The organism is Tenacibaculum agarivorans, from assembly GCF_001936575.1.
Taxonomy (GTDB): Bacteria; Bacteroidota; Bacteroidia; order Flavobacteriales; family Flavobacteriaceae; genus Polaribacter; species Polaribacter agarivorans.
In genome coordinates this window covers 1-57,671 of sequence record NZ_MSMP01000026.1, presented here as the reverse complement: position 1 = coordinate 57,671, position 57,671 = coordinate 1, and the positions used below count along the sequence as shown (strand labels likewise).

Below are 57,671 nucleotides of genomic sequence, written 5' to 3'. Positions count from 1 at the left end.
GATGCCCTTCTCCTGCCAATTCTAGTCTTCTTTCTTGTAGTATATTATCTAAAGTTACTGTTATTCTATTGGTTGTATTACCAAAAGCCCTATCTCTTATCTGATCTAAATATCCTTGGGCTACTCCTGTATTTCCTGATTGAACATGAGCCTCAGCTGCCATTAGCAGTACATCTGCGTAACGAATAGCTCTATAATTATTACTATGTGTTAGGCGGGCATCCAAAGCATTTCCTTCAGCAAAAGGAATGTATTTAAAATTGAAGTAACCATTATGATCATTACCTTCTGTGAAGGTTACATCTGGTCTAGTTGCTACAAAATCATCTATATTAAAATAGGTTGCATCCTTTCTAGTATCTCCTGTTTGGTATGCATTAATAATATCTAGTGTGGGAATATTAAAACTAAAACCATCTGCATATGGAGCATAATTTCCTGTTCTAAATCTAGGTCCCATAAAACCTACAGCTATATTTCCTTCTACACATTGAAAACAATTAAAGCTTGCACCTTCTTGTCCAAAATACTGTACTTCAAAAACAGATTCTGAATTGTTCTCATTCTGATTTGAGAAAATTGTCGAAAAATCTGAGATTAGACTATATTGACCAGCACTTATTACTTGATCTAAGGTTTGTGCTGCTAAATCAAATTTTTGTTGGTATAGATATATTTTACCAAGTAATGCTAAAGCTGCTCCTCTTGTAGCTCTTCCTGATTGTGTTTGTTGCCATGGTAAAATACTAGCAGCACTTTGCAAGTCATTTTCTAACTGCGTATATATTGTTGCTGTTGGTGATTTATCTATAGTTTGTGCTTCTTCTAAACTTATTCTTTTATCTAAATACATAGGAACACTTCCAAAAAACTTCACCAATTCGAAATAATAATAAGCTCTTAAAAACTTTGTTTCTGCTAATACTTGCTCTTTTCTATTAAAAGGTGTTTTGTCTTTAAATTCGATGATGTAATTTGCTCTACTAATTCCTGCATACATCCATTGAAATATATTTCTTAACGCTCCATTATCTGGGTTATGTGTCATATCATCAATCTGTTGCCAATCCAACACATCAGTAGGGTTTTCACCTCCACACAAACTATTATCTGAAGCTATTTCTCCTAAAATTTGATTTAAATAGGTGGTAGATAATAAATCATATACTCCTATTAATGCATTTTCATAATCCTCAGCTGAGTTAAAAAAGTTTTCTGAATTTTCCTGACCTGCTGGTAATGTTTCTAAATAATCATCACAACCAACTATTACAAGAGCGACTATTATTGCTATTATTTTTATACTATTTTTCATTTTCCAACTGATTTAAAATGATACTTTAATTCCTGTAATAAACATTCTAGGCTGTGGATATTGACCTAAATCCACCCCAGCTCCAATAGCACTAGCATTGGAGATATCTGGATCGTATCCTCTGTATTTTGTAAAAGTGTAAAGGTTATTGACTGATAAGTAAAATCGTAAAAAGTCAATTCCTTTAACTTGCTCTGAATTTAATGTGTATCCTAATTGTACATTTTGAATTCTTAAAAACGAACCATCTTCAACATAAAAAGAAGAAAACAACTGGTTATTTGCTGCATTAGTTGAAGCTCTTGGTACTTCATTAGAAGTTCCTGGTCCTGTCCACCTCCCATTATACAATGAAAGTTTATTACTGTAGGTTAAGAAACGCTCATAACTTCGAACAATTTCGTTTCCTAAAGAAGCATAAAAAGAAGCACCAAAATCGAACTTATGAAATTTGAAGTCAAAACCTCCACCCATTGTAAAATCTGGAATGGGATTTCCAAGCACGGTTAAATCATTTTCACTACCGAACTCTATGTACCCATTACCATCAACATCTACATATTTTAAATCTCCAGGTGCTGCTCCAGGTTGATATTCATCCAAAACTCCATCTCCATCTCTATCCACTGCTAAGGCATCTATTTCAGCTTGTGTTTGAAAAACGCCATCTGTTTGTAATCCATAAAAAACTCCTATTGGTAATCCGTTTTGCATTCTTGAAGGTTGTTGATTCAATCCAAATAGACCTCCAGGAATAAAACCTGCAGCATTATTTACATCGATCACCTCATTATTTATTGTAGTTAGGTTATAGTTTAACGCTAGAGAAACATCATCTGAAAAGTAATGAGTATAATTTATACCAACTTCTATACCTTGATTCTCTACAATTCCAGCATTTACAAATGGTGCTCCACTACCTGGTGCTGAACCTCCTAAAAGTGCTGAAATTTCAGGAACTACCAATAAATCTTCTGTACGCTTTTTATAATAATCAAAGCTTATATTTAAATTGTTATCATAAAAACCTAAATCGAAACCTATATTAGTTTGAATTGTAGTTTCCCACTGTAAATCTGGGTTAGAAAGTATTCCTACAGCATTTCCAAAAGACAAAATATCATTGAAAGGATACGTTGCGTCTCCATTCAATCCTTGTAAAAATCCAAGCCATCTATATGATCCTATTTTATCATTTCCTACTACTCCCCAGCTACCACGAAGTTTAAGATTAGTTACACCTATTTCTCCCATAAAATCTTCATTATGTACTACCCAACCTGCAGAAAAAGAAGGGAAATATGCTACTCTATTATTGGGACCAAAACGTGTTGAAGCATCTCGACGTAAAATAGCCGAGAATAAGTACTTTTCATTAAAATCATACTGTAGCCTTCCAAAAATAGAAAAGTAACGATCTTCAATAGAGAAAGAATTGGTATTTATTGTTTCTTGAATATCATTTGTTCCTATATCATCATCATCTATAATAAATGATTGTGTATTGAACAAGTACGCATTTTTCCACGTATCATTTGCTGTTAAAAAACCTCCTCCAAATATTCCGTTACTCTGTTCTGTTGTAACAGAGAGACCTAATGTAGTTTGAAAATTATGAGCCTCTCCTAAAGTAAAGTTGTAGTTAATAAAATTCTCTGAAATAAAGGAACCGAAGGTTTGAGTATTTTCATTAACTCGGCTAAATACATCTCGATCACCATCGTTATTCCTGTCCAAATCAAATTGACCCGTAATTTGATCTAACCGAACTGTATTTACTACTTTATTTTCTCCATAATATTGTAAAGGGAAGTATGCCCTAGAATATACGTTTGAATAATTGAAACTATTTCTAGTAGTGAATTCAAAATTTTTCAAAAAATCATAAACTAACTCAATTTTTCCTGTAAATCGATTTACTCTTGTTTCGTTAAAAGTATTATCTATAACCGCAAAAGGGTTAACAATTTCATTTCCTTGCTCTATTCCTATATATGAAAAACCTCTTGAGGGTCCACTACCATCCGTTCCATCAAAAATTGGAGTTAAAGGTGAAGCATTGTTTGCGTAATACAATACAGAACCTCTGCTTCCTTCTGGAATTGTTCTTCTCACATTATTGGTATATAAAACAAGTGTGTTTAGCTTTAATTTTTCAGTAAGGTTTAAACCTAAATTACTTCTTAGTGTCCATCTTGCATAGTTTGATCTTCCTGGTGCAATAATTCCTTTTTGATCTAGTAAACTTCCACTTACATTGAAATTATACGTTTCTCCTCCTCCAGTAGCTCCGATATGATGTGTTATCATGGGAGCAATTTCAAACAGTGCATCTTGCCAATCAGTTTCTGTAGTAATATTTTGTAACTGAAATGGTGCAACTCCACCATCTGCAGCTACCGTTTCATTAACCAAAGCTGCATATTCAACTCCTTTTAATAAGTCGAGTTTTTTTGTCGTTTCTTGAAGTGATACAGATGTGTTATATGTAAACTTTGTTTCTGTATTACTTTGTCCTGATTTAGTAGTAATTAAAATTACTCCATTTGCTCCTCGCACCCCATAAATAGCTGTACTTGCATCTTTAATTACATCTATTTTTTCTATATCATTAGGATCAATAATACTTAAATCTGGTCCTATCTGTACTCCATCTACAAGTACCAAAGGTGAGTTATCTTCATTTGTAGTAATTCCCCTAATTCTAATATTATATTCTGAACCTGGAGATCCTGAGTTTGAAGTAATCTGGACTCCTGCTGTCCTTCCTTGTAGCGCTTGTTCTATACGCTGGGGATTATTCCGTTCAATTTCTTCTGGTTTTATGGTACTGTAAGCTCCAGAAACTAACTCTTTTCGTTTGGCCCCATAACCAATAATAATAACTTCATTTAAAAAACTTTCTTCTGTATCTAATTCTAGCTCAATATCAATTATCGAACTTGTGACTACAACTGTTTTTTTGGTATATCCTGGATAACTAAATTCCAAGACTTTACCGATTGCTGCTTGAATGGTGTAACTTCCATCAAATTCAGTTTCAGCAATTACTGAAGATTCTCTTAATAATATGAATGTACCAGGAATTGGCTCCCTTGTCACTCCATCTAACACCTTACCTTTGACTTCTATTTCTTGGGAAAGTGAGATAAATGAAAGACATAACAAATTAAATAATGTAAATAGTTTTTTCATATAGGACGGTATAATTGATTTAAAAATTTGACCTCAAATTTTAGGGGAAGGATGCATTCTCCTAAGTGACATCTTAATTTAGATGCCACCTAAGAATAGAATGTGTTATGTTTAATTTTTAATTTAGTGTAAAATTGATAGGAAAAGAGTATGAAGTATTTACACTTTTACCTTCTATTTTCCCTGCTCTAAGTTTGGGTAACTTTTCTATAAATCTTATTGCTGCAGTTTCAAGAATTGTAGTGTTGCTAGGTCCTTTAGCCGTAATATCTACTACTTCTCCTTTTTTATTAATTACGAAGTTTACAACAACATTCCCTTGAATATTTTTCATTTTTGCTTCTTCAGGATAGGCAAAATAATTTTGTATATGCTGTATTAAACTATTATTAAAACAGGTAAGTGAATTATCATTAGATTTTTTGCATGAATCAAATTGAGGTATTTCATCTAAAGAAGAAAAGCTATGAATTGATTCTTTAACTGTTAGTTTGTTAGATTTTCTAACGTTAGTGGGTTTTTTACCTGGTATTTTAAATGTAATTGGTAAACCATATTTTACAGTAACAGCACTACCGTTATGCTCGCCTGGTTTAAACTTTGGAAGCTTATTAATAATTCTTTTGGCTTCTTTACCTAATAAATCTCCTTTGTAGGGCGATACAATTTTTAAATCTTTTATTTCTCCATCTTTGGCTATAGAAAAATGAGCATAAACTCTACCTTGAATACCTCTATCATAAGCACTAGCAGGGTATTTTAAATTTTGTCTAATATGATTTCGTAATTTAACTTTAAAACAACGATCTTGTTCATATACAGGAACCGACTCGCAACTCTTAAAGAGAGGAATTTGATCTACATAATCAAAAGGTAAAATATCTGGTGTTTCTTCTTTTTTAACATCTACTATTGAGTTTACAATATCTACCTTTTTTTTGATAGATGCTAGTTTATGAGAATAACCGCTAGATGATATACCTGTGGCTTTATCTCTTTTTCTAATTACTCTTCTTCTTGAAGTAACTTGAACGGTAATTTTTTGTGCTTTACTATCGTTTGATTTTCTATCGATAGAACACTTTGTTATACTGTTTAGATCTAAAACTGGATCGTCTACAGAGTTTGAACATGTCTTTGAAGACTGGGGAATGACATTGGCTATATAGAATAGCAACAGAAGTGTCGAAAACCTTAGCTTTTTATTCATAATTACGGGGGGTTAATGTTTAAATGAAACTAATTTTTCTTTACTATTTGTGATAAATGTTAAGAACGTTAATTTTTTATTATTACTCTAAAAATAAGCAACAAACTTTACCAATATACTAAAAAACAATGTATTGTAAAAATAAAAATTGAAAAAAAATTAAAAAAACAGGTGTTTCCCTTTAGTTTCCAAGGGAAATTAGAGATAGAAGAAAATAGTGCGGATAAGAAGTTTACACCTGTTAATTAACTATACCAAAAATTCAAATAAGTTAGGTTTATTATTTAAGTATTCTCCATAGAAGTTTAACGTTTTCATACGCTCGATGAGAGGTTCTAAATCTTCACTCTTAACTAATTCTATTCCTACTACTGCAGGTCCATTTTCTCTAGTTGTTTTTTTAGAATACTCAAAAAAGGTAATATCGTCATGTTCTCCTAAAACATGCATTACAAATTCTTTTAAAGCTCCTGCCCTTTGAGGAAAACGAATGATAAAATAATGTTTAAGTCCATTATATAAAAGTGCTCTTTCTTTTATTTCAGCAGTACGAGTAATATCATTATTACTTCCACTAATTACACAAGCTACATTTTTACCTTTGATTTCTTCTTCATAAAAATCTAAAGCACTAACTGTTAAAGCACCTGCAGGTTCAACTACTATTGCTTCTTTATTGTACATTTCTAGAATAGTTTGACATACTTTACCTTCAGGTACAGTAATCATAGCATCCAAGTTTTCTATACAAATTTTATGAGTTATATCTCCTACTTTTTGTACAGCAGCGCCATCTACAAACTTATCTATTGAATGTAATTTAACTACTTTATTGTTTTCTATTGCAGATTTCATAGAAGGTGCTCCTTCTGGTTCTACTCCAATTATTTTAGTATTTGGAGAAAGATATTTAAATACAGAAGATAGACCAGATGCCAATCCTCCACCACCTACGGGGACAAAAACGTAATCGAGTTGCGAGTCAAATTGTTCTATTATTTCTAAGCCTACAGTACCTTGTCCTTCAATTACTTTTTCATCGTCAAAAGGATGTACAAATGTTTTTTCTTTTTCGTTTGCAATTTTTTTAGCAGCACTATAAGAGTCATCAAAAGTGTCTCCAATCAATTCTATATCGATGAATTCTTTACCAAACATTCTGACTTGCTCTACTTTTTGTTTTGGTGTAGGAGCAGGCATAAAAATTGTACCGTGAATTTTCTTTTTTTGGCATGCTAAAGCTACTCCTTGGGCATGGTTTCCTGCACTGGCACAAACAATTCCTCTAGCTATTTGTTCTTTCGTTAAAGAATTAATCTTATTGTATGCTCCTCTAATCTTATAGGAACGTACTTGTTGTAAATCTTCTCTTTTAAATAAAATATTTGCCTGAAATTTTTCAGAAAGATTAAAATTTTCTTGTAAAGGAGTAACTGCCGCTACACCTTTAAGTGTAGTGGCAGCTTCTCTAATTGCTGATAGTTCGGGTATATATATTTTTTTTATTGTAGATTCCATTATTATGACATCACTAGTTCTTCAACAACGCTTTCCTCTTTTATTGATTTCATTGCTGTCATTGCTTCTCTTAACTTCTCTCCTACTTCTTCTATAGGGTGATTTCGTATTGCTTTATTCACTTTAATTAAAGCTGCATTATCTACTGCATTTGAATTGGTGTAGAATTCTCCCACTAAATCTGTAGTTACTGTTTTCATAAAGTCTTGTAATAAAGGCTTTGCTGCATGATCAAATAAGTAACATCCATACTCTGCTGTATCAGAGATTACTCTATTCATTTCGTATAATTTCTTACGAGCAACAGTATTTGCTATTAATGGAAGCTCATGTAATGATTCATAATACGCTGATTCTTCAATAATTCCAGAAGACACCATTGTTTCAAACGCTAATTCTACTCCTGATTTTACAAAAGCTACTAGTAAAGTTCCTTTGTCAAAATATTCTTGTTCAGTGATTTCTTGAGATGTAGGACTTGTTTTTTCAAAACCAGTTTCTGCAGTAGCTCCTCTCCAAGTTAATAAGTTCACATCGTCTTTTGCCCAATCTGCCATCATTGTAGAAGAAAAATGACCCGACATAATATCATCCATATGCTTATCAAATAAAGGTCTTAAGATTTCCTTTAATTCTTCTGACAATTGATATGCTTTAATTTTGGCTGGATTTGACAAGCGATCCATCATATTGGTAATACCTCCATGTTTTAATGCTTCTGTAATTGTTTCCCATCCATATTGAATTAGTTTACTAGCATATTCTGGATTCACACCTTCTTCGATCATTTTATCAAAACATAAAATTGAAGCGGTTTGTAATACTCCACATAAAATAGTTTGCTCACCCATTAAATCAGACTTCACTTCTGCTACAAAAGATGATTCTAGCACTCCTGCTTTATGTCCTCCTGTTGCAAATGCATAGGCCTTTGCTTGTGCTAAACCTTTACTTTCTGGATCATTAGCTGGATGTACCGCTATTAATGTAGGTACTCCAAACCCTCTTTTGTATTCTTCTCTAACTTCACTTCCTGGGCACTTAGGCGCAACCATAATCACAGTTAAATCTTCTCTAACTTGAGTTCCTTCTTCTACGATATTGAATCCATGAGAATATGATAAAGTAGCTCCTTGCTTCATTAAAGGCATAACAGCTTGAACTACATTACTATGTTGCTTATCTGGAGTTAAATTACATACTAAATCTGCAGTAGGAATTAACTCTTCATAAGTTCCTACTACAAAGTTATTTTCAGTTGCATTTTTATATGACTGACGTTGTTCTTTTATAGAATTTTCTCTTAGCGCATAGGAAACATCCAAACCTGAATCTCTCATATTTAACCCTTGATTTAACCCTTGGGCACCACAACCTACAATCACTACTTTTTTACCTTCTAAAGCTTTAATTCCGTCAGTAAACTCATTAGATTCCATAAATCTACATTTTCCTAACTGCTCTAATTGTTCTCTAAGAGATAATTGATTAAAATAATTTTTCATGATTTGTATGTTTTTATTCTTTAATTGATTCTAATAATTCTGATACAGGCATTTCTTCTTTGGTTACTGCAATTCGGCCTGATCTGACAAACTGCATAATTCCATGTTTATCTAACAAATGATACAACTCTTCTACCTCTTCTTTTGTACCTGACTTTTCGAGTACGAAAAAGTCTTTGTTAATATTAATTACTCTTGATTTACTACTGTTAATGATTCTTTGAATTTCATCATTTTCCGTTAGTAAATCGGAACTCAATTTAAATAGACACGACTCTTGATAGATCGTATCCTCATCAACATGATAAAAAGCTTTGATTACTTCTATCTGTTTTTCTAATTGCCCTAAAATCTTCTTCATTTGATCTTCAGTGATTCTTACTAATAACGTAATTCTTGATACACTTTTTATCTCAGATTTAGAGACATTCACACTTTCTATGTTAATATGTCTTCTTTGAAATATTGCAGATATTCTGTTTAATACTCCAATATTATTTTCTGTATATATAGATATTGTATATGTTTGTTTTTTGCTCATAATTCTTAACTTAGTCTGATATCTGAAACTGATGATCCTGTTGGTATCATTGGAAATACATTGTCTTCTTTTTCAACACACACTTCTAAGAAGTAAGCATCTTTAGATTCCATCATTTCTTTAACTGCGTCAGCTAAATCCTCTCGTTTTGTTACTCTTTTAGCTTCAACACTATATCCTTTAGCAATAGTTACAAAATCTGGATTTACCATTGTAGTAGAAGCATAACGCTTATCAAAAAATAACTGTTGCCATTGACGTACCATTCCTAAATAATCATTATTTAATACGACTATTTTAACTGCTGTTTTAGTTTGTAGAATAGTTCCTAATTCTTGGATAGTCATTTGATATCCTCCATCTCCTATAACCGCCACAACTTCTCGCTCTGGCATTCCCATTTTAGCACCAATAGCTGCTGGTAAAGCAAATCCCATAGTACCTAAACCTCCAGAAGTAATATTACTTTTGGTTTGTTTAAAATCTGCATAACGACAAGCTATCATTTGATGTTGACCTACATCTGATACTATAATTGCATTTCCTTCTGAAGCTGCATTGATTTCTCGCATCACTTCTCCCATGGTTAATCCTTCTTTAGTTGGATATAAATCGTTTTTGATCACTTTATCAAATTCTATAGCATCATGGTCTCTAAATTCTTGTAACCATGCTGAATGCTCTTTTTCTTCAATAAAAGGCAACAATGCTGCTAAAGTTTCTTTAGCATTTCCTAAGACTGCAACATCTGTTTTTACATTTTTATCTACTTCTGCTGGATCAATTTCAAAGTGAATTACTTTCGCTTGTTTTGCATATCTATTTAAATCACCAGTTACACGATCATCAAAACGCATACCTATAGCGATCAACAAATCGCATTCATTTGTTAATCTGTTCGGACCATAGTTTCCATGCATACCTACCATTCCTACATTTAAAGTATGCGAAGTGGGTAGTGCAGATGCGCCAAGGATAGTCCACGCTGATGGTAAGCCTGCTTTTTCTACAACCGCTTTAAACTCTTCTTCAGCTTCACCAAGAATTACTCCTTGCCCCCATACAACTAATGGTTTTTTAGCACTATTAATTAATGCTGCTGCACTTTTAACAGCTTCAATATCCATAGTTGGAACAGGTTTATAACTCCTTACTGAAGTGCAAGGTTCATATGAAAACTCGAATTGTTCGAACTGTGCATTTTTAGTGATATCAATTAACACTGGTCCTGGTCTTCCTGAACGTGCTATGTAAAACGCTTTAGCAAATACTTCTGGAATTTCTGAAGCTTTGGTAATTTGATAATTCCATTTAGTTACTGGTGTTGATATACCAATGATATCTGTTTCTTGAAATGCATCTGTCCCTAATAAGTGTTCTGCTACCTGACCTGTTATACAAACCATTGGTGTAGAATCTATTTGAGCATCAGCAATACCTGTAATTAAATTTGTTGCTCCAGGTCCTGAGGTAGCCATAGCTACACCTACCTTACCTGTAGCTCTAGCATATCCTTGGGCTGAATGTGTAGCTCCTTGTTCATGACGTGTTAATACGTGATGTAATTTATCTTGATATTTAAATAATTCATCATACACCGGCATAATTGCTCCACCAGGATATCCATATAAAAGGTCGACCCCTTCTGCCAACAAACATTTTATGACTGCTTCTGCACCAGAAATAGTCACACTAGTTTTTACACTCTGTTCTTTAACTTTTTTCGCTCTAGTTTCCATGTTGCTGTGATTTAAAATTCGTCTGTTACACATCCATTAGATGCCGACGCTACTGTTTTTGCATATTTATATAATACACCTCTTGATACTTTTAACGGAGGTGCTTTCCACTCTTTTCTTCTTTGTTCTAGTTCTTCATCAGAAACTTCCAAGTTGATTGTATTAGTTTCTGCATTAATTGAGATTGTATCTCCATCTTTTACCAAGGCTATTACCCCTCCTTCTTGAGCTTCTGGAGTAATATGACCAACTACAAACCCATGTGTACCCCCTGAAAATCTTCCATCAGTGATTAAGGCTACATCTTTTCCTAAACCTGCTCCCATTATAGCTGCTGTTGGTTTAAGCATTTCTGGCATTCCTGGTCCTCCTTTTGGTCCTTCATAACGAATAACAACTACATCTCCATTTTCTACTTCTCCATTCTTTATCCCATCATTAGCTGCATATTCACCTTCAAACACTTTTGCTTTACCAGAAAAAAACAATCCTTCTTTTCCTGTAATTTTTGCTACAGAACCATCTTTTGCAAGGTTTCCATATAACATTCTTAAATGTCCAGTTTCTTTAATTGGATCGTCAATCGGCTTAACCACATCTTGTCCTTGTAATAAACTTGGTACATCTATTAAATTTTCTGCAATTGTTTTTCCTGTTACGGTCAAACAATCACCATGGATTAATCCTTTTTCTAATAAGTATTTTAAAACTGCAGGCGTTCCTCCAACTTTGTGTACATCTTCCATTAAGTATTTTCCACTTGGTTTTAAATCTGCTAAAAATGGAGTTTCATCAGAAATTCTTTGGAAATCCTTTAATGTAAATTCAACATCTGCTGCTTTAGCTATCGCTAAAAAGTGTAATACCGCATTAGTAGAACCTCCCATTACTGTAACCAATCTAATCGCATTTTCTAACGACTTTTTAGTTACTATATCAGATGGTTTTATATCCTTTTCTAATAATACACGTAAAGCTTCTCCTGCTTGAATTGATTCTTCCTCTTTGTTATTACTAATTGCTGGATTAGATGAATTATACGGTAAACTCATACCTAAAGCTTCAATTGCTGAAGCCATAGTATTTGCCGTATACATTCCTCCACAAGCACCAGCACCTGGGATTGCTTTTTCTATTACGTTTTGGTATTCGTCTTGTGTTATTGTTCCTGCTACTTTACTACCCCAGGCTTCAAATGCAGAAACGATATCTAATTTTTTCCCTTCGTGACAACCTGAGGCTATTGTTCCCCCATATACTAAAACCGAAGGTCTGTCTAATCGCAACATTGCCATTAAAGCTCCTGGCATGTTTTTATCACACCCAACTACCGTTACTAATCCATCGTAAGACATAGCCTGCACTACAGTTTCCATAGAATCTGCAATTACATCACGAGACGGCAATGAATAACGCATTCCTGGTGTTCCCATAGAAATACCATCAGAAACACCTATAGTATTGAATATTAAGCCTACTAAATCAACATTTTCAGTTCCTTTTTTCACCAATTTTGCCAAATCATTCAAATGCATGTTACAAGGGTTACCTTCATAACCTGTACTAGCAATTCCAACTAAAGGTTTTTGTAAATCTTCTCTGGTTAAACCTATAGCATGTAACATTGCTTGAGCGGCTGGCTGAGTATCATCTTGAGTGACTCTTTTACTAAACTTATTTAACTCCATTTCTCTATTTTTTATCTACAGTTACAAACTGAGTTAATAGTTTAGTTTTAAAATTTTTAGCCATAAATATTTGACTATATATACTAACCAAATAATCTTCTATTCTCAAAAAACTATTTTGGTTAAAAAATTCTCTTAATTTGTTGAAATACATCATTTTCTAATTTGTTATCCGAATTTATTTTATACTTTTTTTTATGCCTTATCTTTTTTAAAAAACCTATGATTTTTAACACTTAAAAAAACAACTTAAAAACCTAAAAAACAAACACTTAATATTAAATTAACATGATATTCATATCATAAAAAAAAGCCTGTATCTGGTATTGATACAGGCTTTTTAAACTACAATTAGACCGCATCAACTTATTAACGAGTTAATAATGACGATTTTAATGCTAATTATGTTTTGAATTTTTATCATATTCTATAATAAAAAAAGCTTCCTAATTTCTTAGGAAGCTCTTAACTTATTTTTTACATTTTAAATACACTTCCTTAAACGTTCGTAATAATTACGACGATAATAATAGAAATGATATTTAAAATTTGTTTTCTCATTGATTATTACAAATATTGTGATTTATTTTTAATATATCCTAACATTTCAATAAAAAAGTTATTTTTTTATAAGTGTCACAAATTTCATTTCCTAATGTCTTTCAAAAAACAATAAATCATAAAATTTTTACAACTATACTAATCAAAGCAATGCAAGTTAACTATATATTTCTCGTTTTAATTTGTCTATTTTATTTTTCTTGTAATGAAAAGAATCATAAAACATCAAATATTGGACAAGTATCTCTAAAATATAACGACTCCAAAAGAAGTAGACCTTTAGATGTTGAAATTTGGTTTCCAACTCATGATAGTATATCTGCAAAAAGAATAGAAAAATTAAAAGTAAGAGAAGAAAAATCTCTGTTTAAAATTTTACCAACAATTCCTAACGCAAAAATTATTGATGATAAACTACCTTTACTAATAGTTTCTCATGGAACTGGAGGTAATCGATTTTCTCTTACTTGGTTCATTGAAAAAATGGTACACAAAGGCTACATTGTTGTTTCTTTGGGACATTATGGCAATACTACATTCAATAAATTACCTAGAGAATTTGTAAAATGGTGGGAACGAGCTATTGATGTGCAATTTGTGCTTGATCGTATTTTGGAAAACCCTAAATTTAAAAATCATATTGATCATGAAAAAATTGGAGGAGCAGGATTTTCATTAGGCGGCTATACAAATATCGCTTTAGCAGGTGGATTAGTTGACAGAACTTATCATCCTGGAGATGATATCAATAAAAAAAGAGAGTTACCACCTGAGTTTCCAAAAACTGATGAGATTATCGATTTTGATAATGATAGTTTAATTGTACACTCTTATGAAACTTATAAAAACAAAGTAAAAGATGACAGAATGAAAGCTTTTTTTGTTATGGCACCAGCTATTGGGTTTGGTTTTCATTCAAAAGAACAAATGAGAGCTATTGATAAACCTATTTTTATTGTGGCTGGAAAAGGAGATACTAATACTCCCATACAGCATAATGCTCTTAATTACCATGAACTTATAATTTCTTCTGAATTACACTTATTTAACGAACATGTTAATCATTATGTTTTTCTAAATGAATCTACTGAATTTGGGAAAAAAGTAGCTCCTAAAATCACGATTGATCATGAAAAGATCGATAGAAAAAAAATACATGATAAAGTTGCAGAAATGGCAATAGACTTTTTTGACAAACACCTTAAACATCAAAAATAAAATTTCCAAACACCGTCTTTACGGCCAATAATATTTTTAAATCCAACACTATTATCAGAAGTTCTAAATACAAGACTTCCATCTTTTCGTTTTACTTCAAATAGTTTTCCATTTGCTACTGGAGTTAATTCTATTGAAATTTTATTAATATCGTCATATGTATTCTCGCTATTGAAAGCCATTTTCATAAACTTTGTCCAATCTTGAACTAATTTTTCTTTTGTCATGTTAGGTTTAGAGCCTAATTCATCATTAATGATAGGATCTAAAGCTTCAATCATTTTATCGACATTACTTTTTTCCATGATTTTATAAAATCTTTTTACAAATCCCATAGCTTCTACTTCACTCTTTTCATCTGTAACTACATCTGCATCTATCCAAGACCATCTTTCACTCTTCGATGGTAATTTTATTTCTTTATGAATAGGAGATTTCGTGTTTTCAACTATGATTTCAGCAAATGTTTCACCTTCTCCTCTCCCTGTAGTTTGTCCTTTTAAATACCTGACTAAACGAACTGTTGCTTTTCCTTTTTCTGATAAAGAATACACAGATAATGTATTTATTCCAGGTTTTGTGTAGTATTTAACATTTGTAAATGAATTTCCTGATCCATTTTCTCCTTCTGTTATTAACTCACTAGCTGGAATATCATTTAATCGAACCTCTACTTTTGCTCCTTTTTCTCCTGATATTTCAATATATAGATATTGCTCCTCTGTTTCTTGATTCATTATAATTGCTGGATTGAAAACATCATTAGAAGCCTCCAATATTGTTAAATTCCAAAGGAACATAAATAGTAGCAATAGTCCTATTTTTGATATTTTCATGATTTATAAATATGCTTAAGTGATGTCAAATGTAATAGTTAATACACTATTTAGAAATACCTGTTTTCAGTGAAAATATTCCTTTATAAGAATAGTACTTTAAGATCTTTTAAAAATGAAAAAGCAATTTGCTGACTAACAAATTGCTTTTCTATAACTACTTAAATTTTTATCTGGATATTAAGCACTCAATAAATCATTAGTGTCTTTTAATGGTAAACTAGAGCTTCCCATTAAATATGCATCAACATGATGAGCAGCTTGTCTTCCTTCAGAAATTGCCCATACAATTAACGATTGCCCTCTTCTCATATCTCCAGCGGTAAAAATACCTGGCACATTAGTTTCATAAGTAAATGTATCTGCTTGGATATTTGTTCTTCTGTCTAATTTTAACCCTAACTGCTCTGGTAATGTTTTTTCAGGTCCTGTAAATCCAAGCGCTAAAAATACTAAATCACAAGGCCAAGTTTTTTCACTACCTTCTTTTTCTATTAATTGTGGACGTTGCCCTGGGATAATTTTCCACTCTACCTCCACAGTTTTTAAACCGGTTAGTTTACCTTTTTCATTTTTAATGAATTCTTTCGTATTTATTAACCAATTTCTATCACAACCTTCTTCATGAGAAGAACTTGTTTTTAATTGTAAAGGCCAGAATGGCCAAGGTGTTTTCTCGCTTCGTACTTTTGGTGGTTTCGGCATGATTTCAAAATTTGTAACCGATTTTGCACCATGACGATTTGAAGTTCCGATACAATCTGAACCTGTATCTCCTCCTCCAATTACAATAACATTTTTACCTTTTGCATTTATAATCTCTTTCTCTAAACTAGTATCGAATAATGCTTTTGTTTGTTTGGTTAAAAAATCCATTGCTTGGTGTACCCCTTTAGCATCAATTCCAGGAATTGGTAGACTTCTAGCCTGAGTAGCACCACCACATAATACAACTGCATCAAACTCTTTTAACTTATCTACAGAAACATTTACTCCAATATTTGCATTGGTTTTAAAAACAATCCCTTCTGCTTCCAAAATAGCGATGCGTCTATCTATGATTTCCTTTTCTAATTTAAAATTAGGAATTCCGTAACGTAATAAACCGCCTATTTTATCTTCTCTTTCAAAAACGGTAACTATATGTCCTGCTCTATTTAATTGTTGAGCTGCCGCCAATCCTGCAGGACCAGATCCTACTACTGCTACCGTTTTTCCAGATCTATAACTTGGAAGTTTCGGTTTTATCCAACCTTTTTCAAAACCTTTTTCAACTATATACTTTTCTATATTCTCAATTGAAACTGGTTCGTCTATAATTCCTAAGACACAAGCTTTTTCACAAGGTGCTGGACATAACCTTCCTGTGAATTCAGGGAAATTATTTGTTGAATGCAATATTTCTAATGCTTTTTTCCATTCTCCTCTATGTACTCTATCATTAAAATCAGGAATTAAGTTTCCTAAAGGACAGCCACTATGACAAAATGGAATACCGCAATCCATACAACGAGAACCTTGTTTTTGTTGCTCTTCTGTTGGTAATGGAGAAGTAAACTCTTTAAAGTTTTGAATTCTATCCTTAACAGCTGTATTAATTTCTTGTTTTCTTTGGTATTTTTTAAATCCGCCTAATTCTCCCATGATTATGCTGTTATTTTGTTTGTTTTTTCTTGTGCTAATCGCTCTAATGCTAGTCTATAATCTGTTGGGAATACTTTAATAAAATCCATTTTATTTACTTCCCAATCTTTTAATATAGTTGCTCCTAAATCACTTGTAGTGTATTGCACATGTTTTTGAATTATTTCTTTTAACTCATGTTGGTCTTCAGTTTCTAGATGTACTAATTCAACCATTTCTAAGTTACATAATTCATTTCTAAATTGATGAGATGGATCATATACATACGCTATTCCTCCACTCATACCTGCAGCAAAATTTCGACCTGTTTTACCTAATACCACTACTTTTCCTCCAGTCATATATTCACAACCGTGATCTCCGATTCCTTCTACAACAGCTGTAATTCCAGAGTTTCTAACACAAAAACGCTCTCCTGCTACACCATTAATGTAAGCTTCACCTTTCACCGCTCCGTAAAAACAAACATTACCCACAATGATATTATTTTCCGCTACAAAATCAGCTTCTTCAGGTTTTTTTACGATGATTTTTCCTCCAGATAAACCTTTACCTAAGTAATCGTTAGTTTCACCATCTACGATCATTTTCAAACCTTTTGTTGCAAAAGCACCAAAACTTTGTCCTGCTGATCCTTTAAAATTAAGCGTTAAGGTATCTTCTGGCAATCCTTCCTCTCCATGAAGCTTAGAGATTTCATTACTAGTTAAAGCTCCTACTGAACGATTCGTGTTCTGGATTTCATAATTGAACTCAGATTTGATTTTATTTTTTATCGCTCCTTTAGCATCGTCTACAATCTTAAAATCTAATATTTTTTCAAGATTATGGTCTTGCTTATCTGTGTTATATAAAACCATTTCTCCTTCAATTTCGGGCTTATGTAAAATAGCTGAAACATCTACTCCTTTAGCTTTGTAGTGATCTACAGCTTCATTAACATTTAACTTTTCTACTTGACCAACCATTTCTTTTATTGATCTAAATCCTAAAGATGCCATAATTTGACGTACTTCTTCAGCTACGAAATACATAAAGTTAATTACATGCTCTGGTGTTCCTTTAAAGTTTTTACGTAGTTCAGGATCTTGAGTAGCAATACCTACAGGACAAGTATTTAAATGACATTGACGCATCATGATACATCCTGAAGCTACTAATGGAGCTGTGGCAAAACCAAATTCTTCTGCCCCTAACAAACAAGCAATAGCTACATCTCTACCTGTTTTCAATTGACCATCACATTCAAGAACCACTCTACCTCTTAAATTATTCATTACTAAAGTTTGTTGAGCTTCAGCAATACCTAACTCCCAAGGTAATCCTGCATGTCTCAATGATGTTAATGGAGAAGCACCTGTTCCTCCATCGAAACCAGAAATTAAGATTACATCTGCTTTCGCTTTAGCTACACCTGCTGCAATAGTACCTACTCCAACTTTAGAAACTAATTTCACATTAATTCTAGCTTCTCTATTCGCATTTTTTAAATCGAAAATAAGTTGAGCCAAATCTTCTATGGAATAAATATCGTGATGTGGTGGTGGCGAAATTAGACCTACATAAGGCGTAGAATTTCTCACATCCGCTATCCAAGGTAATACCTTCTTACCTGGTAATTGTCCTCCTTCTCCTGGCTTAGCGCCTTGTGCCATTTTTATTTGAATTTCTTTGGCATTTGTTAGGTAATTACTTGTTACCCCAAATCGTCCAGAAGCTACTTGCTTAATTGCACTATTTTTTGAATCACCATTAGATAATTTTTTAAAGCGCTCTTTGTTTTCACCACCTTCTCCAGAGTTGGATTTCCCTCCAATTCTATTCATGGCTACTGCTAGATTCTCATGTGCTTCTTGACTTATAGACCCATAAGACATGGCACCTGTTTTAAAACGTTTTACGATTTCTGTCCAAGGTTCTACTTCTTCAATTGGAATAGGATCTAAGTTTACAAAATCAAATAAACCTCTAAGTGTCATCAACTCTTTTGCTTGTTTATTGATCTTATCCGCATAAACTCTATAACTTTCTTTACTCTTAGAGCGTACTGCTTGTTGTAATTTAGATACTGTAGTTGGATTAAACATATGACGTTCTCCATTTCTTCGCCAACGATAATCGCCTCCTATATTTAAATCTAAAACAGAGTCTACATTTTTATCTCTAAATGCTTCTGTACATTGTTTATAGATTTCTTTTTGTAATACATACAGACCAATACCTCCAATTCTTGATGGAGTATCTGGAAAATATTTGTCTGTAAATGTTTTTTTCAATCCTAAAATCTCGAAAATCTGAGAAGCTCTGTACGAGTGTAATGTAGAGATTCCTATCTTATTCATTATTTTCAATAAACCTTTACCAATAGCTTTATTGAAGTTTTTAATTGCCTTCCCTACTTCTACACCTTCAATTTGACCTTTTTCAACTTGAGTGGCAATAATTTCATTCACCATATATGGATTGATTGCACTTGCTCCATAACCGAATAAAGTAGCAAAATGGTGTGGTTCTCTTGGTTCTGCACTCTCAATTATAATTCCAATTTTAGATCGTGTTTTCTTTCTATACATTGAATTATGTAAGTACGAACATGCTAATAATGCCGGAATTGGAGCCCATTCTTTATTCACTCCTCTATCGGATAGAATAATAATATTTGCGCCTTCATCTTCTACAGCAACAGTAGCTTTATACAAAATTCCTTCTAAAGCATTCTCTATTCCATTTACTCCTTTTTCTAACTGGAAAAGCATAGGAATAGTTGCTGCTTTGAAATCGTCGTGCTCTAAGTTTTTGATTTTATCTAAATCTTCATTAGAAATTACTGGATTTTTGATTCGTAGTTTATTTGCTTGTTCTGGAATGATATCAAAAATATTTCTATCAGAACCAATTGCTAAACTGATATCTGTGATGATTTCTTCTCGTATTCCATCTAAAGGTGGATTAGTCACCTGAGCAAATAACTGTTTGAAATAATTATATAACAATTGTGGCTTATCTGACAATACTGCTAAAGGCGTGTCTGTTCCCATTGAACCAATTCCTTCTTTAGCATTTTTAGCCATTGGCGCTATGATATGATCTATTTCTTCTGTAGTATACCCAAATAAACGTAAACGTGTTTTATAATCTGTTTTCTCTTTAGGTATCGTGTTATTGGTGTACGGTATTTTTGATAGTGGTAACGCCTGCTCTTTTACCCATTTTTTATATGGATGTTTAGAAATAATTTCAGACTTAATTTCTTCGTCTTCAATAATTCTCCCTGCATTCATATCTACCAAAAACATTTTACCTGGCTCTAATCGCCCATGCTTAACTACATTATCTGGTTTTATATTTAACACTCCAATTTCTGAGGACATTACCACATTTCCTCTCTTAGTTACGGTGTATCGTGATGGTCTTAATCCATTTCTATCTAATAAAGCTCCGATAAAATTACCATCTGTAAAAGGAACTGAAGCTGGACCATCCCATGGTTCCATAATACAAGAATTATACTCATAAAATGCCCTTTTCTCTTCGCTCATCGTTTTATCTTTCTCCCAAGCTTCAGGAACTAGCATCATCATTACTTCAGGCAGTGATCTACCCGTCATAAGTAATAGTTCTACAGCCATATCCATTGAGGCAGAATCTGATTTTCCTTTTGTAATTATCGGGAATAATTCCTCAATAAAATCGCCAAACAAATCAGACTTCATTAATTCTTGTCTAGCTAGCATACGTTTTACATTTCCTTTCAATGTATTTATTTCTCCATTATGGCACATGAATCTAAATGGTTGCGCCAAATCCCATGATGGAAAAGTATTTGTTGAAAATCGTTGATGTACTAAAGCTAAGCGAGTTACTAAATCTGGTTGTTTTAAATCAACATAAAAACGCCCAATATCTTCTGGCATTAACAAGCCTTTGTAAATTATAGTAGTTGTTGAAAGGCTTGACAAATAGAAGTAATTACTTTCTGATATTTTTGATGCCGCAATTTTGTGTTCACTTATTTTTCTTGCTGCAAAAAGTTTTGCGTTAAATTGTAATTCTGTTAATACTTCTTTTCCTTTTCCTACAAATACTTGTTTAATTTTAGGTTGTGTTTTTGCCGCTATAGCTCCTAGGTTTGAAGTATCTACAGGTACTTCTCTCCAACCTAAAACTTGTAATCCTTGTCTTTTTAATTCATTTTCTAAAACAGATTCGCAATAGCTACTTTGATTGAATTTTTTTGGTAAAAACACCTGACCCACTGCATATTCTTTAACTTCGGGTAGTTCAAAATCACATACTCTAGTAAAAAAATCGTGTGGTATATCTATTAAAATTCCTGCTCCATCTCCAGTTCTTCCATCTGAACTTACTGCTCCTCTGTGTTCTAATTTTATTAATATTTCTAAGGCATCGTGAATAATTTGATTCGACTTTTGACCTTTTAAATTACAAATAAAACCAGCGCCACAGTTATCTCTTTCAAACTCATTTAAATATAAGCCCTGATCTTTCATAAAAAATTATTTGTTAGTTTGTTTATTTAAGATGAAGATGAGAAATGTACTTGAAGTACATTTCTCATCTAGTTAAAGCTATTCTGATAAAGTGTCTTATCCTAGCTTATTCTTTCAAAATAGACCTAATTAAATTTTTTCTAATTATGTTTATTTTGTACCTGTTCATAAATTTCTTATTCTAGAAGTTTATTATTCTCCTCTATTTCTCTTACCTGGATATGCTAATGCTCCGTGCTCAGATAAATCAAGACCTTCTATCTCTTCCTTCTCAGTTACACGTAATCCAATTGCTTTTTTTAATGCAAATAAGAAAATGAATGACATTAATAACGCCCATACTGCATATGCTAACGTACCTAATGCTTGAACTCCAAATTGAGAAGCTCCACCTCCATTTAACAGTCCAATACCTATAGTTTTTCCTGCTTCAAACTTAACTCCCCATAAACCAATCACTAAAGTACCCCAAGCACCTACAATACCATGTACAGAAACTGCACCTACAGCATCATCAATTTTTAATTTTTGTTCAATTAACTGCATAGAGAAAACTACAATAATACCTCCTATTAAACCTGCTAGTACTGCACCACCTTCAGTCATGTTTCCACAACCTGCTGTAATACTTACTAAACCAGCTAATGCACCGTTTAACGTCATATCTAAATTAGGTTTTTTAAACTTAATCCAAGAAATGAATAATGCTCCTAAGGTACCAGCTGCAGCAGCTAAATTTGTAATTAATACTACTTTTGCTGCTCCAACAGAATCATCTCCACCCCAAGCTAATTGAGAACCTCCATTAAATCCAAACCATCCAAACCATAAGATGAACACACCTAATGTTGCTAATAACTTGTTGTGACCTGGTATAGAAACTGCTTTTCCATCTTCAGTATATTTTCCTAATCTTGGACCTACTAAAATTGCAGCAATTAATGCAGCCCATCCACCAACAGAGTGCACAATTGAAGAACCAGCAAAATCAATAAACCCTTTATTAGCTAACCATCCGCCTTTGGAAATTAGCTTACCAGCCTCTACAACATCTTCTCCTTTCCATTGCCATCCACCAGCTACTGGATAGATAAACGCAGTCATAACTACAGAGAAAATAATATACGTTGTATATTTAGTTCTACCTGCTATAGCACCTGATACTATAGTTGCTGCTGTAGCACAGAATACAGTTTGAAAAAATAAATCTGAAGGATCTGACTCATTGTAAAAACCAAATCCGCTCCAGCCAATCCATCCATTTGTATCTCCATACATTAAAGAGTATCCTACAAACCAGAATACTAAAGAACCTACTGCAATATCTAATGCATTTTTCATTGCAATATTTACCACGTTTTTAGATCTTGTCATACCAGATTCTACCAGTGTAAATCCTGCCTGCATTAAAAATACCAAAATACCTGATAACAATATCCAAAGCATTGATAAATCTACTTTTATCGCTTCTACTTGTTTTACTACATCTTGAGCTACTTCTTGCTCTATTAATGTTAATAATAAATTAGTCATATCTTTTTTAAAATAAAATGGTTTAATAAAATGGATTAAAAGCTATAGATAGCTCCTAAAGTGAATGCTGCCAAAGTACTAGTAGGTAATCCGTCATTATCTGGAAAAACCTCTTCTGAATTACTATCTAATCGGATTTCAGGTTTAATTGTTAAGTTTTCTACTGAATAACTTCCAGTTAATGTTAAACCTAAAACACTATCGTCTTCACTTGCAGCGAAAAAATTATTATCACCTAACTCAGAGAAAAACTCTCCTCTTAGTCCTAATTTAAAATCATCTGACAATGCAACTTGTGGGTATAATGCTGCTCCGTAAAATCCTGCCCCATCATTATCAGCATAAGCTGCATTAATTCCTAAGAAAAATTCATCAGTAACATCAAAACCTCCTGTATAATCAATTTCAAAACCTAATTTTTCTCCTCCATCATAATAGAAGTTTAAATATTGATCTTTGAAACCTAATTGAGCTCCAACTGAATATACTCCAGTTAAGTTAGTATTGACATCAGTTACATTCATTACCGCTAACATTAAGCTAAAATCATCTGATAATGTAAAATCAGCTTTTAAACCTACATGTGAAAATGGTCCGTTAGAGAATAAATGCGAAGTGCTATAATTAAAGTTTCCTGTTGGAGAAATAACTTCGTATCCTAAATATGTATTGAAACGTCCAAAAGTTAACGTTGTCTTTTCTGATACATTCCAATATACATATAATTGATTTACAAATACATCTTTTCCACCACCAACAGCATCTACACCTCTAGAACCAAATGCGATATCTGCAACTGCTCCTGTTTTTCCCATTTCATAGCTTCCTATTAAATTGATCATCCCTAAACCAAATCCTGCTTGATTTGCGAAAGAGGTTCCGAATGTAGGATTAGCATTATCTGATGCTGTAAAATACGATTGGTAATAAGCATCTACGCTACCCCCGAATGATAATTTTCCTTTCTTTTCTTTTTCTTCTTCCTGAGCAAAAGCAACTGTACTCAATAGGCATGTAAACAGTAATAGTTTTAGTTTGTTGATGTTTGACATAATTAAAATTTATTAGTTTGTTGGGATTCAAATCTATTGTGTAGAAAGCAAAAAACAAAACCTAACCCTTTGTTAACCAGCAAACAACAGTGTTTTTAAAAACCAAGCTCTCAAAAAAACAGCTCAAAAAATAATGATCTAATAATTTCACATTAAAAAAAAGTATTGCATTTATGGAATACCCAAATTGAGCACTCAAAATTGAGAATCACACAAAAATCATGTTTCATAAAAAAAAATCATTTTTTTATGTTTTTTAACAAAAATTACGTACTTATACGTATAAAAATATTACATTATTCGTATTTTTTCAACCGAAATAATACATATAATTCAAACTAAAAATCATCTTAAAATTGCGATTTCGGACAACTGAAATAAACCTTAATAAAATTAAGGTGTTTTGGTATGTAAAAGCACTTCTGAAATTGACTGTTTTCTCTTTTATAATTATGAGTTTCTATAGATGAATAGGACATAAAAACATATTCCAATCAAGTTAAAATTTATGGATATCCGCCTTATATTTTCACCACAAATAATAAAAGAATATGACTAAATAGTGTTCTTTTTATTGAACAATAATGACTTAATAATGCTGTAATTAAAAACGAAAAGACGCCCCAAAACTGAGACGCCTTAAACTCAAAACAAAGTTCAACTAAATTTCAACTAAATTATCGTGCTTTGACCCATGAAGATATTCTTAAAGTTGACATTACTGTCCTCTTGATTATGAATATAATCTACAATGAAGTCTCCAACTTTCGAAGTAGTAAAGTTGTTTTCTTTATTAATATCTTGTGTACAAATACCTAACTCTAGTGATTTTTGTACTGCTTTTTCTATAACTTTTGCTTCTTTATGCAAACCTAAATGCTGTAACAGCATTGCTGCTGAAAGTATTGAAGCTAAAGGGTTTGCTATATCTTTTCCTTTTGCTTGAGGAAAAGAACCATGGATAGGTTCAAATAGAGCATTATCCACACCTATAGAAGCTGAAGCTAACAATCCAATAGAACCTCCTATTACACTTGCTTCATCTGAAAGAATATCACCAAACAAGTTTCCTGTAAGTATAACATCAAATTGTTTTGGGTTTAAAATCAATTGCATAGCCGCATTATCTACAAACATAGTATCTACCTCAACATCTGGATATTCTTTAGATAAATTGGTAATTGTTTTACGCCACAACCTTGAAGTTTCAAGCACATTAGCTTTATCTACTAATGTTAATTTTTTTCTTCTATTTTGTGCCGCTTTGAAAGCTAAATGTCCCATTCTTTCTATTTCTTCTACAGAATATGAACACCCGTCAAAAGCAATCTTACCATCATCACTTAACTCTTTAATTCCAAAATAGATTCCACCTGTTAACTCACGATATATAGTTATATCTGTTCCTTTGATTATCTCTTCCTTCAAAGGTGAGTTTTTCAATAATGCATCATAAGCACTAACTGGTCGTACATTACAAAACAACCCTAATTCTTTACGTAATTTAAGTAAACCTTGCTCTGGTCTGACTTTAGCAGAAGGATCATTATCATATTTAGGGTCTCCAATAGCTCCAAATAAGATAGCATCGCTTTTTTTACATGAAGTTATTGTTTTATCAGGTAAAGGATTTCCTGTTTTATCTATAGCACATGCTCCCATTAATACTTCATCATAAACAAAGGTATGATCATATTCCTCAGAAATTGCTTCTAATACCTTTTTGGCTTGGTCTATAACTTCTGGACCAATTCCATCTCCAGGGATAACTGTTATATTAAATTTCATTTTCTTTATACTAATGCTTCGTAAGCTTCTATTTTATCTTTTTTGCTAATTAAAAAATCTATATCATCATATCCGTTCAACAAACAAAGTTTCTTATACGGATTAATTTCAAACTCAACTTCACCTACAGTCGATGTTACTGTTTGATTTTCTAGATCTATTGTTAATTCAGAAGAAGGATTTTGTTTTACTTCTTCTAATAATTGTTTCAAATATTCTGGACTTACCTGTATAGGTAAAATTCCATTATTTAATGCATTCCCTTTAAAAATATCAGCAAAAAAACTGCTAACAACTACTTTAAATCCATATCCTGCTAATGCCCATGCTGCATGTTCTCTACTAGAACCGCATCCAAAATTATCTCCAGCAATTAGTACACTACCTTTATATTTTGGATTATTTAAAACGAAATCACTATCTGCTGTACCATCTTTATGAAAACGCCAATCTCTAAATACATTATCACCAAAACCTTTTTTATCCGTTGCTTTTAAGAAACGAGCTGGAATAATTTGATCTGTATCTATATTTTCAACTGGTAACGGAATTGCCGTATCTACTAATTTTTCAAACTTTTCCATTAATTCAAATGTTTAGTGATGTCTATTATTTTTCCTTCTACAGCGGTTGCCGCAGCCATTAAAGGACTTGCTAAAATGGTTCTAGCCCCTTGTCCTTGTCTTCCTTCAAAGTTTCTATTTGACGTTGACACACAGTATTCTCCTTCTGGAATTTTATCATCATTCATTGCCAAACAAGCTGAACAGCCTGGTTGACGTAATTCAAATCCAGCAGCTTCAAAGACTTCTTGCAAACCTTCTTCTTTAATTTGCTTTGCTACTTGTTGTGATCCAGGAACTAACCATGCATTAACATTAGACGCCTTTTGTTTTCCTTTGATAAAATTAGCTGCTACTTTAAAGTCTTCTATTCTAGAATTCGTACAACTACCTATAAATACATAGTTGATTGGCTTACCTATTAAAGTTTCTCCTTTTTTAAAGTTCATATATTGCAATGACTTTTCGAAAGATTCATCATCTGTTTCTGGAATAGCCTCAGTAACTTTAATCCCCATACCAGGGTTGGTTCCATACGTAACCATTGGTTCTATATCTTCAGCATCAAAAGAGTACTCTTGATCAAAAACAGCGTCTTCATCACTTTTTAACGTCTTCCAATACGCTACTTTAGCTTCAAAATCTTTTCCTTTAGGAGCGAACTCTCTACCTTCAACATAATCAAAAGTAGTTTGATCAGGAGCAATCATACCTCCTCGTGCTCCCATTTCAATACTCATATTACACACCGTCATTCTACCTTCCATAGACATTTCTTCAAATACATTACCCGCATATTCACAGAAATACCCAGTACCAGAGTTAGTTCCTAACTTTGAAATTATGTATAAAATAACATCCTTAGGCAGTACTCCTTTTTTAAGTTTTCCATTTACATTAACTCGTAAACTTTTTGGCTTTTGCAGCAGCAAACATTGACTTGCAAATACTTGTGCTACTTGACTTGTACCAATACCAAAGGCAATTGTTCCAAAAGCTCCATGTGTAGATGTATGACTATCTCCGCAAACCATAGTCATTCCTGGTTGGGTAATTCCTAATTCAGGAGCCATTACATGTACAATTCCATTGTATTTATGCCCTAAACCATATAGAGTAATATTATTCTCTTTACAGTTTTTTTCTAACTGTTCTAATTGATTTCTTGATAATGCATCTTTTACAGGCAAATGTTGATTAACCGTAGGTGTATTGTGATCTGCAGTCGCTACAATTTTATCAGGACGAGCAACAAGAATTCCTCTTTCCTTCAACTCATTAAAAGCCTGAGGACTGGTAACCTCATGAATCAAATGCTTATCAATATATAATATTTGAGGACCATTCTCAACAGTATCTACTACATGTTTATCCCAAACTTTATCAAATAATGTTTTTCCCATTAAGCTATTGCTATTTTAGAAATATTATTAATTTTTTTCATGATTAGATGAATATCTTCATCTATAACTTCTTTTTGTCTATCTGCAAATTGCAAGAACGATTGGTATGCTTGATCTAATTGAATTTTTGTTAGCTCATACCCTATTTTTTTTGCTCTGTAAGCTAAAGCTGCTCTTCCACTTCTTGCCGTTAATACTATTGCACTTTCGGTAACACCTACTTCTTCTGGATTGATAATTTCATAGGTTTCTCTATTCTTAATCACTCCATCCTGATGGATACCTGAACTATGCGCAAACGCATTAGCTCCAACGATGGCTTTATTAGGTTGTACTAACATTCCCATTTTTTCGCTAACCATGGCACTAGTATCATACAGAAGTTTTGTGTTAATATCCGTATGCAAATTTAAGTATGGGTGCTGCTTTAAAATCATAACAACCTCTTCTAAAGCTGTATTACCAGCACGCTCTCCAATCCCGTTAATTGTACATTCAACTTGTCGAGCTCCATTCACTACACCTGCTATCGAATTTGCTGTAGCTAAGCCTAAATCATTATGACAATGACAAGAAATTACTACATTTTCAATACCTTTTACATGTTCTTTTAAGTACTTAATTTTGTTCCCATATTCTTCTGGTAAACAATACCCGGTAGTATCAGGAATGTTTAAAACTGTTGCTCCTGATTTAATTACTTCTTCACATACTTTAGCTAAAAAAGCATTATCTGTTCTACCAGCATCTTCTGCATAAAACTCAATATCATCTACGAAATTCTTAGCATAGGCTACTGCTTCTTTTGCTCTTTCGATAACTTTTTCTCTTGTTGTATTGAATTTATATTTTATATGAGAATCGCTAGTCCCGATTCCAGTATGTATTCTGGGTTTTACTGCATATTTTAGAGCTTCTGCCGCCACTTCAATGTCTTTCTTAACTGCTCTTGTTAATCCACAAACAGTAGCATTTTTAACCAACTTAGCAATTTCACTTACTGAAGTAAAATCGCCTGGACTAGAAACTGGAAATCCTGCTTCGATAATATCAACACCAAGGTTATCCAATCGTTCAGCTATTACTAATTTTTGATTTGTGTCTAACTTACAACCTGGAACCTGTTCTCCGTCTCTTAATGTCGTATCGAAAATTTGGACTTTGTTATCATTCATTGCTCTTAATAATTGTCATTATATCTCAAATGTATATATTGGTATTATAGAACTCGTGAATTCAAAAGTGATTCTTACGATATCAAAATCGATATTAAACTTTTTTAAAAAACTGATTTACAATTATTTATAATGAATAATTTTACAAAAGCTAATCAATATCAAGATGCATTATTCGTACTTATTCAGTCTTTAACCAAGTCTGAAAAAAGACAATTCAATTTATATGTAGGTAGATTAGTTGGGAACAATGAAGCTAAATTTTTTGCTCTTTTTAAATTTTTAGAGAAACAAAAAAAATATGATGAAAAATCTATTATTGAAAGTGGTATAGTTAGTAAGCAACAACTATCTAACCTTAAAGCTCATTTGTATAAACAAATTTTGACAAGTTTACGTTTAAACCCCGCTCATAAAAATATAAGGGTACAAATTAGAGAACAATTAGATTTTGCTACAGTTTTGTATCAAAAAGGCTTATACAAACAAAGCTTAAAACTACTTGACAAAGCCAAAACTATGGCTATAGAAAATGAAGAAAAAAATATAGCTTATGAAATTGTAGAATTAGAAAAAATAATCGAAAGTCAATACATTACTAGAAGTATTAGTACTAGAGCCGACGAATTAACAATTCAAGCAAAAGAACTAAGTCAGCATAATGTAATAACAAGTAAACTTTCTAATTTATCGCTTCAACTTTACGGTATTTTATTGAAAACTGGATATGCTAGAAATGATGCTGAATTACAAAAAGTAAACACATATTTTTATGACAGACTGCCTAGCTACGACTATGACAAACTAGGCTTTAGAGAACGACTTTGGTTATACAAAGCACATTTATGGAGATGCTTTCTAACACAAGATTTTTTAAACGGTTACAAATATGCATGCAAATGGATTTCTTTATTCAGAGAATATCCAAAAATGATTTCAATTAACCCTGTTTTCTATTTAAAAGGAAAAAATTATCTACTAGAGTCTTTATTCTTTATTCGACATAAAAATGAGTTTAAAAAAGGATTAAACACTTTTGAAAAACAAATTGAAAACCAAGAAATCCCAATCAATAGTAATACGGAGCTTTTGATGTTTCAATACCTGTATACCAACAAACTTCATTTACATTTTTTGGAAGGCACTTTTGAAGATGGTGAATATTTGGTGGATCATATCAACAACAAAATAAAAAGTTATAGTAATCGATTGGACAAACACCATATTATTCAATTTTATTATAAAATAGCTTGTTTATATTTTGGTATGGGGAAAAATAAAAAATGTATCGAATACCTATCCAAAATCATTAGCGCTAAGAAATTATATGTTGGTGAAGATCTTCAATGTTTTGCTCGTGTTTTAAACCTTATCGCCCACTATGAATGTGGTTTGGATTATCACTTGGAAAAGCAATTTAAAGAGACTTATAAATTTCTATTAAAAATGGAAAATTTACAAGAGGTCCAGAAAGTATTTATCGAGTCTATTCGATCTCTTGGCGATTTATATCCACATGAATTTAAAAAGGAATTCCAAAAAATACACAACAGATTAAGAGTATTTGAAAATCATCCATACGAAAAAAGAGCCTTTCTGTATTTAGACATTTTATCTTGGCTTGAAAGTAAAGTTCAGAATAAAACTATAGCTGAAATAATACGTGAAAAGACTTAACTTGTTTTATTTACTTCTGAATTTTAAACGAAAATACGGTATAACACAGCAATTATAGTTTCGCTCTAGTACAGTATTAATATTTTCTTTTATTTTAGCTGAAAAACAATACTTATGATATTCTTCGGGGCTACTATAGCTATATTTATTTTAATTTTATTTTATGGTATTTCAGTATACAATGGTCTAGTAAGAAAGAAAAATGAAATGCAAGAAGGTTGGAGTAGCATTGACGTTTTCCTAAAAAAGCGTTACGACTTAATTCCTAATTTAATGGAAACCGTAAAGGGGTATGCAAAACATGAAAAAGAATTATTTGAAAACATTACTAAAGCTAGAAATTTAGCTCAAAATGCAACAACTGTTTCTGAGCAAGGAAAAGCTGAAAGTGGTTTAAAAAACTCAATGATGAATCTTTTTGCAATCGCTGAAAATTATCCTGAATTAAAAGCAAATCAAAATTTTAGTGAACTACAGAATGAATTAACTTCACTGGAAGAAGATATTGAAATGGCTAGAAGATATTACAATGGTACTGTAAAAGATAACAATATTGCTATTGAAAGCTTTCCTTCTAATGTAATTGCAAATATGTTTACTTTCAAAAAAGGAGAATTCTTTGAAATTACTGATAGTACTGAGCGAAAAGCTGTGAAAATTACATTTTAATTTATATCAGCTATGAAAAGGAATGTATACGCAACTTACGACGTATTTCCAAGTTATAAAGGAGCAGCTACACACATCAAGGAAATGGTTTTAGAATCATCAAAACATTGCGATGAATTACAACTATTTTGTTTACGTGGTAGTAACGAACTTCCTCCTGTTCAAGTGGAAGGTAACATATATACAAAACGTTATTTTAATGAAGAAAAGCTAAATTATCTACAAAAAGCTTCTCTTTTTTCAAAACAACTTTTTATAGATATCCAAAAGCATAAAGAAACTATTCAAATTGGTCATTTTAGAGATATTTGGAGTGGCATGGGGTTGATAGCCGAACCTTCAATTAAAACTATTTTTGAAGTAAATGCACTGACTTCTATTGAACTACCATATCGCTATCCAAATTTAACACCTTCTTTTTTAGAAAAATTGAAGAATCTAGAAGCGAAATGCTTACAAAAATCAGATGTTATTATTACACCTTCAGGGGTTACCAAAACATATCTTGAAGATAATTTTGATATTGAAACTCAAAAAATAAAAATAATTCCTAACGGAACTCATATTCCTAATAACTTTCAAAAACCTGAAGATGCTCCTGACGAATACATTATTTACTTTGGAGCTATTCAGAATTGGCAAGGAATTGACACCTTATTAAAATCTATAACCTACTTAGAAGATTTTAAAAACTTAAAACTTGTTATTTGTTTATCTGTTAAAGAAAAGGCATTTAAACCTTTCAAAAAACTAGTTGAAAAACTAGGAATTGAAGATAAAATTGTACTGAAATCTAAATTAAAAAAACAAGAACTTTACAATTATGTGCATTATGCAAAAGCTTCAATTGCGCCATTAAAAGCATGCGATCGAAACATAGTGCAAGGTTGTTGTCCGTTAAAAATCATAGAAACTATGGCATGTAAAACTACAGTCATTGCTTCTAAACTTCCTGTAGTTACAGATTTAGTTTCTGACCAAGAAACTTTATTATTTGAACCAGATAGAGAACAAGATTTAGCAAGATGTATACGTTTTACATTAGATAATCCTGAAAAAAGCAAAGAATATGCTAGCAATGCATTTGCAAAAGTAAAACGTGATTTTCTTTGGAGTATACAAACTGAAAAATTAGAAAAAATATATAAAGACTTAATCAATTAAAATGAATAGGCAAGGTAATGTTTTAGACGTAGAACAATATACTGGTGCTCCTATAGAAAGAGCGCATTTATTAAGAGGTTTTAATTCTAAAAAAACACCCGTAAAATGGATTCGTTTTTTTAGAGCTTGTGTACTACAACGTCAAGTAGCAGAAACTCAAAAAAAGAAAAAATTGAAGAAAATGTGGACTGCTTTTTTTATTTTTTCAGGAATAGCTTTTGTAGCTCCTTTTATTTTTCTTCCTCTAGGAATTTTATTTCCTTTTATTTTTGTTTTTTTAATTGTAGCCGCTCTTATTAATTACTTCACAAATAGAAGTTTTAAAAATAAATTTGCTGATGGTTTTGACTTTTTTGCAGATTATTTTTCTGCTTTTTTTACTTTAATTGAAGAAGATTTACAACCACAATCAAAAATTTCACTTCAGGCTAACTTAAAAAACACTCGATCTAAGGAAAGTTTTATTAATGAAGAACCTTATGCAAGTAATACTCGTGGTTTTATTTCTGGAAAACAGAATTATTATCAACGTGAGATTAGTAAAGGATCTTGCTTTTTTAATGACGGATCTTTGATTTCATTTCAATTTACAGAAAAAGTAAGAGAACGAATTGTTAAAAAACGTGGTCGTGTTAGCGGAAAAAGAAAAACAAAATACAAATTTAAATCAGTGTATCCATTCACCTTAAAAATGAAAATCCCAAAAGCGAAATATAGTTTAAAACCTAATATTTCTTCGGAATTAACTCAAATGGTGGAAGAAAATGATTTTTATGTATTTAAAACTATTCGAAAGTTCGATACTAAAAAAGAAAGACCAGATCAATACAATCCATATAATGAAAGTAGTATTACAGCATTTGCTGTAGATTATTTTTCTCTAGAAGTTATTAATTTAATCAATACCTGTTACAGTTGCGTAACTCCAAGAGCATAATTACTATGAAAACAATACAATATTGCGAAGAATATACAGGATTATTTGTCGTCCGACAATGTGAAAATGAAGCTACTACTGAATGTAGTAAATGTTCGAAAAAAATATGTAGTGTACATTCATTTAAGGCTGATCAAATTTTCACATATACTAATACTAACATTGCTACTAATGTCATTAGAGATAGTAAGGGAATTTTATGTCTTAGTTGTTTTACTGAGCTAGATGCCAGACTCACTAATGATATTGAATTGTATTCTAAAGATAGAGCTGTTTGGAGAAGAAAAATGATTGAACGTTTCCATAAAGAATATCCTTACATGGTATTTATGGCTGAAGATTATGGAAGCTTATTTGACACTACACATAGCACCTACTTTCACGATTATGATGACGATGATGCTTATTTTGATAGCTAATGACCATATTACTTATTACTAAAAATTACCCGCCTAGTAAAGGTGGAATGTCTGTTTCATGCGATCGATTAGTTCGTAATTTAAGAAATAATGCTATAGAGGTACATGTTATTCATTTTACCAATAGAAGAAAAAAGTTTGACACTATAAGTATGGTTAATGGAACATACACAGCCATACCTATTCAAAACTCAGAAGAATTCACACTTTCGTTAGCTTCAGAATTTATTATGCAACTTCCATTTTTATCTAAAATTACTCATATCGGTGCTTTCGGTGGAACTTTACCTATTAATTTGGGGCCAATTTTAGCGAAATGGACCTCAAAAAAGCTAATCACTTTTATTAGAGGAAATGATTTTGATGAGGGAATTTTTTCCAAACGAAGAGATCATTTATTGTACGCTTTAGAAAATTCCGATTATGTTTTTTCCGTAACTGGTGAAAAAGCAGCTAAAATTGATCGTTTAGTTACGCATAATAATTCTTATTTTACTCCAAACGGAATTAATACATCTTTATGGAAAGCTTCTTCCAGTCATTTCAATAAAATTCAAGAACTACAAAATTCTTTTCAAAAAAAAATACCAATAGCTATTATTGGACAACTGAAAGAAAAAAAGGGAATTTTAAATTTCACAGAAACCTTTTCTAAATTCCCATATAAAGATGATTATATAATCTGTATGATTGGTGATGTAAGCAGTGAAACTCAACAACTCTTAACAGATTTAGATGTAAATATTGCCTTTTACCCTTTTGCTAATCAAAATGAACTGTTAGTTTTTTATCATGCCGTAAATATTGTAGCTATTCCTTCTTTTTATGATGGAATGCCTAATGTTTTATTAGAGGCTGGTGCTACAAAAAATTTAGTTTTAGGTTCAAATATTGGAGGTATAAAAGACGTTATAACTGATAATTTAGATGGTTTTTTATATAATCCTTTACAACCTTTAACTTTATTAGATGTACTCCTTAAAATGCATCGTATGTCTGAAGATGAAAAAAACAAGGTTAGCAATTCTTTATATGAGAAAATCCAAACAGTTTATACTGAAGAGAAAGAAATTTTAAACTATTTAAACATACTACAATCATGAAAAAAACTTTAACAACCTTGCTCGTTTTCTCCTTTTTATTTTTAAGCTGTAAAACATCAACAAAATCGAGTACTTCAAGCACAAACATAGAAACTACCTCTACCTCTATTACTAATTCACAAAGTTTAGATTTAGAAATAAAAAAAGCAGATGGTAACATATTAGGTGGTTTTAACCTACAACCGATAAAAATTATTTCTAAAGGGAAAAGCTATACGCATAAAGCTAAGCCAGATAAACATAAGTTTTATACGAATGGACAGATGAAATACGAAGTAAAGTTTAAAGAAGAAGGACTAAAACTTCGTGATAAAAACTCTAATTTATTATGGAAAGTAAAAATTTACCCTGATAAAATTAAGATTTCAGATAATGAAGAAAATACAAATGCTTTTGTTATTCGTTCATATGAAAACAAGATTAAAGTAAAAAGAAACGAGGAAGAATTATATATCGTAAAAATTGATGGGACTTCTGTTTTAGTTAACGACAAAGAAGCATTTACACTTTCCTCTTCTCAAGAAAATTATGCAGTTGCTTTATTGGCTATAAATGAAATTCCTGACGAACATAAATTATTCTTATTAGCTGAATTATTAAATAAGCTATAATGTATCTATTTTATGTTTATGGTTCTGGATTAGGACATTTAACTAGAGTTAGGGATTTTATTCACACAAAAAATATTCCTTTAGAAAAGTGTGTAATTATTACTAACTCTAGTTATAAAAATTATTTTCCAAATACAGCTATCATAATACAAAAGGAAGATGATTTTTTTAAAAATAAACATGAAATACATACATTTTTAAATATATGTGTTAAAAAATATACAATCTCTACTTTTGTTATAGATGTTTTTTACGCGGGGTTTTACGGTGAATTAAATGATTTCCTCAAAAAAACCAAAGGCTTACAATTTGTTTTATTGGCAAGAATTTTAAACAATAACTATACATTAAAATACAACTGCATTACCTATGATATTATCTATACTCTTGAACAAGGAATTTCTATAGAAAATTATGCATACACACACAAAGAAGATTTAAGATTAAAACCAAAAAGAAAAAATAACATATTTAGTATCAAACCTAAAAAACCGTACTTTTTAGTTTTACACTCTGCTCCTTTAAAAGAAGTTATGCTACTTTACAAACAAGCTTTATTATATCGAAAAAACCAACATATATATATTCAAACATATGTAGATTTCCCTGTACAATACTTAAAAGAGTATACTACATTAATTTATAGGGAAGAGACTAAGAATGAATTGTTAGCAGAAGCAGAGAAAATATTTTCTGGTTGTGGGTTTAACAGCTGTATGGAGACCATTAATTTTAGACAAAAACAACATGTAATTCCTTTTAAAAGAAGATTTGATGATCAGTTTAAAAGGAAAAACATATTATCTCTATAATTTTTAATGATAAAAGAATTATTTCTCTTTTTGAGTTAAACTTCTATAAATGGTTTCTCTGATTCCTTCAGAAGTTATAAACCAATCTCCATACTTTTTATCGTCATATTCTTTGGTTATTGACGTGTCTTCTTTTATTTCTTCAAGGGTTTTACCTTCTTCTATTTTGCTTTTCACTCTATCCCTCAATACAACCAACATTTCTTTGTACGCAATTAACTCTTTTTTATTAGATATGTTTCTATGTCCTGGTATAATTACAGTAGTTTCATCTATCATAAGTAATCCTTTCTCTGCAGAAGCAATATACCCGTCAATACTTCCTCCACTAGCTAGATCAATAAATGGATATTTTCCTTGAAAATAAGTATCTCCCATATGCAATACATTACTTTTGGTAAAATACACATGAGCATCTCCATCTGTATGTGCATTATGCACATGTGAAACTAAAACATCTTCCCCATTAAAGTGAACCATCATATCTTCAGTAAATGTAATAATTGGTAAAGCTTCTTTAGGAGAAGCTGGTCGCTTCTTTCCTCTAACTACATTCTCCACACTCATTCTTTTTCTTACATTTTTATGTGAAATAATGACCGCTCCTTCTTTACTCATATTTTCATTTCCTCCAGTATGGTCTCCATGCCAATGTGTATTGATCAAATATTTTACTGGTTGATCTGTAATATTTTTTATTGCCTTCAAAATTTTCGGAGTCAGATGTGCAAACTGATCATCTATCATAAAAGCTCCATCTTCACCTACAAAAAGACCTATATTACCTCCTTGACCTTTTAACATGTAAATACTTTCTGTAATTTTTATAGGTTCTATTTTTACTTCTTTCTTCTGAGCATGACTCATAACTGATCCTAACAGAAATAAAAAAAACAAAAAGCTTACTACTATCTTCATAATGATTTATACATTTTGTAATGAGGTCCAACTTTATTTACAAACTTATCCCCCATAATTTTGAATTGATTTTTCTCGTAAAATTTAATTGCAACTTCTCTAGCATTACACCATAAAAAGTTTATCCCTAAATTACGCAATTCATTGGTCGCAAAGTTTAGTAATTCCTTTCCATACCCTTTACCTCTAGCTTCTGATGATGTAGCCATACCTCTTAACTGATATTGTTTTCCTTTTAATTCTTCAATATCATTTTTCATAAAACTTCCTATACAAACTAAAGTTTCATCATCAAAAACTCCTAAATGAATAGTAGTTTCATCTAAATCTCCATCAAAAGTATGAGGTAAATCAATATTTTTACGTAGTATTTCCTGTCTTAGAAAGTAGGTTTCTTCAGCAGTTATTTTTTTTACTAAAACCATAATCATCAAATGAATTTATCATATAAAACAATTCCACCGGACAAGATACTTAGTATTTTACCATTATTATCCAAAATCAATACAAAAACTCCTCCTGATATTTTAGAAAAAAGAGTTATTGAAATGGGAAAATCCCCGAACTATGAATGCGTTGCTGTTTTTGAAGATACCAAAATGATTGGTATCTGTGGTTTATGGTATTCCACGAGACATTACATTGGTAAGAGTGTAGAACCTGATCATGTTATTATTTCAGAAGAATATAGAGGAAAAGGATTGGGAAAATTATTTTTTGAATGGATTTACAAACACACCAAGGCAAAAGGATGTGAATCTATGGAACTAAACACCTATACCTCTAATACTAAATCACATAAGTTTTACTACAATGAAGGTTTTAATATTTATGCTTTTCATTTTTTGAAAGTTTTGAGAGAAGACGGAAAATTTTATTAGATTTTTTCTTTAAAAAAGTTGTGGAATTAAAAAAAGGTCTTATATTTGCACCCGCAATACCGACGCGGGAGTAGCTCAGTTGGTAGAGCGTCAGCCTTCCAAGCTGAATGTCGCCGGTTCGAACCCGGTCTCCCGCTCAAAAAACCGAAACATTTTGTTTCGGTTTTTTTTATTTTTACCCTACACTTAATTTTTTATCAATATGCCTTTATTATCAGATCATGTAAATGTATATAGTTCCTGTATTGCCCTTCTTGATTTACAAGGGTGGAAAATTAAAGTTGATTTTGGAGCTTATGAAAAAGACGATAATGAACCAATTATTTACACAGCAACTAGAGATGAAACTATTATTAAAGCTGAAGATCCTTTACGATTACTAGGACTAGCGGCAATTGACGAGCACCACAAACCACATGGAAATGCACCCTATTGGTGGAATATTAAAAGTAAACCTATTCATTTACTTCAAAAACTTGAAGACGAAGCTCTAGAACGCTCTTTCTTTACTTACAAAGAAAAACATCCTAAAGATTGCAATAAGCTCGTAGAAAACGCTATATCTGAAAGCAAAATTGATCCAACAATTAAACCTCATGAGCGTTTAGGTATTTCTAAAAGCTCATTTGATAAAATCATAAAAGAGAAAAATGCTAAATTTAATCTCTAGATTATTTTTCTAATTTATCTCCAAAAAACAATAATCCACCAACAATTGCGCCCATTACAATTATCATTGTTGGATTATTACTTATTACTTCTGGTTTTAATAATAATGTGACTACGTATCCTCCAATTGCTCCTCCTAAGTGTGCTGAATGTCCAATATTACCTAGTTGTTTTTTCATTCCATAAATAGAATATAGCAAATACCCCATTCCGAAAATATAACCTGGAATTGGTATTGGAATTGGCAACATCATTAATTCCATTTCTGGATACAACATTATTGCTGAAAATACAATTCCTGAAACAGCTCCCGACGCTCCAACTGCTGAATAGTAATAATCATTTTTATGCTGGCTTAAAGAATACATACTCCCTGCTAATAAACTAGCAAAATATATGATTAAGAAACTACTATTTCCAAAACTTCCAGCTACTGATCTTCCGAAAATATATAACGCATACATATTAAACCCTAAATGAATCCAGTCTGCATGTAAAAATCCTGAAGTAAGCATTCTTATTTTCTCTCCTGAAAGAATTTTCCCTACTTGAAATTTGAATTTATTGAAAAAATTAACATCTTCAAATCCCTTAAAAGAAGCCAAAACATTAGCTATAATAATACCTAATATAATTTTATTCATAGACAATAAAAGTTGTATTTAATTTTGTAGACTACAAAAATAAGCAAAACTTTTTGACCTTATCTTTTTAAGAATTAAATGCGATATTTGCCTAAACTTTATATTTAGCATGCAACTATTAGCATTTATCATAGTTTACCCTATTTTGTGGGTTATATCAAGACTACCTATGCGAGTATTATATCTCATATCTGATTTTATTTTTATCATTGTATTTTATGTAGTTAAATACCGAAAAGATGTTGTGTATGATAATTTAAAATTAGCTTTCCCTGAAAAAACGGATACTGAACTCAAAATTATTCGTAAGAAAAGTTTACGCCATTTTGGTGATTTTATCGTAGAAAGTATCAAAGCTTTTTCAATCTCAGAAAAAGAAGTATCAAAGAGATACAAGTTCACAAACCCAGAAGTTTTAAATACCGTTGCTAGTCATAATAAAAATATAATTTTAACAGGTGCACATTTAAATAATTGGGAATGGTCTGTTTCTATGCCTCTGGTCTCTGAAACAAATATATTCGGAGCTTACACTGCTATTAAGAACAAATACTTTAATAGCTTTATGAAAAAGTCTAGAACTAAATTTGATTTAATTGCATATAAGACTTCTGAAATGGTTCCTGAAATGTTTAGAAACATGAAAAAAGGCATCAAGGGCGCCTATATATTATTGAGCGATCAATCTCCTGTAGTACACAAAGCTTATCACTGGCAAGAATTTTTTGGCGTTAAAGTACCTGTACATACTGGTGCTGAAATACTTGCTAAAAAGTTTGATATGGCTGTAATTAATTACACCACTAAAAAAATAAAACGTGGGTATTATGAAACTACTTTTGAAGTAATTACTGAAACTCCAAAAGAATTTGAAAATTACCAGATCACAGATAAATACTTACAGCTTATAGAAGAAAAAGTAAAAGAACAACCTGAAAATTATTTGTGGACTCATAAACGTTTTAAGCACAAGCATAGATACAATGAATGGCTAGAAAAATATAAAAAATAAATTTCTTCATTTTTTATAGTAACAAATTATCTTTTTACAGAACGTGTTAACGTAAACTAAAAGATAATTTATCATGAAAAACTCTTTTTTAAACTTAAACGGGGTAAAAAAACTTGACAACTCCGAATTAAAAACAATTAGCGGAGGGCGTGTTAAATGTACTTATTCTGACGGTTTAGGTTGGGATTTAAGTTACAAGACTTCTCAAGCAGAATTTCTCGCAGGTGATCACTGTGTTAAAACTGGTGGGAAAGTTGAGTTCTATGATGGTGCTATGCAATAAAAAGATTAATTAACCTCCTTATTATTCTTAATAAAAAAACTCCTCTAATGAGGAGTTTTTCTTTTTTTATTCTGCATGAGAGACTGAGTAGAAGAGTATAAAAGTAACAATCATATTTACACTAAAACATCACAAATCATTAATGATTGCTGTCATTTATGCATTGCATTAAAATACTCTTTGTTTATTTTTTAGTTTCATCTGATAATCTTAAAAACTTTTATTATGTTAAAAAATGTTGTAACCTTAGGTAAAACGCTGAACAAAGTAGAGCAAAAGACCATTAATGGCGGAAATACTGGTTGTTCTAATAATCCAAGAGGAATGTGCCCAACCGGACTTACTTTTAATACAGAAACTTGTGCTTGCATACCATTTGGTTTTTAAATTGTTAATAAGCGAGCTTCGGTTCGCTTTTATTTTTTTAAATTGTTTTTGTTATATTTCAATACTAATAACTTTAAATTCTAATTTTATGTTTGAAGAATTAACAAAAGAAGAAATGATTACTCTTTATGGTGGTGCTCAAGAAGTTGGTGATATTGATAGAACACAACCCAATAAGATTAAAATATTTTAATTTTATAGATATCATCTATAAAAAAATAAAATCTATAGTAGGAAGTAAAAAATAAAAAAGCTCTTTACACTAAGTAAGGAGCTTTAATTTTTAGGGTGAAAGACCGGGTTCGAACCGGCGACCTCCGGAACCACAATCCGGCGCTCTAACCAACTGAGCTACAATCACCATTTCAGTTGCGGGTGCAAATATAAGCCATTTTTAAAGTATGACAAAATATTTTTTACTTTAATTTACTTAAACTTTCTACCGCTACAAAACGTTCAACAGTGAAACCTTCTGCATAATCCACTCCAATAAGCCTTCCTAAATCTTTAGCTCTGTATTCTACACTCTCCGTAAAATTCTTACTTGTAATCGGTGTTTCAGGCTCATCACTCTTAGGATCAAAGAATTGAGAACTATATGCCATTACCGAATCAATTTTTTTATCCATAAACCCACTTACATCTACTACAAAATCAGGTTCAATATTTTTCCACTGAATATAGTGGTACACTAGTTTAGGACGCCATTTTTCTTGTTTCTCTCCATCTAAATTAGTTTCTATCTTTAACAATCCGCTTAAAAAACAAGCATCAGATACTAATTGGCTTCCTTTTGGGTGATCTATATGGCGATCATCTATAGCATTGCACAATACGATTTCTGGCTGATATTTTCGAATCATTTTAATGATCTCTATTTGATGTACAGTATCATTTTTAAAGAAACCATCAGCAAAACCTAGATTTTCTCGTACAGAAACACCTAAAATTTCAGCTGCTTTAGCAGCTTCTTCATCTCTTAATTCTGCTGAACCTCGAGTACCTAATTCCCCCCTAGTCAAATCAACAATTCCCACTTTTTTACCTAAAGAAATTTCTTTTGCAATGGTTGCTGAACAACCTAATTCTACATCATCTGGATGTGCTCCGAAGGCTAATATATCTAATTTCATTTACTGCTTTGTCTTTGTTTTTTCAAATTGTTCTTTACTAACTACATCTATATCTACTCTTCTGTTGAGATATCTACCAGCTCTTGTTGGAGTCAAACAACAAGGATAATTTTCTCCAAATCCTATTACTGAAATTCTAGTAGAATCAATGTTTAGTCTAAAAAGTAACTTTTTTATCATTACCGCTCTTTTATCTGTCAACTTTTTATTTTTTTCATGTTCTCCTTCGGAAGAAGTATGGCTAGTTATCAGGTAATGATTATGATTTTTATTAATATAACTCACAATTTCTTTCATAGCATCTAAAGATTCATTTCTAAAAATCAATTCTTTGTATTGAAATTGTATCTTTCTTGCTAGACTATCTAAATATTTATCTCTTTTTTTCTTTTGAGCTACAAGATTTATACTCAACAAAAAACTCAATCCAATTACTATTTTTCTTTTCCACATTATTAAAACATATTATAGTTTATCAATCGCCTGCTCAATATCTGTAATTAAATCTTCTGTTTCTTCTATACCAACTGAAAAACGAATTAAACCATCCTTAATTCCTTGTTTTTCCCTTTCTTCAGCTGATAATAATGCATGAGAAGTTTGTGAAGGACTTAACAACGTACTTTCCACACCTGCTAAACTCATAGACGGTTTTATCAATTGTAAATTACGTTGAAACTCCATTGCATCTAAATTTTCTTTTAATTCGAAAGACAACATTCCTCCAAAACCTTTCATTTGAGACTTTGCTAATTCGTGATCTTCATGAGAAAGTAAACCAGGATAATACACTCTTTCTACGTTAGGATTTCCTTCTAAATACTTTGCCATTTTTAATGCATTTTCATTCTGACATTTGACACGTAAATTCATAGTTTTCATACTTCTCTCTAACATCCATACCGTAAAATCACTTAAACTACCTCCAAAATTCTTAGCTAAACTCCATAATTTTTCAATATGCTCTTTTGAAGCTGCCACCGCTCCCGCTAAAATATCTGAATGTCCTCCCATATATTTTGTAGCCGAATGGATCATGATATCAATACCAAAATCTACAGGAGTTTGATTAATTGGTGATGCAAATGTATTATCAATCATAGTGATAATATCATGTTTTTTAGCTAACGAAGCTACTGCTTTAAGGTCTACAACTTTTAATAATGGGTTTGATGGTGTTTCAATAAAGATTACCTTAGTATTCGAACGAATCTCTTTTTCAAAATCTTCTATATGTAAAGTATCAGTAAATGAATATTCAATACCAAATTTATCAAATTCCTCAACTACAAAATTATAAGTTCCTCCGTATAACGTTTGTTGTAGTACTATATGATCGCCTTTTTGCAAAAAGGTTAGCATTGCAGAACTTATAGCGGCCATACCTGAACCAAAAATCAGCGCATCTTCAGTTTTCTCCAAAGCCGCAATCTTTCTACATAAAGCCTCCTGATTTGGTGTATTAAAATACCTTGGATATCTTTTAATATCCACATCATAAAACTGATATGACGATGATAAATATATAGGAGATATTGCTCCTTTAAACTGTTCGTCTTTTACTTCTCCTACGTGTGTACAAATTGAATTTATTCCTAATTTATTGTGGTTGCTCATGTTGAAAAATTTAGCTCCTAAATTACTAAATGCTTTCCATTGCTTCAAATAATTTCAATATCTTCGTCTATATGATTTCAGTCGTAATAATTGGAGGAGGTAATGTTGCATTTCATTTGACAAAAGCTTTTTTGTCTTCAAAAAATGTTGTTGTTTGCCAATTATATGCTAGAAATATCTCTTCTATTTCAGAATTTCAACATCAAACATCTTTAACTGATAATATACACATGTTAGATGATGCAGATGTTTATATTTTGGCTATTTCTGATGATGCTATTCCTGACGTTTCTCAATTACTTCCTAAAGAAAAACTTGTTGTTCATACTTCTGGTAGTGTAGCTATGAATGCTTTAGAAAATACTGGAAGGAAAGGAATTTTTTATCCGTTACAAAGTTTTTCTAAAACTAAAGATGTCGATTTTAAAGAAATCCCTTTGTGCATAGAAGCTGAAAATGACACAGATTTACATGTATTAGAAAGATTAGCCTCAGAAATTTCTGAAAAAGTATATCATATTACGTCTGATCAAAGAAGCAAACTACATGTGGCTGCAGTTTTTGTTAATAATTTCACGAATCACATGTATAAAATTGGAAATGATATATGTAAGAATTATGATGTGCCTTTTGATGTATTATTTCCATTAATAAAAGAAACTGCAGCTAAAATTGAATCTTTAGATCCTAGTTTAGCACAAACAGGTCCTGCAAAACGTAATGATCAAGAAACAATAGAGAGGCATTTAAGCTTATTAAACTCGAATCAAAAAGATATTTATAAACTTATAACAAAATCGATCCAAAATGGATAAAAGCTATAAAGAATTATTTAACGACGTTACTACTTTTATTTTTGACGTTGATGGAGTATTAACCAATGGAATTGTGACTGTTTTTCCTAATGGTGAATTAGTGCGACAAATGAATGTAAAAGATGGATATGCACTTAAAGCTGCTGTTCAGTCAGGATTTAAGGTTTGCATTATATCTGGTGGTAAAAATGAAGGGGTACGTGACCGTTTACAAGGATTAGGAATTACTGATATTTATCTAGGAGCACATACAAAAATTGATCAGTATAATGAATTGGTTGAAAAATATAATTTAAAACCAGAAAACGTTTTATATATGGGAGACGACATTCCTGATTTACCTGTAATGCATAAGGTTGGCCTACCTTGCTGTCCATCTGACGCTGTTAGAGAATTACAAGAAATGTCTGTTTACATATCAGATAAAAAAGGTGGAGAAGGTTGTGCAAGGGATGTAATAGAACAAGTTATGCGTGTTCAAGAAAAATGGCACGATTATTTCGATGCTACATATGATTAAATAACATTTGTGATTTTTTATTGTTCACAAAAATGATATTTTTAGCCGAGAAACAAATTAAACAAATACATATGAGGAAATTAATATTCACCTTTTTATTAGTAGCAATATCTACTTCTATCAGCGCACAAAGTATTTTTGGAAAATGGGAAAATAGAGATGAAGATACAGGCGAAGTAGACAGTATTATTGAGGTTTACGAAAAGGAAGGAAAAGCTTATGCTAAAATTGTAGAAATTACTGATAAAGATAGACAAGATGCAGTTTGTGACCAATGTAGTGGCAAAAATAAAGATAAGCCTATTCTTGGTATGAACATTTTAACAGGATTGAAAAAAGATGGTGATGAGTGGTCTGGTGGTAAAATTTTAGATCCTAAAAATGGAAAAAAATACAAGTGTTTTATAAAACTCGTTGAAGCTGATAAATTAAAAATTAGAGGTTATATCGGTTTTTCTCTAATAGGTAGAACTGCCTATTGGTTTAGAAAAAAATAAAAACAAATAAAAAAAGCTCCTAAAAAGGAGCTTTTTTTATTTGTAATGACTAGCTATTCTTGTTAATTGAAATACAATATCTAGAGAGTCTTTCATGGATAAACTTGAGCCATCCATATGAATCCACCTTTTTAAGGGTTGTTCGTAAATTATACTTTTCGTTGTATCTCCATACTTCTTTTTCAACCTTAAAAACATTTCGACATCAAAAAGCCATCTTGTAATAAATTTCTTTTCAAATAAGAAAGGTACCAGTTCTCTATCCAAAATTTTTGCTCCACATTGAGTGTCTCTAAACTTCATTCCTAGGATTTTTTGAATCGCAAAATTAATTACAGAACTAATAATTTTCCTTGTAGATTGTTTAGTAATATTAGCTCCCATCCTTTCAATTCTAGAACCACTGACCACCTTATAATCAGATGCACTTATAGTTCTTAATAGATCATCGAAATCATCAAAATCTGTGGATAAATCAGCATCTAAAAAACCAATGTAATCAAAATTTAGATCTGTTTTTTTGGCTAAATGAAGCATTCCTAATCTAACAGCTTCAGCTTTTCCTCCATTCTCTTTACAATTGAGAATGCTAATGTAGTCTTCTTTACCTCTTCTAATTTCTTCTAATTCTTTGAGTGTATTATCAGAGCTACCGTCGTTTACAAAGCATAAGTGATATCCTATATTAGTTTTCACAAAGCTCTTAAATTCCGCTTCTAAAAGTCTATTTTCTTCATTATAACAAGGTATAACGACTCCAACACACTTTTCTCTTACTAAGCTAACTGTATCATCTACAATTGACTTTTCTGGAACAGGACACATACCGACAATTTTATTAATTCGCAGTACTATTTCACTCAGTGTTACTGGCTTTTTAATAAAATCATCTACCCCATAAGCAAATAAATCTGCTATGTCTGTGTCTTCAGTATCTTCAGATATCACAATAACTTTTGTTTTATAAGAAGATTCTTTAATATATTTCAAAACATCCACACCTGTATAATCACTTGCATTCACATCTATGCTTACAAGGTCTGGTTCATTTTCTTCGATTAATTTGATTGCTTGGTTACTTGTTCTAGCAATTTGAACATCATATCCTATTTCAATTAGCTTTTTTTTAAGTGATAATAAGATCAATTTATTTTGATCAAAAACAACTATTTTCATACTTTAACTTTAGAGGTTAATAAATAATTCCCTCTTTCCCCAAGTAGGTGTATGAACATCTTTCTTTGCGAAATATACAATTAAAAATGTATAAACAAAAGCATTTACACAGAGAAAAACACTGATTTACAATTAATTGAATAAACCCCTATTTAATTTATTATTTTATTAAAATAATCCAAGTACATTGCTGCTATTTCAGACATTGGTAATGATGCAGCTGCTTTGTAATTCGCTTTTGCTAGCTCTAATCTATAATTATCATTAGTTACTACATTCTTTATAGCTACCGCTAAAGATTCTACATTATCAGCCTCAAAAAACTCACCTCTGTATCCTTCATCTTGAATCAAATCTGTTAAATCACCTAAATTGGGCATAATCACAGCTTTTCCGTAACTCCCTGCTTGATGTAAAACTCCTGAACTACCTGTAGTTGATGTATAGGGAAAAACCACAACTGTACTTTCTTGAAATATAATCGGTACGTCTTCTTCCACTACATAACCTGTAAAATGTAAACCTGGTACATGTTTATATTTTTGTTTCATCTCTTCAATATACCCTGGCGTGTTTGGACTATCTGTACCTGCAACAACAATTTCTAAATTCTCATCTGTTAATTCTCTGACTCTTTCTACAGCCTCTATCATTACCTCTACCCTTTTATACGTACCAAATTTTCCAAACGCCATTACTTTTTTAGGTCCTTCAGGTAAATTATAGTCTGGCTCAGGTGGCATCTCAAAAGTTCCATGAGGTACTAAAACAGCCTTATCAGTTTTATATTTTGTTCTAATTGTATTTACAAATTTTTGGATGGTTAAGGCTACATAATCTGCTTTCAATAAAAAACGTGTTAAAACTGTTCCTATGAAACCATAAATTTTTTGAAATACTACACTTTTTGTGAATCCTGCACTATCAAGATCTACTTGTTCTAATATATTATGTAATAATACTATAGTAGGAATCTTTTTTGTTTTACATAAATAAGGTAATAACAATCCTAATGCTGCTGGAATTTTTTTATCACCAAATTTTAAAAACTGTAAATTAAATAAAACAGCATCAGGTTTTGTTTTATTTAATGCCTTATTGAATGTGATTAAATTTTTATAACTATTAAATTTCCAACAGTTGTATACTGCTATTTCACTACCTTCTTCTTCAAATTTCACATCATCTGGGGTAACAGCTTCGTCAGTTAATAATATCAATTTGTCAACTTGGTCATTAAGTCTAAACTGTTTTACTAAATGATAACCATATTCATTTAATGTTACCTTACTTGGGGGGAACGCAGTAACAATTGCTAATTTCATAACTTCAAATTTTATTTTATACTTATTAAATATTCGTTTTAAACGCTTAGAAAATTTTACTTCTATTGCGTGTATCTATTCTTTTTGATTATTGATTAATCTTCTTTTTTAAGGGATTGGCTTTTTGATGTTTTAGTAAAGAAAAAAAGAAGTTGAACAGCTAGTAGAATTGACATAGCTATTATTTGCATTACCACTACCTCTTCTAGGTCTTTATGAAAGTAAGTTATTAAAAGTACTTGGGTAACTCCTAAAAGCCCTGTGATTACAACTGGTATATATTGATCTATTGACAAGAAATAGTATGCAAATACATTAGAGACTGCAAAAATTGATGTAGCTAAGGCATACTTCCATAACAATGGTGAAATTTCTATATAAGCTTCTCCGAATAAAATATTTACAACAAATTCAGGAAATAAAAAACTTACAATAACAATAATACAAGAAAGTAATGAGATATATCCTACATACTTAAGTAGTATTGGACCATGTGGTAATCCATCTTTTTGTTTATTAACAACTGCCGGTAACAAAAGCATCACAAACATCCATGCTACAAAATATACAACTCGTCCAATCAGTGCTAATGAAGCATATAAACCTGCTTGATAATTATCAAAATAATGCTTAACTAGTAATATATCACTATTATTAATGATGATTTGTGTACACTCATAGAAAGCTGTCAACACAAAAAACTTTTTTACCATAGTTATTTGATCTTCATTCAACTTTACTGTGCTCTTAAAAACATGTTGAAGTTGAAAAGGAAATAAACTAAAAAAAAGTGATGCTAGAATTCCTATTGAAATTAGAATGGACGGCTCCAAAAAATTAATAAACCATAATAATACCAATGTAATCACCAATCTACTTATCATTTCCAATTGATACGTTATGGATAGTTTTATGAATTTTTCTTTGCCTTGAAAAATTCCTCTATTCACACTCATTAGAAAATAGATAGGTACCCCAAATCCAAAAATTAAAAACATTGATGAAGTTTGGGTATTAAAGGCTTCTTGAAGTTGTTTATGAAATATCACAATCAACGCCCCTAAAACTAAACCTAGAATGACTGTTTTTTTGGTTATAAAATTAACAAAACTTGTCTCTACTTCATCTTCAAAAATAACAGTGTACTTAGCAGTTACCAATTGAAAAGTCATGGCCAAGAAAGAAGTAACTAGTAAAAATGTGATTAATATAGCAGCATCAGCAAATGCTTCGGGACCTAAAATTCTACCTACAATTAAATTATATAGGTAGTTTCCTGCATTAACAATTAAAGCACTAAGCATGAATACTTGTTCTGGTCGAATAAATTTTTGTAGTGACAATTGATTTTTATGTTTTTACAAACCATTATTTACTTTTCTATCTAATGACTCTTAAGGCTGTCAAAAAGTAAATTAAAAACAATCTTGTTTATCGGTTTTTGGGGGTTCTATTCTTTATTTATAAACACCTATAAATTAAGGATTAATTTTGAAATAAAACACTTAAAAAAGAAAAATCCTTTCACTGATTGGGGATCGAGAAAGGATTTATATTAATCAACCAAATAAATCTAAAAAACTTCTATGTCTTAATCGGGGTGTTCAACTATTGAAGTTGAAACAATTTCAGAGTACTTCTATCTAATAAACTCTAAAATTCATTTACACTTCAAAGGTAAGACATCTATTCACTCTTCAACTTAAAAATCGATACCTCAAGTACTTAGTATAGATTAAATGTCAAAAGCAATCGATAAATGGGATCATTCACAAAAGTTGTGGATAAATTAAAAAAGATCACATCTAATCCTATAAAAATAGCCATAATCTGAATCAAAAATATTAGATTTACGATATTAAATTTGAGAAGTTTTTCCTTGCTAAATAAATGCTTTACTCATTATTTTCTCATCAACCTCTAGCTTTTAATATAATTGATACGGTCTAAATTTTTCAGGTGTATACAAATTGAATAAAAGAAACAATTGAGAATGATCCGATAAATGGAAAACTATCATTCGAAATATAACTTTATAAAAAGCGAAAACCTTTTGCAATTGGGGTTTGCAAAAGGCTCTCTTAATCAACCAAATAAATCTAAAAAACCTTCATTTATGAATAAATGTGAAGTGAAAATTCATAAAATGAAAAACAAAACTTTTATGTGTATCAGATATAATTTATATCTTATTTACATTTCAAAGATACAAGGTTTAACCATCTTAAAATATATTAATTAGCTATACTACATCTAACTTTAGATAAATGACCATTAACTTTCGATAAACGATTTTTTTATGTGAAATTTTAAAAAGAATCAACTTTATTACAAGCAATAAAATCATTACTAATGAAAAACCTTCTTTGGAAAAATATCTAATAGTACTTTATGGTCATATATAAAGAGCTTTAAAATGGCTTTTAGGTATAAAAAGCCAATTCTAAAAATTGTGTTTGAGTTATAGTATCGCTTATTGTTAAAGATATATTATTTGCAAAAAAATAAAAAAACAATAAGTTATAAAAAGCGAAAAACCTTTTGCAGTTGAGAGTTGCAAAAGGTTTTCTAATCAACCAAATAAATCTAAAAACTTCATTTTATATATGAAGTGTGAAATTTTTTCATGTAATGAAAAAAACAAAACTTTTATGTATATCAGATAATTTATATCTTAATTACACTTCAAAGATATTATGTTTAGGGCTATCTACATTAAATTATTAGACTTGTAACATTTTATTGTAGATAAGTGGTTTAATTATGTCGACGAAGTGTTTTACCCGAACTCAAAAACGACCTACAACCCTAATAATAAGAACATTAAAAAAGAATAAACCCTTCCGGGCGGAAGGGTTTAATTAATCAACCAAATAAATCTAAAAACTACACTTACGAGTGTAAGCGTAAAAATTCAAATAATGAAAAACAAACTTTAAAAGGGTGTTTATATTTTTATTTACACTATTACCAACTTAATTACACTACAAATATATAGTGCAATTACATAGTAAAAGTCTAGTTTTCGATGGAGATAAATTTAATTATAGATAATTAAAAGATATAAATCGACGAGTGGTAAACAACTGAAAATGTAACCGATAAAAAGGAATAATTATTATAATAAGTTTAATCGTTTCATTAACTCAGATCTATTAGATCTACTTACAGGTATTACATCTTTTTCGATGAGTACACTGTTGTCTTCTATATCAACAATTCTCTTTAGATTGATAATATAAGAACGATGAACTTTCAAAAATAAGTCGTTAGGTAATTTCTCTTCTATTTTCTTTAGTGTAGAATGTACTGTATAGTTTTTATCTTGAGTTTTTATTAAAATATAATCTCCTTTTGCTTCAACCACATTTATACTAGGAATTTCTATTTTAATTAACCTACGGTCTATATTTATATAGAGTTGTTTGTCTTCTTCTTTTGCTTCCCCATTGGATGGGCTTGCATTTTGAGCGGTATTAAACTTAAACTTTTTTGCCTTTTCTACTGCTTTTATAAATCTAGGTAATGTAATTGGCTTTACTAAATAATCTACGATACAATCGTACTCAAAAGCGTCTATGGCAAATTTTTCATCAGAAGTTGTTAAAATAATCCTTGGAGGATTTTTCAATGTTTGAATTAAATCAAACCCAGTAAAATCTGGCATATGAATGTCTAAGAAAATTAAATCTATTTCATTTTGATTTAAATACTTTATAGCTTGTATTGCATTTGAAAACTGCTCTATTACCTGTAACGATCCTTCGTTTTTACAAAGTTGTTCTACAATTGCTCTTGCAGCAGATTCATCATCAATTATTAAACAATTCATATATTGAAATTTTATACCTTGTCTAAAAAGTTAGACATTAATTTTAGTAATTTTAGAAAACTTTCATGCTTTTGCATATTCTCATTGCGTAATTCATTTTCGAATTGCACCGCAAATTCATGAGATTTTGGTAAGCCTAAAATACTAATTTTATGTTTAATTTTATGCACTATTTCAGCAACCTTTTTAAAATCTTGATTTTCAATGTTTTTTTCATAGACTTCTATTTCAGTTGGCAATTCATTCTTTAATATAGAGAGCATCTTTTGTTCAAAATCTACATCTCCTCCAGATAATTCTTTAATATAATTAAGATTTGGCTGTTCTAAGTTCATGAGTACTTATTTGTTTAATTGAATAAAAAATGTTGTTCCTACCCCCTCTTGACTTTCTAACCAGATTTTACCGTTATACACGTCTACTATTTTTTTTACTATTGATAATCCAATTCCAGTAGATTTTTTATGGTTTCCTAACGATTGAAATACTTCAAATATTTTTGAATAATATTCTTTTTTTATTCCAATACCGTTATCTTGAACACTAAATATATAGCTTTTCTTTTTTTCTTTTACATCTATTGAAATTAAACCTTTTTCCTTATCAATATAATTTACAGCATTACTCATTAAATTTTGAAAAAGCTGTTGAATTCTAACTTTATTGGCTCTTACTATTGGTAATTTTTCGCTAATCTTTATTTCTATATGCTTAGGCACATATATTAACTTACTAATATCATTAACAATTTTAAACGTATTTACATCTTCATATGTAGACTCATCATTATTAATACTAGAGTAATTCAAAATATCATTGATAAGTCGCTCCATCTTTTCCACCACTTCTTGTATCATATCTACATTTTGTATTCCTCCATTCCCTAGAAATCTTCCATAGTCTTCTTTTAACCAACTTGTTAATGCTGAAATACTACGTAAAGGTGATTTTAAATCATGAGAAACCACATGGGCATATTCTTCTAGCTCTATATTTCTTTGTTCTAATTGTTTTAGTAATTCTTCTTTTTGTGATTCTAATTTTTTAATATGAGTAATGTCTAGTATTATACCTATAGACCCTATAATTTCTCCACTAATATTAAAGTTTGGTGCTGCGCTTACTAATAAAACTTTCTCTTGATTAATTTTATTAATAAATTTAAACTCATAAGAACCTGTTCTTCCTTCTTTTCGACTAACACTACGTTGCTGAATAAGGTTTTTAATCATATCCTTAGTAAAGAGCTCTCTTATATCTTGTGTTAAGATTTCATCTTCTTCAAACCCTGTCATTTTCATAAAACTCTTATTCGCAGAAAGGATTCTATTTTCATTATCGAGCTCTACTAAACCTAACTTAAGATTTGCAATAATGTTACTATATCTTTTTTTATGTGTTTCTAGACTTTTCCTATAATTTCTTGATAGTGTTACATCTCTATAAGTCCACAAATGACCTTTATATTCTTTATCTTTAGAAATAGGGATATAATCTCGTTCTAAAATTCTTCCATCAACTAATCTTAGCTCATCTCCCAATACCATTTTTTTATCTTTAATGAGCTTATTAATTCTATTAATATAATATTCAGGTTTTTCAAAAATTGCTTTTGTATTATCTACTATTTCAGGATAAAACTTCCCTTTCAACTCTTCAGGAAATCCGGTTAATGAAAATATCTCACAGAATTTTTTATTAGAAATTACTACTTCTCTACTTTCATCTTCTAAGATTACCGCACTATCTAAGTTCGCAATTAAAGAAGTTAATCTATTTTCAATTTCTAACAATCGTTGTTGAGCTAATTTATTCTCTGTTATATCCTCAACCGTTGCTACTCTGAATTTTACTTTTTTATCAGAATTATCGACTGAATTAACAATTGTTTTAGCCCAAAGAATATCACCATTTTTTTTAATATACCTTTTTTCTATGCTAAAACGTTTAATTTCTCCTTTTTCAAGTTTGTCTCTTAAAGTTTTTGATCGGAGTCTATCATCAGGATGGGTTAATTGACTAACTTTTAAAGTTTTCATTTCTTCAAAAGTATATCCCAGCATATTAGTAAGTGACTTGTTCGCAAATATAAAATTATCATCAGCTCCTTCAGATAATACAATACCTATAGGTGAGTTATCTAAAATAATATCTAATTGATGTTTTTGCTCTTTCAATAATCTTTGTAAGGAAACTTCCTCAGTAACATCTCTAGCTATTCCTTGTGCTCCGATTATTTGCCCATCTTTATCTTTAATTAGGCTACAATTTACTTCTAATAATTTTGCATTATTATTTTTAGTAATTATTCTAGATCGATATTTTGTGTAAAAACCTTCTTTAAGTAAATTTTTAAATGCCTCTATGGTATATTTATGGTCATTTGGATGGACTAACTTCATTAAATTCAAAGGTGATTTTGTGTAATCATGCTCAAACATAACCGTAGCCACGTCGTTCATTTTTAACACATTCCCTTTTAAATCTATGAGTACATAAGCATCATTTAAATTTTCAAATATTCCTCGAAATTCAGATTCTTTTTGAGTTAAATCTTCTTGAAGACTTTTATTCAGTTCTGTTAAATCATTAACCCTACCCTCAGAGTTTTCTATATACTTATTTAGTTTTTCCTCTGCTGCTATTCGAGCTGCTCGCTCTTGTTCTAAAGCTTTTTTTAAGTCTTCAATAAGAATATCACTCATAAATATAAGTTTGATATTATTTAAATACTATGTTTTTAGTATTAGGCAACTACAATTTACGAGTTTAAATTGAAAATTAGATGATAATCTTCTTAATTAAAGAAATAAGACAGAGATTTAAACCGTAATTAATTCATTCGCACTCCAGTATGATAACACCTTAATTAGTTTATTTTGATAGTCTTCGTACTTTAATGGTTTTACCATATACCCCGCAATTCCAATCTTGTAACACTCCAACATATCTTTTTGATTTGTGGAAGTGGTTAGAATTACTGTTGGTAAATATTTTAATACGCTATCGTTTTTTAAAATTTTAAGGAACTCAATACCGTTTATTTTAGGCATATTTAAATCGAGAAGAATAAGGTTGGGGAGGTTATCTTTGTCAGATAGTATTTTTAAAGCTTCTTCTCCATTATTTGCCTCAATAATTTTGTGCTGAGAATTTATTTTAGATAAAATCCTATTGAATTTCATTACTTCAATTTGGTCATCTTCAATTAACAATATTGTTAATTTTTTTTGCATTATGAGTGTTTTTAGTAGCTTTAACTTGCAATTTATTTTAAAAATAAGTGTTCTTTAACTTACTTTAGTTTAAACTATCTTTTTTCTCGATAAAAAGTAGAAAAGTATAGACGAATTGCTTTTTATTATTTAGTATGGATCCAAACAAATATTTTAGTTTTTTAGTTTTTATTATTTTTTTTAACTCATGTCAACTAAAAAGTAACAAACAAAAGTTAGAAAAAGATTATAAGTACACTAACACATTAATTAACGAATCTAGCCCGTATTTATTACAACATGCTCACAATCCTGTGAACTGGTATCCATGGGATCAACAATATCTTGACAAAGCAAAACAAGAAGGTAAGTTAGTATTATTATCTATCGGTTACTCTTCATGTCATTGGTGTCATGTGATGGAAAAGGAAACTTTTGAAGATGAGGAAGTAGCTAAGTTCATGAATACTCATTTCATCAACATAAAGATTGATAGGGAAGAATATCCTAATGTCGACAAAACTTATATCACTGCTGTACAAGTAATGACAGGAAATGCAGGATGGCCTTTAAATTGCGTGATTCTTCCTAATGGAAAACCTGTATGGGGAGGTACTTATTTCCGTAAACATGATTGGCTAAATGCTTTAGAAAAAATTCATCAATTTTACATTGATAATCCTGACGACACAGAGAGTTTTGCCAACCAACTTACTGAAAATCTAAAATCTCTTCAACAGTTTGAAAACAATTCTGGAACCAGTTTTTCCTCTAAGAAACTAACTACTTTCATTAATGATTGGCAGCAGAAATTTGACACCATAAATGGTGGTTTTATAGGCACTAATCAATTTCCAAGAGCTAGTAACTTTCAATTTTTACTTCGACATGCGTATCAAACCAATAATCAAGAATTACTAAAATACGTCAATAAAACACTTATTAAAATAGCTAATGGTGGTTTACAGGATCATTTAGAAGGTGGATTTGCTAGATATACAGTAGATAACAAATGGCATATTCCTCATTTTGAAAAAATGCTGTATGATAATGCACAATTAGTTTCGCTATTTTCTTATGCTTATCAAATTACTCAAGATAAAAGTTATAAAGATGTTGTTTTTAACACATTAACCTTTTTAAATCATGAATTTTATAAGGAAGGGTTATACTTTTCTTCTTTAAATGCTGATAGCGTTAATGAACATGGTGAACTAGAAGAAGGTGCTTATTATACTTGGAGAAGAGAAGATCTTGCACAACTAATTACTAACGATTTTGATCTTTTCAAAGATTATTTTGGCATTGATAGTATAACTACAGTAGAGAACAAACACGCTTTAGTTAAAGTGTATAATGATAGTGTATTCTTAAAGAAACATAAATTATCTTCCAACGAGTTTGAACAGAAATATTCCTCATGGCAATCTGTTTTGTTAAAAGCACGTAAAAAAAGGGAAAAACCTACAACAGATTATAAAATTTTAACTTCATGGAATGCCTTACTCTTACAAGCTTACACAGATGCTTATAAAGTTTTTAATCATAAAGATTTTAAAGATAAGGCTATTGAAATTGGTAAAAACTTAAAAAACAAAGCTATTGATAAAAACGGTGAACTACTAAGGAGTTTAAATTCTGATAGTAAAAAAATAAAAGGTTATGCCGAAGATTATGCTTGGGTAATTCATAGTTTTATTTCTTTATATCAAATTACATTAGATGACTATTGGTTACATAACGCCAATGAACTTACTAAATATACTTTGACTAATTTTTTAGATGAAAAGCAGCAATACTTTAACTATTCTTCAAAAGGAAATGCGCAACTTATAACGAATAATTTTGAAATCGAAGATATTGTTATTCCTTCCTCTAACTCTGTACTTTGTAAAAATCTTTTTTATTTAGGACATTATTTTGACAATCAAGAATACTTAAAACTTAGTAAGTCTATGTTAAAAAATATGATCCCAAGAATCAAAGAGTATCCTCACATTTATTCTAACTGGTTAGATGCTTACTCAAACTATGCGTTCCCTTATTTTGAAGTTGTCATTTGTGGTGAAAATGCTCTAACAAAAACCAAGCAATTACAACAAAATTATATTCCAAATTATTTATTATGTGGTAGCACAAAAAAAAGTGATTTGCCACTATTGAAAAACAGATTTAATGATAGTAGAACTTTAATTTATGTTTGTGTAAACAAAACATGTAAACTTCCAACTGAGGATATAGACAAAGCTATTAGTCAAATAAGACAGCAACCATAAGACTCTATAAACATGTGTTTTAACATGAGTTCGGTTATTATTGACAATTAACAACAAATGTTTAAAATACTGATTGTCAGTCCT

Annotated in this window: 48 protein-coding genes and 2 tRNA genes (1 of these 50 running past the window's edge); 19 read left to right on the top strand and 31 right to left on the bottom strand. The window is 30.9% G+C overall.

The window, feature by feature from the left end; translation table 11 throughout:
• The 8 genes from BVC87_RS17475 to ilvD form a co-directional block, all read right to left on the bottom strand.
• Window positions 1-1,315: the 5' portion of a RagB/SusD family nutrient uptake outer membrane protein gene (locus tag BVC87_RS17475; RefSeq protein WP_075343693.1), read on the bottom strand. 161 nt of this gene lie to the left of the window's left edge; only the first 1,315 of its 1,476 coding nucleotides appear in the window; it begins with the start codon at window positions 1,313-1,315; its stop codon lies off the left edge, out of view.
• 12 nt (window positions 1,316-1,327) lie between these two features.
• Window positions 1,328-4,510 carry a SusC/RagA family TonB-linked outer membrane protein gene (locus tag BVC87_RS17470; RefSeq protein WP_075343692.1) on the bottom strand — a complete coding sequence of 1,061 codons (3,183 nt, stop codon included), beginning with the start codon at window positions 4,508-4,510 and terminating at the stop codon, window positions 1,328-1,330.
• Between the two features lie 118 nt (window positions 4,511-4,628).
• Window positions 4,629-5,720 carry an energy transducer TonB gene (locus BVC87_RS17465; RefSeq protein WP_083629580.1) on the bottom strand — a complete coding sequence of 364 codons (1,092 nt, stop codon included), beginning with the start codon at window positions 5,718-5,720 and terminating at the stop codon, window positions 4,629-4,631.
• 249 nt (window positions 5,721-5,969) lie between these two features.
• Window positions 5,970-7,238, bottom strand: coding sequence for a threonine ammonia-lyase IlvA (gene ilvA, locus BVC87_RS17460; RefSeq protein WP_075343690.1), 1,269 nt, complete (start codon window positions 7,236-7,238; stop codon window positions 5,970-5,972).
• A gap of 2 nt (window positions 7,239-7,240) precedes the next feature.
• Window positions 7,241-8,743, bottom strand: a complete 1,503-nt coding sequence (ilvC, locus tag BVC87_RS17455) for a ketol-acid reductoisomerase (protein ID WP_075343689.1) — start codon at window positions 8,741-8,743, stop codon at window positions 7,241-7,243.
• A 13-nt stretch (window positions 8,744-8,756) separates the two neighbouring features.
• On the bottom strand, window positions 8,757-9,287 hold the full coding sequence (gene ilvN / locus BVC87_RS17450) for an acetolactate synthase small subunit (RefSeq protein WP_075343688.1): 531 nt from the start codon (window positions 9,285-9,287) through the stop codon (window positions 8,757-8,759).
• A gap of 2 nt (window positions 9,288-9,289) precedes the next feature.
• Window positions 9,290-11,023: a biosynthetic-type acetolactate synthase large subunit gene (gene ilvB / locus BVC87_RS17445; RefSeq protein WP_075343687.1), complete on the bottom strand. Its 1,734-nt coding sequence runs from the start codon at window positions 11,021-11,023 to the stop codon at window positions 9,290-9,292.
• A gap of 11 nt (window positions 11,024-11,034) precedes the next feature.
• A complete protein-coding gene (ilvD, locus tag BVC87_RS17440) occupies window positions 11,035-12,711 on the bottom strand; it encodes a dihydroxy-acid dehydratase (protein WP_075343686.1) in 1,677 nt (558 codons plus the stop codon).
• 711 nt (window positions 12,712-13,422) lie between these two features.
• On the opposite strand from ilvD, the gene BVC87_RS17435 reads away from it, so the two are divergent.
• Window positions 13,423-14,490 carry an alpha/beta hydrolase family protein gene (locus tag BVC87_RS17435; RefSeq protein WP_143569820.1) on the top strand — a complete coding sequence of 356 codons (1,068 nt, stop codon included), beginning with the start codon at window positions 13,423-13,425 and terminating at the stop codon, window positions 14,488-14,490.
• Here BVC87_RS17435 and BVC87_RS17430 read toward each other — a convergent pair.
• The 9 genes from BVC87_RS17430 to BVC87_RS17390 form a co-directional block, all read right to left on the bottom strand.
• Complete coding sequence (locus BVC87_RS17430) at window positions 14,481-15,326, bottom strand: hypothetical protein (protein WP_075343685.1); 846 nt, start codon at window positions 15,324-15,326, stop codon at window positions 14,481-14,483. The two genes, BVC87_RS17435 and BVC87_RS17430, sit on opposite strands and share 10 nt — an antisense overlap.
• A 180-nt stretch (window positions 15,327-15,506) precedes the next feature.
• Window positions 15,507-16,970: a glutamate synthase subunit beta gene (locus tag BVC87_RS17425; protein WP_075343684.1), complete on the bottom strand. Its 1,464-nt coding sequence runs from the start codon at window positions 16,968-16,970 to the stop codon at window positions 15,507-15,509.
• 2 nt (window positions 16,971-16,972) lie between these two features.
• On the bottom strand, window positions 16,973-21,481 hold the full coding sequence (gene gltB / locus BVC87_RS17420; protein ID WP_075343683.1) for a glutamate synthase large subunit: 4,509 nt from the start codon (window positions 21,479-21,481) through the stop codon (window positions 16,973-16,975).
• Window positions 21,482-21,673: 192 nt separating this feature from the next.
• Window positions 21,674-23,014, bottom strand: coding sequence for an ammonium transporter (locus BVC87_RS17415; protein ID WP_075343682.1), 1,341 nt, complete (start codon window positions 23,012-23,014; stop codon window positions 21,674-21,676).
• 35 nt (window positions 23,015-23,049) lie between these two features.
• Window positions 23,050-24,066 (bottom strand): outer membrane beta-barrel protein, encoded by a 1,017-nt coding sequence (locus tag BVC87_RS17410; RefSeq protein WP_075343681.1) that lies wholly within the window; start codon window positions 24,064-24,066, stop codon window positions 23,050-23,052.
• A gap of 672 nt (window positions 24,067-24,738) precedes the next feature.
• Window positions 24,739-25,854 (bottom strand): 3-isopropylmalate dehydrogenase, encoded by a 1,116-nt coding sequence (leuB, locus tag BVC87_RS17405; RefSeq protein ID WP_075343680.1) that lies wholly within the window; start codon window positions 25,852-25,854, stop codon window positions 24,739-24,741.
• A gap of 5 nt (window positions 25,855-25,859) precedes the next feature.
• Window positions 25,860-26,438: a 3-isopropylmalate dehydratase small subunit gene (gene leuD / locus BVC87_RS17400; RefSeq protein WP_075343679.1), complete on the bottom strand. Its 579-nt coding sequence runs from the start codon at window positions 26,436-26,438 to the stop codon at window positions 25,860-25,862.
• Window positions 26,438-27,820 carry a 3-isopropylmalate dehydratase large subunit gene (gene leuC / locus BVC87_RS17395; RefSeq protein ID WP_075343678.1) on the bottom strand — a complete coding sequence of 461 codons (1,383 nt, stop codon included), beginning with the start codon at window positions 27,818-27,820 and terminating at the stop codon, window positions 26,438-26,440. Before leuC ends, leuD begins: the two co-directional genes overlap by 1 nt.
• Complete coding sequence (locus BVC87_RS17390; RefSeq protein ID WP_075343677.1) at window positions 27,820-28,995, bottom strand: 2-isopropylmalate synthase; 1,176 nt, start codon at window positions 28,993-28,995, stop codon at window positions 27,820-27,822. The genes leuC and BVC87_RS17390 overlap by 1 nt, the downstream gene beginning before the upstream one ends.
• Before the next feature lie 132 nt (window positions 28,996-29,127).
• On the opposite strand from BVC87_RS17390, the gene BVC87_RS17385 reads away from it, so the two are divergent.
• The 8 genes from BVC87_RS17385 (at window position 29,128) to BVC87_RS17350 (ending at window position 36,387) form a co-directional block, all read left to right on the top strand.
• Entirely contained in the window at window positions 29,128-30,672 is a 1,545-nt protein-coding gene (locus tag BVC87_RS17385) for a hypothetical protein (protein WP_075343676.1), read from the top strand.
• A 114-nt stretch (window positions 30,673-30,786) separates the two neighbouring features.
• Window positions 30,787-31,341 carry a LemA family protein gene (locus tag BVC87_RS17380; protein WP_075343675.1) on the top strand — a complete coding sequence of 185 codons (555 nt, stop codon included), beginning with the start codon at window positions 30,787-30,789 and terminating at the stop codon, window positions 31,339-31,341.
• 12 nt (window positions 31,342-31,353) lie between these two features.
• A complete protein-coding gene (locus BVC87_RS17375; protein ID WP_075343674.1) occupies window positions 31,354-32,505 on the top strand; it encodes a glycosyltransferase family 4 protein in 1,152 nt (383 codons plus the stop codon).
• 1 nt (window position 32,506) lies between these two features.
• Window positions 32,507-33,442: a hypothetical protein gene (locus tag BVC87_RS17370; RefSeq protein WP_075343673.1), complete on the top strand. Its 936-nt coding sequence runs from the start codon at window positions 32,507-32,509 to the stop codon at window positions 33,440-33,442.
• Between the two features lie 5 nt (window positions 33,443-33,447).
• Window positions 33,448-33,861: a hypothetical protein gene (locus BVC87_RS17365; RefSeq protein ID WP_075343672.1), complete on the top strand. Its 414-nt coding sequence runs from the start codon at window positions 33,448-33,450 to the stop codon at window positions 33,859-33,861.
• Window positions 33,861-34,964, top strand: coding sequence for a glycosyltransferase family 4 protein (locus BVC87_RS17360; RefSeq protein ID WP_075343671.1), 1,104 nt, complete (start codon window positions 33,861-33,863; stop codon window positions 34,962-34,964). The genes BVC87_RS17365 and BVC87_RS17360 overlap by 1 nt, the downstream gene beginning before the upstream one ends.
• Window positions 34,961-35,575 carry a hypothetical protein gene (locus BVC87_RS17355; protein WP_075343670.1) on the top strand — a complete coding sequence of 205 codons (615 nt, stop codon included), beginning with the start codon at window positions 34,961-34,963 and terminating at the stop codon, window positions 35,573-35,575. The genes BVC87_RS17360 and BVC87_RS17355 overlap by 4 nt, the downstream gene beginning before the upstream one ends.
• Window positions 35,575-36,387, top strand: coding sequence for a hypothetical protein (locus tag BVC87_RS17350; RefSeq protein ID WP_075343669.1), 813 nt, complete (start codon window positions 35,575-35,577; stop codon window positions 36,385-36,387). Before BVC87_RS17355 ends, BVC87_RS17350 begins: the two co-directional genes overlap by 1 nt.
• 18 nt (window positions 36,388-36,405) lie before the next feature.
• On the opposite strand, the gene BVC87_RS17345 is transcribed toward BVC87_RS17350, so the two are convergent.
• Together BVC87_RS17345 and BVC87_RS17340 are read right to left on the bottom strand one after the other, a co-directional pair.
• Window positions 36,406-37,305, bottom strand: a complete 900-nt coding sequence (locus BVC87_RS17345; RefSeq protein WP_075343668.1) for an MBL fold metallo-hydrolase — start codon at window positions 37,303-37,305, stop codon at window positions 36,406-36,408.
• On the bottom strand, window positions 37,302-37,730 hold the full coding sequence (locus BVC87_RS17340) for a GNAT family N-acetyltransferase (protein WP_075343667.1): 429 nt from the start codon (window positions 37,728-37,730) through the stop codon (window positions 37,302-37,304). The genes BVC87_RS17345 and BVC87_RS17340 overlap by 4 nt, the downstream gene beginning before the upstream one ends.
• Before the next feature lie 9 nt (window positions 37,731-37,739).
• Here BVC87_RS17340 and BVC87_RS17335 point away from each other — a divergent pair, with 9 nt between their 5' ends.
• The 3 genes from BVC87_RS17335 to BVC87_RS17325 all read left to right on the top strand — a co-directional run bounded on the left by BVC87_RS17335 (window position 37,740) and on the right by BVC87_RS17325 (window position 38,856).
• A complete protein-coding gene (locus BVC87_RS17335; protein WP_075343666.1) occupies window positions 37,740-38,186 on the top strand; it encodes a GNAT family N-acetyltransferase in 447 nt (148 codons plus the stop codon).
• Window positions 38,187-38,250: 64 nt separating this feature from the next.
• A tRNA-Gly gene (locus tag BVC87_RS17330) sits at window positions 38,251-38,323 on the top strand.
• Window positions 38,324-38,388: 65 nt separating this feature from the next.
• Entirely contained in the window at window positions 38,389-38,856 is a 468-nt protein-coding gene (locus BVC87_RS17325; RefSeq protein WP_075343665.1) for a hypothetical protein, read from the top strand.
• 1 nt (window position 38,857) lies between these two features.
• Here the strand turns inward: BVC87_RS17325 and BVC87_RS17320 are convergent, their stop codons facing one another.
• Window positions 38,858-39,499, bottom strand: a complete 642-nt coding sequence (locus BVC87_RS17320) for a rhomboid family intramembrane serine protease (RefSeq protein WP_075343664.1) — start codon at window positions 39,497-39,499, stop codon at window positions 38,858-38,860.
• Between the two features lie 109 nt (window positions 39,500-39,608).
• On the opposite strand from BVC87_RS17320, the gene BVC87_RS17315 reads away from it, so the two are divergent.
• The 3 genes from BVC87_RS17315 (at window position 39,609) to BVC87_RS23485 (ending at window position 41,181) form a co-directional block, all read left to right on the top strand.
• Window positions 39,609-40,511, top strand: a complete 903-nt coding sequence (locus BVC87_RS17315; RefSeq protein ID WP_075343663.1) for a lysophospholipid acyltransferase family protein — start codon at window positions 39,609-39,611, stop codon at window positions 40,509-40,511.
• Between the two features lie 73 nt (window positions 40,512-40,584).
• Entirely contained in the window at window positions 40,585-40,794 is a 210-nt protein-coding gene (locus tag BVC87_RS17310) for a bacteriocin (protein WP_075343662.1), read from the top strand.
• Window positions 40,795-41,019: 225 nt separating this feature from the next.
• Window positions 41,020-41,181: a hypothetical protein gene (locus BVC87_RS23485; RefSeq protein ID WP_159439378.1), complete on the top strand. Its 162-nt coding sequence runs from the start codon at window positions 41,020-41,022 to the stop codon at window positions 41,179-41,181.
• 286 nt (window positions 41,182-41,467) lie between these two features.
• Here the strand turns inward: BVC87_RS23485 and BVC87_RS17305 are convergent.
• The 4 genes from BVC87_RS17305 to BVC87_RS17290 all read right to left on the bottom strand — a co-directional run bounded on the left by BVC87_RS17305 (window position 41,468) and on the right by BVC87_RS17290 (window position 43,931).
• Window positions 41,468-41,543, bottom strand: a tRNA-His gene (locus BVC87_RS17305).
• A gap of 54 nt (window positions 41,544-41,597) precedes the next feature.
• Window positions 41,598-42,314: a bacillithiol biosynthesis deacetylase BshB1 gene (bshB1, locus tag BVC87_RS17300; protein ID WP_075343661.1), complete on the bottom strand. Its 717-nt coding sequence runs from the start codon at window positions 42,312-42,314 to the stop codon at window positions 41,598-41,600.
• Window positions 42,315-42,767: an OmpA family protein gene (locus tag BVC87_RS17295; protein WP_075343660.1), complete on the bottom strand. Its 453-nt coding sequence runs from the start codon at window positions 42,765-42,767 to the stop codon at window positions 42,315-42,317.
• Window positions 42,768-42,779: 12 nt separating this feature from the next.
• Entirely contained in the window at window positions 42,780-43,931 is a 1,152-nt protein-coding gene (locus BVC87_RS17290) for a trans-sulfuration enzyme family protein (protein ID WP_075343705.1), read from the bottom strand.
• A 71-nt stretch (window positions 43,932-44,002) separates the two neighbouring features.
• Here BVC87_RS17290 and BVC87_RS17285 point away from each other — a divergent pair, with 71 nt between their 5' ends.
• The 3 genes from BVC87_RS17285 (at window position 44,003) to BVC87_RS17275 (ending at window position 45,763) form a co-directional block, all read left to right on the top strand.
• Window positions 44,003-44,746, top strand: coding sequence for a Rossmann-like and DUF2520 domain-containing protein (locus BVC87_RS17285; protein WP_075343659.1), 744 nt, complete (start codon window positions 44,003-44,005; stop codon window positions 44,744-44,746).
• Window positions 44,739-45,266, top strand: a complete 528-nt coding sequence (locus BVC87_RS17280; protein ID WP_075343658.1) for a KdsC family phosphatase — start codon at window positions 44,739-44,741, stop codon at window positions 45,264-45,266. Before BVC87_RS17285 ends, BVC87_RS17280 begins: the two co-directional genes overlap by 8 nt.
• A gap of 71 nt (window positions 45,267-45,337) precedes the next feature.
• Window positions 45,338-45,763 carry a DUF2147 domain-containing protein gene (locus BVC87_RS17275; protein WP_075343704.1) on the top strand — a complete coding sequence of 142 codons (426 nt, stop codon included), beginning with the start codon at window positions 45,338-45,340 and terminating at the stop codon, window positions 45,761-45,763.
• A gap of 36 nt (window positions 45,764-45,799) precedes the next feature.
• Here BVC87_RS17275 and BVC87_RS17270 read toward each other — a convergent pair whose 3' ends face one another.
• From BVC87_RS17270 to BVC87_RS17235, 7 genes are all read right to left on the bottom strand, one after another.
• Window positions 45,800-46,939, bottom strand: a complete 1,140-nt coding sequence (locus BVC87_RS17270; RefSeq protein ID WP_075343657.1) for a glycosyltransferase — start codon at window positions 46,937-46,939, stop codon at window positions 45,800-45,802.
• 152 nt (window positions 46,940-47,091) lie between these two features.
• Window positions 47,092-48,264: a glycosyltransferase gene (locus BVC87_RS17265; protein WP_075343656.1), complete on the bottom strand. Its 1,173-nt coding sequence runs from the start codon at window positions 48,262-48,264 to the stop codon at window positions 47,092-47,094.
• Between the two features lie 95 nt (window positions 48,265-48,359).
• Entirely contained in the window at window positions 48,360-49,568 is a 1,209-nt protein-coding gene (locus BVC87_RS17260) for an oligosaccharide flippase family protein (RefSeq protein WP_075343655.1), read from the bottom strand.
• Window positions 49,569-51,382: 1,814 nt separating this feature from the next.
• Window positions 51,383-52,096, bottom strand: a complete 714-nt coding sequence (locus tag BVC87_RS17250; protein WP_075343653.1) for a LytR/AlgR family response regulator transcription factor — start codon at window positions 52,094-52,096, stop codon at window positions 51,383-51,385.
• Window positions 52,097-52,107: 11 nt separating this feature from the next.
• On the bottom strand, window positions 52,108-52,431 hold the full coding sequence (locus BVC87_RS17245) for an Hpt domain-containing protein (protein ID WP_075343652.1): 324 nt from the start codon (window positions 52,429-52,431) through the stop codon (window positions 52,108-52,110).
• Window positions 52,432-52,437: 6 nt separating this feature from the next.
• The gene (locus tag BVC87_RS17240; protein WP_075343651.1) at window positions 52,438-54,801 is read right to left on the bottom strand and encodes a PAS domain-containing sensor histidine kinase; all 2,364 of its coding nucleotides are present in this window, start codon (window positions 54,799-54,801) and stop codon (window positions 52,438-52,440) included.
• Window positions 54,802-54,918: 117 nt separating this feature from the next.
• Window positions 54,919-55,332 (bottom strand): response regulator, encoded by a 414-nt coding sequence (locus BVC87_RS17235; RefSeq protein ID WP_075343650.1) that lies wholly within the window; start codon window positions 55,330-55,332, stop codon window positions 54,919-54,921.
• Window positions 55,333-55,466: 134 nt separating this feature from the next.
• Here BVC87_RS17235 and BVC87_RS17230 point away from each other — a divergent pair, with 134 nt between their 5' ends.
• On the top strand, window positions 55,467-57,587 hold the full coding sequence (locus BVC87_RS17230) for a thioredoxin domain-containing protein (protein WP_083629574.1): 2,121 nt from the start codon (window positions 55,467-55,469) through the stop codon (window positions 57,585-57,587).
• Window positions 57,588-57,671: the final 84 nt, after the last annotated feature.

Bases quoted from the DNA above. Each gene is read 5' to 3' on its own strand.
- BVC87_RS17470 (WP_075343692.1), bottom strand. From the start codon at position 4,510: ATGAAAAAACTATTTACATTATTTAATTTGTTATGTCTTTCATTTATC.
- BVC87_RS17465 (WP_083629580.1), bottom strand. From the start codon at position 5,720: ATGAATAAAAAGCTAAGGTTTTCGACACTTCTGTTGCTATTCTATATA.
- ilvA (WP_075343690.1), bottom strand. From the start codon at position 7,238: ATGGAATCTACAATAAAAAAAATATATATACCCGAACTATCAGCAATT.
- ilvC (WP_075343689.1), bottom strand. From the start codon at position 8,743: ATGAAAAATTATTTTAATCAATTATCTCTTAGAGAACAATTAGAGCAG.
- ilvB (WP_075343687.1), bottom strand. From the start codon at position 11,023: ATGGAAACTAGAGCGAAAAAAGTTAAAGAACAGAGTGTAAAAACTAGT.
- ilvD (WP_075343686.1), bottom strand. From the start codon at position 12,711: ATGGAGTTAAATAAGTTTAGTAAAAGAGTCACTCAAGATGATACTCAG.
- BVC87_RS17435 (WP_143569820.1), top strand. From the start codon at position 13,423: ATGCAAGTTAACTATATATTTCTCGTTTTAATTTGTCTATTTTATTTT.
- BVC87_RS17430 (WP_075343685.1), bottom strand. From the start codon at position 15,326: ATGAAAATATCAAAAATAGGACTATTGCTACTATTTATGTTCCTTTGG.
- BVC87_RS17425 (WP_075343684.1), bottom strand. From the start codon at position 16,970: ATGGGAGAATTAGGCGGATTTAAAAAATACCAAAGAAAACAAGAAATT.
- gltB (WP_075343683.1), bottom strand. From the start codon at position 21,481: ATGAAAGATCAGGGCTTATATTTAAATGAGTTTGAAAGAGATAACTGT.
- BVC87_RS17415 (WP_075343682.1), bottom strand. From the start codon at position 23,014: ATGACTAATTTATTATTAACATTAATAGAGCAAGAAGTAGCTCAAGAT.
- BVC87_RS17410 (WP_075343681.1), bottom strand. From the start codon at position 24,066: ATGTCAAACATCAACAAACTAAAACTATTACTGTTTACATGCCTATTG.
- leuB (WP_075343680.1), bottom strand. From the start codon at position 25,854: ATGAAATTTAATATAACAGTTATCCCTGGAGATGGAATTGGTCCAGAA.
- leuD (WP_075343679.1), bottom strand. From the start codon at position 26,438: ATGGAAAAGTTTGAAAAATTAGTAGATACGGCAATTCCGTTACCAGTT.
- leuC (WP_075343678.1), bottom strand. From the start codon at position 27,820: ATGGGAAAAACATTATTTGATAAAGTTTGGGATAAACATGTAGTAGAT.
- BVC87_RS17390 (WP_075343677.1), bottom strand. From the start codon at position 28,995: ATGAATGATAACAAAGTCCAAATTTTCGATACGACATTAAGAGACGGA.
- BVC87_RS17385 (WP_075343676.1), top strand. From the start codon at position 29,128: ATGAATAATTTTACAAAAGCTAATCAATATCAAGATGCATTATTCGTA.
- BVC87_RS17380 (WP_075343675.1), top strand. From the start codon at position 30,787: ATGATATTCTTCGGGGCTACTATAGCTATATTTATTTTAATTTTATTT.
- BVC87_RS17375 (WP_075343674.1), top strand. From the start codon at position 31,354: ATGAAAAGGAATGTATACGCAACTTACGACGTATTTCCAAGTTATAAA.
- BVC87_RS17370 (WP_075343673.1), top strand. From the start codon at position 32,507: ATGAATAGGCAAGGTAATGTTTTAGACGTAGAACAATATACTGGTGCT.
- BVC87_RS17365 (WP_075343672.1), top strand. From the start codon at position 33,448: ATGAAAACAATACAATATTGCGAAGAATATACAGGATTATTTGTCGTC.
- BVC87_RS17360 (WP_075343671.1), top strand. From the start codon at position 33,861: ATGACCATATTACTTATTACTAAAAATTACCCGCCTAGTAAAGGTGGA.
- BVC87_RS17355 (WP_075343670.1), top strand. From the start codon at position 34,961: ATGAAAAAAACTTTAACAACCTTGCTCGTTTTCTCCTTTTTATTTTTA.
- BVC87_RS17350 (WP_075343669.1), top strand. From the start codon at position 35,575: ATGTATCTATTTTATGTTTATGGTTCTGGATTAGGACATTTAACTAGA.
- BVC87_RS17345 (WP_075343668.1), bottom strand. From the start codon at position 37,305: ATGAAGATAGTAGTAAGCTTTTTGTTTTTTTTATTTCTGTTAGGATCA.
- BVC87_RS17340 (WP_075343667.1), bottom strand. From the start codon at position 37,730: ATGGTTTTAGTAAAAAAAATAACTGCTGAAGAAACCTACTTTCTAAGA.
- BVC87_RS17335 (WP_075343666.1), top strand. From the start codon at position 37,740: ATGAATTTATCATATAAAACAATTCCACCGGACAAGATACTTAGTATT.
- BVC87_RS17325 (WP_075343665.1), top strand. From the start codon at position 38,389: ATGCCTTTATTATCAGATCATGTAAATGTATATAGTTCCTGTATTGCC.
- BVC87_RS17320 (WP_075343664.1), bottom strand. From the start codon at position 39,499: ATGAATAAAATTATATTAGGTATTATTATAGCTAATGTTTTGGCTTCT.
- BVC87_RS17315 (WP_075343663.1), top strand. From the start codon at position 39,609: ATGCAACTATTAGCATTTATCATAGTTTACCCTATTTTGTGGGTTATA.
- BVC87_RS17310 (WP_075343662.1), top strand. From the start codon at position 40,585: ATGAAAAACTCTTTTTTAAACTTAAACGGGGTAAAAAAACTTGACAAC.
- BVC87_RS23485 (WP_159439378.1), top strand. From the start codon at position 41,020: ATGTTAAAAAATGTTGTAACCTTAGGTAAAACGCTGAACAAAGTAGAG.
- bshB1 (WP_075343661.1), bottom strand. From the start codon at position 42,314: ATGAAATTAGATATATTAGCCTTCGGAGCACATCCAGATGATGTAGAA.
- BVC87_RS17295 (WP_075343660.1), bottom strand. From the start codon at position 42,767: ATGTGGAAAAGAAAAATAGTAATTGGATTGAGTTTTTTGTTGAGTATA.
- BVC87_RS17290 (WP_075343705.1), bottom strand. From the start codon at position 43,931: ATGAGCAACCACAATAAATTAGGAATAAATTCAATTTGTACACACGTA.
- BVC87_RS17285 (WP_075343659.1), top strand. From the start codon at position 44,003: ATGATTTCAGTCGTAATAATTGGAGGAGGTAATGTTGCATTTCATTTG.
- BVC87_RS17280 (WP_075343658.1), top strand. From the start codon at position 44,739: ATGGATAAAAGCTATAAAGAATTATTTAACGACGTTACTACTTTTATT.
- BVC87_RS17275 (WP_075343704.1), top strand. From the start codon at position 45,338: ATGAGGAAATTAATATTCACCTTTTTATTAGTAGCAATATCTACTTCT.
- BVC87_RS17270 (WP_075343657.1), bottom strand. From the start codon at position 46,939: ATGAAAATAGTTGTTTTTGATCAAAATAAATTGATCTTATTATCACTT.
- BVC87_RS17265 (WP_075343656.1), bottom strand. From the start codon at position 48,264: ATGAAATTAGCAATTGTTACTGCGTTCCCCCCAAGTAAGGTAACATTA.
- BVC87_RS17260 (WP_075343655.1), bottom strand. From the start codon at position 49,568: ATGCTTAGTGCTTTAATTGTTAATGCAGGAAACTACCTATATAATTTA.
- BVC87_RS17250 (WP_075343653.1), bottom strand. From the start codon at position 52,096: ATGAATTGTTTAATAATTGATGATGAATCTGCTGCAAGAGCAATTGTA.
- BVC87_RS17245 (WP_075343652.1), bottom strand. From the start codon at position 52,431: ATGAACTTAGAACAGCCAAATCTTAATTATATTAAAGAATTATCTGGA.
- BVC87_RS17240 (WP_075343651.1), bottom strand. From the start codon at position 54,801: ATGAGTGATATTCTTATTGAAGACTTAAAAAAAGCTTTAGAACAAGAG.
- BVC87_RS17235 (WP_075343650.1), bottom strand. From the start codon at position 55,332: ATGCAAAAAAAATTAACAATATTGTTAATTGAAGATGACCAAATTGAA.
- BVC87_RS17230 (WP_083629574.1), top strand. From the start codon at position 55,467: ATGGATCCAAACAAATATTTTAGTTTTTTAGTTTTTATTATTTTTTTT.